Origin of the sequence: Cetobacterium sp. (assembly GCF_051658645.1) — a bacterium.
In the GTDB taxonomy this organism is placed as follows: domain Bacteria; phylum Fusobacteriota; class Fusobacteriia; order Fusobacteriales; family Fusobacteriaceae; genus Cetobacterium_A.
Genome location: NZ_JBOFMZ010000064.1, coordinates 1 through 57,671 on the forward strand (window position 1 = coordinate 1; position 57,671 = coordinate 57,671).

The 57,671-nt window shown below is 28.1% G+C and carries 54 protein-coding genes (1 of these 54 running past the window's edge); 28 read left to right on the plus strand and 26 right to left on the minus strand.

Translation table 11 applies throughout. From position 1 onward, the window contains the following. Positions 1 to 198: 198 nt before the first annotated feature. The 4 genes from ACRCZX_RS07670 to ACRCZX_RS07685 are packed head-to-tail and all read right to left on the minus strand — an operon-like array spanning position 199 to position 5,909. Positions 199 to 1,347: an iron-containing alcohol dehydrogenase gene (locus ACRCZX_RS07670; RefSeq protein ID WP_438582337.1), complete on the minus strand. Its 1,149-nt coding sequence runs from the start codon at positions 1,345 to 1,347 to the stop codon at positions 199 to 201. A gap of 33 nt (positions 1,348 to 1,380) precedes the next feature. Further along, positions 1,381 to 3,891 (minus strand): (2S)-3-sulfopropanediol dehydratase, encoded by a 2,511-nt coding sequence (hpfG, locus tag ACRCZX_RS07675; protein ID WP_438582338.1) that lies wholly within the window; start codon positions 3,889 to 3,891, stop codon positions 1,381 to 1,383. A gap of 22 nt (positions 3,892 to 3,913) precedes the next feature. Continuing rightward, positions 3,914 to 4,867 (minus strand): (2S)-3-sulfopropanediol dehydratase activating enzyme, encoded by a 954-nt coding sequence (gene hpfH / locus ACRCZX_RS07680; RefSeq protein ID WP_438582339.1) that lies wholly within the window; start codon positions 4,865 to 4,867, stop codon positions 3,914 to 3,916. 22 nt (positions 4,868 to 4,889) lie between these two features. After that, positions 4,890 to 5,909: a LacI family DNA-binding transcriptional regulator gene (locus ACRCZX_RS07685; RefSeq protein ID WP_438582340.1), complete on the minus strand. Its 1,020-nt coding sequence runs from the start codon at positions 5,907 to 5,909 to the stop codon at positions 4,890 to 4,892. Positions 5,910 to 6,259: 350 nt separating this feature from the next. Between ACRCZX_RS07685 and ACRCZX_RS07690 the strand changes: the two genes are divergently transcribed. Next, positions 6,260 to 6,772: an FUSC family protein gene (locus ACRCZX_RS07690; RefSeq protein ID WP_438582341.1), complete on the plus strand. Its 513-nt coding sequence runs from the start codon at positions 6,260 to 6,262 to the stop codon at positions 6,770 to 6,772. Between the two features lie 23 nt (positions 6,773 to 6,795). Here the strand turns inward: ACRCZX_RS07690 and ACRCZX_RS07695 are convergent, their stop codons facing one another. After that, positions 6,796 to 7,239 carry a GNAT family N-acetyltransferase gene (locus ACRCZX_RS07695; RefSeq protein ID WP_438582342.1) on the minus strand — a complete coding sequence of 148 codons (444 nt, stop codon included), beginning with the start codon at positions 7,237 to 7,239 and terminating at the stop codon, positions 6,796 to 6,798. Between the two features lie 162 nt (positions 7,240 to 7,401). Here ACRCZX_RS07695 and ACRCZX_RS07700 point away from each other — a divergent pair, with 162 nt between their 5' ends. Continuing rightward, a complete protein-coding gene (locus ACRCZX_RS07700) occupies positions 7,402 to 8,235 on the plus strand; it encodes a mechanosensitive ion channel family protein (RefSeq protein WP_438582343.1) in 834 nt (277 codons plus the stop codon). Between the two features lie 410 nt (positions 8,236 to 8,645). Beyond that, positions 8,646 to 9,146, plus strand: a complete 501-nt coding sequence (locus ACRCZX_RS07705) for a hypothetical protein (RefSeq protein ID WP_438582344.1) — start codon at positions 8,646 to 8,648, stop codon at positions 9,144 to 9,146. Between the two features lie 92 nt (positions 9,147 to 9,238). On the opposite strand, the gene ACRCZX_RS07710 is transcribed toward ACRCZX_RS07705, so the two are convergent. The 5 genes from ACRCZX_RS07710 to ACRCZX_RS07730 form a co-directional block, all read right to left on the minus strand. Further along, positions 9,239 to 9,952 carry a prolyl oligopeptidase family serine peptidase gene (locus ACRCZX_RS07710; RefSeq protein WP_438582345.1) on the minus strand — a complete coding sequence of 238 codons (714 nt, stop codon included), beginning with the start codon at positions 9,950 to 9,952 and terminating at the stop codon, positions 9,239 to 9,241. Between the two features lie 28 nt (positions 9,953 to 9,980). Further along, positions 9,981 to 10,751 carry a TrmB family transcriptional regulator gene (locus ACRCZX_RS07715; protein ID WP_438582346.1) on the minus strand — a complete coding sequence of 257 codons (771 nt, stop codon included), beginning with the start codon at positions 10,749 to 10,751 and terminating at the stop codon, positions 9,981 to 9,983. 11 nt (positions 10,752 to 10,762) lie between these two features. Beyond that, positions 10,763 to 11,620, minus strand: coding sequence for a sugar ABC transporter permease (locus ACRCZX_RS07720; RefSeq protein ID WP_438582347.1), 858 nt, complete (start codon positions 11,618 to 11,620; stop codon positions 10,763 to 10,765). Beyond that, entirely contained in the window at positions 11,617 to 12,507 is an 891-nt protein-coding gene (locus ACRCZX_RS07725; RefSeq protein ID WP_438582348.1) for a carbohydrate ABC transporter permease, read from the minus strand. The genes ACRCZX_RS07720 and ACRCZX_RS07725 overlap by 4 nt, the downstream gene beginning before the upstream one ends. A 62-nt stretch (positions 12,508 to 12,569) precedes the next feature. Then, a complete protein-coding gene (locus tag ACRCZX_RS07730) occupies positions 12,570 to 13,808 on the minus strand; it encodes an extracellular solute-binding protein (RefSeq protein WP_438582349.1) in 1,239 nt (412 codons plus the stop codon). A 198-nt stretch (positions 13,809 to 14,006) separates the two neighbouring features. On the opposite strand from ACRCZX_RS07730, the gene ACRCZX_RS07735 reads away from it, so the two are divergent. From ACRCZX_RS07735 to ACRCZX_RS07785, 11 genes are all read left to right on the plus strand, one after another. Continuing rightward, on the plus strand, positions 14,007 to 15,473 hold the full coding sequence (locus tag ACRCZX_RS07735) for a carbohydrate porin (protein ID WP_438582350.1): 1,467 nt from the start codon (positions 14,007 to 14,009) through the stop codon (positions 15,471 to 15,473). A 56-nt stretch (positions 15,474 to 15,529) separates the two neighbouring features. Further along, positions 15,530 to 17,521 carry an alpha-amylase family glycosyl hydrolase gene (locus ACRCZX_RS07740; RefSeq protein ID WP_438582351.1) on the plus strand — a complete coding sequence of 664 codons (1,992 nt, stop codon included), beginning with the start codon at positions 15,530 to 15,532 and terminating at the stop codon, positions 17,519 to 17,521. Continuing rightward, entirely contained in the window at positions 17,514 to 19,484 is a 1,971-nt protein-coding gene (locus tag ACRCZX_RS07745; protein WP_438582352.1) for an amylo-alpha-1,6-glucosidase, read from the plus strand. The genes ACRCZX_RS07740 and ACRCZX_RS07745 overlap by 8 nt, the downstream gene beginning before the upstream one ends. 25 nt (positions 19,485 to 19,509) lie before the next feature. Then, positions 19,510 to 20,736, plus strand: coding sequence for a sugar ABC transporter substrate-binding protein (locus ACRCZX_RS07750; protein ID WP_438582353.1), 1,227 nt, complete (start codon positions 19,510 to 19,512; stop codon positions 20,734 to 20,736). 21 nt (positions 20,737 to 20,757) lie between these two features. Next, a complete protein-coding gene (locus ACRCZX_RS07755; RefSeq protein WP_438582354.1) occupies positions 20,758 to 22,062 on the plus strand; it encodes a carbohydrate ABC transporter permease in 1,305 nt (434 codons plus the stop codon). After that, positions 22,062 to 22,898: a sugar ABC transporter permease gene (locus ACRCZX_RS07760; RefSeq protein WP_438582355.1), complete on the plus strand. Its 837-nt coding sequence runs from the start codon at positions 22,062 to 22,064 to the stop codon at positions 22,896 to 22,898. Before ACRCZX_RS07755 ends, ACRCZX_RS07760 begins: the two co-directional genes overlap by 1 nt. A 15-nt stretch (positions 22,899 to 22,913) precedes the next feature. Beyond that, on the plus strand, positions 22,914 to 24,407 hold the full coding sequence (malQ, locus tag ACRCZX_RS07765; protein ID WP_438582356.1) for a 4-alpha-glucanotransferase: 1,494 nt from the start codon (positions 22,914 to 22,916) through the stop codon (positions 24,405 to 24,407). Positions 24,408 to 24,421: 14 nt separating this feature from the next. Further along, entirely contained in the window at positions 24,422 to 26,233 is a 1,812-nt protein-coding gene (locus tag ACRCZX_RS07770) for a glycoside hydrolase family 13 protein (RefSeq protein WP_438582357.1), read from the plus strand. 29 nt (positions 26,234 to 26,262) lie between these two features. Further along, complete coding sequence (locus ACRCZX_RS07775) at positions 26,263 to 28,644, plus strand: glycogen/starch/alpha-glucan phosphorylase (RefSeq protein WP_438582358.1); 2,382 nt, start codon at positions 26,263 to 26,265, stop codon at positions 28,642 to 28,644. A 71-nt stretch (positions 28,645 to 28,715) separates the two neighbouring features. Beyond that, on the plus strand, positions 28,716 to 29,312 hold the full coding sequence (locus ACRCZX_RS07780; RefSeq protein WP_438582359.1) for a metallophosphoesterase family protein: 597 nt from the start codon (positions 28,716 to 28,718) through the stop codon (positions 29,310 to 29,312). A gap of 12 nt (positions 29,313 to 29,324) precedes the next feature. Beyond that, entirely contained in the window at positions 29,325 to 31,013 is a 1,689-nt protein-coding gene (locus ACRCZX_RS07785; protein WP_438582360.1) for a hypothetical protein, read from the plus strand. Positions 31,014 to 31,049: 36 nt separating this feature from the next. Here the strand turns inward: ACRCZX_RS07785 and ACRCZX_RS07790 are convergent, their stop codons facing one another. From ACRCZX_RS07790 to tnpA, 4 genes are all read right to left on the minus strand, one after another. Continuing rightward, positions 31,050 to 32,453 (minus strand): diguanylate cyclase domain-containing protein, encoded by a 1,404-nt coding sequence (locus ACRCZX_RS07790; RefSeq protein ID WP_438582361.1) that lies wholly within the window; start codon positions 32,451 to 32,453, stop codon positions 31,050 to 31,052. 98 nt (positions 32,454 to 32,551) lie between these two features. Beyond that, complete coding sequence (gene mobB, locus ACRCZX_RS07795; protein WP_438582362.1) at positions 32,552 to 33,631, minus strand: molybdopterin-guanine dinucleotide biosynthesis protein B; 1,080 nt, start codon at positions 33,629 to 33,631, stop codon at positions 32,552 to 32,554. After that, a complete protein-coding gene (locus ACRCZX_RS07800) occupies positions 33,624 to 34,838 on the minus strand; it encodes a molybdopterin molybdotransferase MoeA (protein WP_438582363.1) in 1,215 nt (404 codons plus the stop codon). The genes mobB and ACRCZX_RS07800 overlap by 8 nt, the downstream gene beginning before the upstream one ends. 91 nt (positions 34,839 to 34,929) lie before the next feature. Beyond that, positions 34,930 to 35,340 (minus strand): IS200/IS605 family transposase, encoded by a 411-nt coding sequence (gene tnpA, locus ACRCZX_RS07805; RefSeq protein ID WP_438582364.1) that lies wholly within the window; start codon positions 35,338 to 35,340, stop codon positions 34,930 to 34,932. A gap of 154 nt (positions 35,341 to 35,494) precedes the next feature. Here tnpA and ACRCZX_RS07810 point away from each other — a divergent pair, with 154 nt between their 5' ends. Beyond that, positions 35,495 to 36,193, plus strand: a complete 699-nt coding sequence (locus ACRCZX_RS07810; protein WP_438582365.1) for a MurR/RpiR family transcriptional regulator — start codon at positions 35,495 to 35,497, stop codon at positions 36,191 to 36,193. Between the two features lie 31 nt (positions 36,194 to 36,224). On the opposite strand, the gene ACRCZX_RS07815 is transcribed toward ACRCZX_RS07810, so the two are convergent. The 3 genes from ACRCZX_RS07815 to ACRCZX_RS07825 all read right to left on the minus strand — a co-directional run bounded on the left by ACRCZX_RS07815 (position 36,225) and on the right by ACRCZX_RS07825 (position 38,263). Beyond that, positions 36,225 to 37,217, minus strand: coding sequence for an alpha/beta hydrolase fold domain-containing protein (locus ACRCZX_RS07815; protein WP_438582366.1), 993 nt, complete (start codon positions 37,215 to 37,217; stop codon positions 36,225 to 36,227). Continuing rightward, positions 37,207 to 37,665, minus strand: a complete 459-nt coding sequence (locus tag ACRCZX_RS07820) for a MarR family winged helix-turn-helix transcriptional regulator (protein WP_438582367.1) — start codon at positions 37,663 to 37,665, stop codon at positions 37,207 to 37,209. The genes ACRCZX_RS07815 and ACRCZX_RS07820 overlap by 11 nt, the downstream gene beginning before the upstream one ends. 94 nt (positions 37,666 to 37,759) lie before the next feature. After that, positions 37,760 to 38,263: an RrF2 family transcriptional regulator gene (locus ACRCZX_RS07825; protein WP_438582446.1), complete on the minus strand. Its 504-nt coding sequence runs from the start codon at positions 38,261 to 38,263 to the stop codon at positions 37,760 to 37,762. 157 nt (positions 38,264 to 38,420) lie between these two features. Here ACRCZX_RS07825 and ACRCZX_RS07830 point away from each other — a divergent pair, with 157 nt between their 5' ends. Next, positions 38,421 to 38,792 (plus strand): pyridoxamine 5'-phosphate oxidase family protein, encoded by a 372-nt coding sequence (locus ACRCZX_RS07830; RefSeq protein WP_438582368.1) that lies wholly within the window; start codon positions 38,421 to 38,423, stop codon positions 38,790 to 38,792. A gap of 5 nt (positions 38,793 to 38,797) precedes the next feature. Beyond that, a complete protein-coding gene (locus ACRCZX_RS07835; RefSeq protein ID WP_438582447.1) occupies positions 38,798 to 38,896 on the plus strand; it encodes a 4Fe-4S binding protein in 99 nt (32 codons plus the stop codon). A gap of 65 nt (positions 38,897 to 38,961) precedes the next feature. Here ACRCZX_RS07835 and ACRCZX_RS07840 read toward each other — a convergent pair whose 3' ends face one another. Next, positions 38,962 to 39,291 (minus strand): winged helix-turn-helix transcriptional regulator, encoded by a 330-nt coding sequence (locus ACRCZX_RS07840; protein ID WP_438582369.1) that lies wholly within the window; start codon positions 39,289 to 39,291, stop codon positions 38,962 to 38,964. Positions 39,292 to 39,416: 125 nt separating this feature from the next. Between ACRCZX_RS07840 and ACRCZX_RS07845 the strand changes: the two genes are divergently transcribed. After that, the gene (locus ACRCZX_RS07845) at positions 39,417 to 39,920 is read left to right on the plus strand and encodes a lactoylglutathione lyase family protein (protein WP_438582370.1); all 504 of its coding nucleotides are present in this window, start codon (positions 39,417 to 39,419) and stop codon (positions 39,918 to 39,920) included. 139 nt (positions 39,921 to 40,059) lie between these two features. On the opposite strand, the gene ACRCZX_RS07850 is transcribed toward ACRCZX_RS07845, so the two are convergent. Beyond that, positions 40,060 to 40,968 (minus strand): LysR family transcriptional regulator, encoded by a 909-nt coding sequence (locus ACRCZX_RS07850; RefSeq protein ID WP_438582371.1) that lies wholly within the window; start codon positions 40,966 to 40,968, stop codon positions 40,060 to 40,062. Between the two features lie 157 nt (positions 40,969 to 41,125). Here ACRCZX_RS07850 and ACRCZX_RS07855 point away from each other — a divergent pair, with 157 nt between their 5' ends. The 5 genes from ACRCZX_RS07855 (at position 41,126) to ACRCZX_RS07875 (ending at position 48,536) form a co-directional block, all read left to right on the plus strand. Beyond that, the gene (locus tag ACRCZX_RS07855; RefSeq protein WP_438582372.1) at positions 41,126 to 41,695 is read left to right on the plus strand and encodes a DapH/DapD/GlmU-related protein; all 570 of its coding nucleotides are present in this window, start codon (positions 41,126 to 41,128) and stop codon (positions 41,693 to 41,695) included. A gap of 274 nt (positions 41,696 to 41,969) precedes the next feature. Beyond that, positions 41,970 to 42,686 (plus strand): MurR/RpiR family transcriptional regulator, encoded by a 717-nt coding sequence (locus ACRCZX_RS07860; protein ID WP_438582373.1) that lies wholly within the window; start codon positions 41,970 to 41,972, stop codon positions 42,684 to 42,686. Between the two features lie 80 nt (positions 42,687 to 42,766). Continuing rightward, entirely contained in the window at positions 42,767 to 45,325 is a 2,559-nt protein-coding gene (locus ACRCZX_RS07865) for a hypothetical protein (protein ID WP_438582374.1), read from the plus strand. A gap of 17 nt (positions 45,326 to 45,342) precedes the next feature. Next, positions 45,343 to 46,968: a PTS transporter subunit EIIC gene (locus tag ACRCZX_RS07870; RefSeq protein WP_438582375.1), complete on the plus strand. Its 1,626-nt coding sequence runs from the start codon at positions 45,343 to 45,345 to the stop codon at positions 46,966 to 46,968. A gap of 191 nt (positions 46,969 to 47,159) precedes the next feature. Next, the gene (locus ACRCZX_RS07875) at positions 47,160 to 48,536 is read left to right on the plus strand and encodes a diguanylate cyclase domain-containing protein (RefSeq protein WP_438582376.1); all 1,377 of its coding nucleotides are present in this window, start codon (positions 47,160 to 47,162) and stop codon (positions 48,534 to 48,536) included. Positions 48,537 to 48,579: 43 nt separating this feature from the next. Here ACRCZX_RS07875 and ACRCZX_RS07880 read toward each other — a convergent pair whose 3' ends face one another. From ACRCZX_RS07880 to ACRCZX_RS07890, 3 genes are read right to left on the minus strand one after another with little or no spacing between them, the layout of a single operon-like run. Further along, positions 48,580 to 48,831: a hypothetical protein gene (locus ACRCZX_RS07880; RefSeq protein ID WP_438582377.1), complete on the minus strand. Its 252-nt coding sequence runs from the start codon at positions 48,829 to 48,831 to the stop codon at positions 48,580 to 48,582. A gap of 27 nt (positions 48,832 to 48,858) precedes the next feature. Next, the gene (locus tag ACRCZX_RS07885; RefSeq protein ID WP_438582378.1) at positions 48,859 to 49,686 is read right to left on the minus strand and encodes an outer membrane protein OmpK; all 828 of its coding nucleotides are present in this window, start codon (positions 49,684 to 49,686) and stop codon (positions 48,859 to 48,861) included. Positions 49,687 to 49,699: 13 nt separating this feature from the next. After that, positions 49,700 to 50,782 carry a pyridoxal phosphate-dependent aminotransferase gene (locus ACRCZX_RS07890; RefSeq protein ID WP_438582379.1) on the minus strand — a complete coding sequence of 361 codons (1,083 nt, stop codon included), beginning with the start codon at positions 50,780 to 50,782 and terminating at the stop codon, positions 49,700 to 49,702. A gap of 117 nt (positions 50,783 to 50,899) precedes the next feature. On the opposite strand from ACRCZX_RS07890, the gene ACRCZX_RS07895 reads away from it, so the two are divergent. The 3 genes from ACRCZX_RS07895 (at position 50,900) to ACRCZX_RS07905 (ending at position 54,304) form a co-directional block, all read left to right on the plus strand. Next, a complete protein-coding gene (locus ACRCZX_RS07895; RefSeq protein WP_438582380.1) occupies positions 50,900 to 51,871 on the plus strand; it encodes a gluconeogenesis factor YvcK family protein in 972 nt (323 codons plus the stop codon). A gap of 11 nt (positions 51,872 to 51,882) precedes the next feature. After that, positions 51,883 to 53,274 (plus strand): aminopeptidase, encoded by a 1,392-nt coding sequence (locus ACRCZX_RS07900; protein ID WP_438582381.1) that lies wholly within the window; start codon positions 51,883 to 51,885, stop codon positions 53,272 to 53,274. A 91-nt stretch (positions 53,275 to 53,365) separates the two neighbouring features. Continuing rightward, entirely contained in the window at positions 53,366 to 54,304 is a 939-nt protein-coding gene (locus tag ACRCZX_RS07905; protein ID WP_438582382.1) for an NAD(P)H-dependent flavin oxidoreductase, read from the plus strand. Between the two features lie 61 nt (positions 54,305 to 54,365). On the opposite strand, the gene mscL is transcribed toward ACRCZX_RS07905, so the two are convergent. The 3 genes from mscL to ACRCZX_RS07920 form a co-directional block, all read right to left on the minus strand. Next, positions 54,366 to 54,761, minus strand: coding sequence for a large-conductance mechanosensitive channel protein MscL (gene mscL / locus ACRCZX_RS07910; RefSeq protein WP_438582383.1), 396 nt, complete (start codon positions 54,759 to 54,761; stop codon positions 54,366 to 54,368). A gap of 15 nt (positions 54,762 to 54,776) precedes the next feature. Further along, entirely contained in the window at positions 54,777 to 55,016 is a 240-nt protein-coding gene (locus ACRCZX_RS07915; protein WP_438582384.1) for a hypothetical protein, read from the minus strand. Between the two features lie 63 nt (positions 55,017 to 55,079). Further along, on the minus strand, positions 55,080 to 55,790 hold the full coding sequence (locus ACRCZX_RS07920) for a TrkA C-terminal domain-containing protein (RefSeq protein ID WP_438582385.1): 711 nt from the start codon (positions 55,788 to 55,790) through the stop codon (positions 55,080 to 55,082). A 105-nt stretch (positions 55,791 to 55,895) separates the two neighbouring features. On the opposite strand from ACRCZX_RS07920, the gene ACRCZX_RS07925 reads away from it, so the two are divergent. Both ACRCZX_RS07925 and ACRCZX_RS07930 read left to right on the plus strand, forming a co-directional pair. Beyond that, on the plus strand, positions 55,896 to 56,108 hold the full coding sequence (locus ACRCZX_RS07925; protein ID WP_438582386.1) for a hypothetical protein: 213 nt from the start codon (positions 55,896 to 55,898) through the stop codon (positions 56,106 to 56,108). Between the two features lie 82 nt (positions 56,109 to 56,190). After that, complete coding sequence (locus ACRCZX_RS07930) at positions 56,191 to 56,913, plus strand: MBL fold metallo-hydrolase (protein ID WP_438582387.1); 723 nt, start codon at positions 56,191 to 56,193, stop codon at positions 56,911 to 56,913. Positions 56,914 to 56,962: 49 nt separating this feature from the next. Here the strand turns inward: ACRCZX_RS07930 and ACRCZX_RS07935 are convergent, their stop codons facing one another. After that, positions 56,963 to 57,671, minus strand: the final stretch of a protein-coding gene (locus ACRCZX_RS07935) for an AbgT family transporter (RefSeq protein WP_438582388.1). Its footprint extends 899 nt past the window's final position; 709 of the gene's 1,608 nt are visible here — the last part of the coding sequence; its start codon lies off the right edge, out of view — the gene reads right to left on this strand; the stop codon is at positions 56,963 to 56,965.

Here is a 57,671-nt window from a genome sequence, read left to right on the forward strand (position 1 = left end):
AAAATTTGGAAACGTTATTCCAGATAGAAGAGTGAAGATTTTTAGGGAATTTATGTTTAATATTATTCCAAGTTTGATGGAAATGATTTTCAAAAATATATTTTAAAGGTTTAGTATTTTTATTCATACTGATATTATAAAACGTTATGAAGGGAAAAGAAAAGCAGCTCAGTTATTTTTGAGCTGCTATTTTTTATATTATAAAGCTTTTTTATAAAGGTCAATAATATCATTTATATTTGTTTGTCTTGGATTTGCTAGAATGTTTCCACTCTTCATAGCATCTTTTGCCATTTCTGGAATCATATCTTCTGTTACTCCTACCTCAGAAAGTGATTTAGGAATTTTTAAATCGTTATTTAATTTTTTTAATTCTTCTATAAGTATTTCAGGTTTGAAATTATTAATTACTCCTTTATCTTCACGAATGTAGTTGTAAATGATTTCATAACGTCCATTGTCAGCAAGGGCATTATACTCCATAACTGTGGGAAGAAGAATGGAGTTGGCTATACCGTGTGAAACGTTAAAGAAAGCACTAACGGGGTGGCTCATAGCGTGAACATTACCAAGTCTAGCCCAAGCAAATGAAATTCCAGCAAAGTTACATCCAGTCATCATAGCTGCAGCGGCTTCTTTGTCAGCTCTATTAGCTACAAATCTACGAATGTTTTTACCTATTAACTCCATTCCTTTTTCAGCCATTGCATCAGAGAAAGGGGATGCGTTTAAAGAAATGTAAGCTTCGATTGCATGTATTAGAGCATCAATACCACAAGCAGCAGCTATTGAAGCTGGAGCTGTTATAATCAATTCAGGATCTAAGATAGCATATTTAGGAAGAGTTTCGTAACTAAATACTGAGAATTTATAGTTTCTATCTTCATCTGTAATTACAGATGAAGCTGTCACTTCACTTCCGGTCCCAGCAGTTGTAGGAATTGCAATCATTGGAACAATTGGTCCAGGGACTTTATGATTACCTTCGTAATCTGTTATTTTACCTCCATAATTAGCTAATACTCCAACAGCTTTAGCAACATCAATAGGACTTCCTCCGCCGAAAGCTACAATGCTAGTAGCGCCACACTTTTTATAAAGAGCAGTAGCTTCTTCTACGATTGATACTGTCGGATTTGGAGTAACTTCTAAGTAAGTTGTAAAATTAATTCCACCAGATTTTATTATATCTTCAATTTTTTTTACAACACCTAATTTTTCTAATCCACGATCTGAAATTAAGAAAACATGATTTGAGTTGTTTTCCTTTAATATTCCAGGAAGTTTTTTTAAACTTCCAAATCCAAACTCGATATTTTGTGGTATTTTAAAAGTAAAGTCTTTCATTTTTTTCCTCCAAGAGTTATTTTAGTATATCAATTAAAAACGTAATTCTGTACGTTGAATCAAATCATCTTGTAACGATTTTCCTAACTCTACAAAATAAGCACTGTATCCTGCAACACGTACTAACATATCTGTGTAGTCTTTAGGATTAGTCTGTGCTGCTCTCATAGTTTCAGCGCTCATTACATTAAATTGAACATGCATTCCTTGTTTAGAAATATATTCATCTATAAAACTGATTAAAATATCTCTACCCTCTAAACCTGCTACGGCTTCTTCTGGGAATCTTAAATTTAAAAGAGTTCCATTGCTAGCAAGGCTATGATTTACTTTAGAAACTGAATTTACAATTGCAGTAGGGCCTGAAATGTCATGAGCTCCTCCTGCAGTATGAACAGGTCCCATGTTATCAGAGATAGGCTCTATATTTTTACGTCCATCTAAAGATGCATTAGTATAAAGTCCCATTCCTACATTTGCATTAACTGTAAAGACTCCAGGGCTGAACTTTCCACCTCTAGGATTATCTCTTCCTGCGATATGTTTACAGTAGCATTCGAACATATATTTGAATAAATCATCAGCATAATCATCATCATTTCCATAGTGAGGAATTTTTGAGCTATTTACAAGAGCATAAAGTTTTTCATGCCCTTCCCAATTATCTTTAACTGCTCTAAGTAATTCAGCTCCTGTATGAGATTTGTTATCAAACATAAGTTTTTTTATTGTAGCTAATGAATCAGCACAAGTTGCAATACCAGCTCCTTGAGGTGCGGTTCCGTTATATTTAGCCCCACCTTCTGTCATATCTTTACCAGATTCAATACATCCTTCAAAGAAAGCAGAGACATACGGAGTTGGCTTAACCATTCTATGTATTTCGTCGGTTATGTTTAAACAACTACACAATTGATCTGTCCAATATTGGAATTGTTTATCAACACTTTCTAAAACCTCTTCAAAACTTTTATAAGTTTCTAAGCTTCCAGTGTTTGGTCCTATTTTTTTACCATCTAAAGTACTACCACCATTCAATACCATTTCCATCATTTTAGCGGTGTTTACATATCCAGAATCCAACCAGCCAAATTCTTTTCCAGGAACAGATGGTTCTACACATCCTACAACACAGTAATCCCTTGCTTCTTCAAGAGTCATACCTTTACTTAGCATACCTTTAATTGCAGGTTTATCATTGAATATTTTTGGATGGCCATAACCTGCTCTAATACATTCTACTGTTTTAATTTTTAATTCATAAGGTGTATTTTCATGCATACGAACACATACCCATGGATTCATCATACGCGTATGAACGGATCCTTCTAGCATAAGCAAAGTTAAATCATTAGTTGCATCGTTGCCATGCTTATCAATGCCACCAATAGTTAAGCTTTCACCACCAAATCCACGTCCATTTCTTACTTTAACAGTTCCTTTGTCTTTTAATTTTGTTGGGTTATTCATTTTTACATATTGAACCTCAATAAGCTCTAAAGCAAATTCTTTAGTTAGGTTTTTATTTTTTATATCTTTATCATAGAATGGGAATAACCATTGGTCCATACGTCCATAAGAAATTGAATGACCATTTCCTTCTATTTGTATCATTGTTGTTGCAAAATTAAATAGTTGTAAGGCTTGCCAGAAAGTTTTTGGAGTTCCACCAGCAATAACGTTACAGTTAGCTGCCATAACTTGGAGTTCTTCTTTTCTTTTTTGGTTTTTTTCAATTGAAGCTTTTTCTTCTGCGAGTTGAGCATATCGAAGAATATATTTTTTAGAAGCTTCTAGCATTATGATTGTAGCGTTGTAATAATCTCTTTTAGAACCATATTCAGGATCTTTTTTAGAAAGTTTTTCTAAATATTTTTTTGCTTGAGCAATAGTTCCATCATATCCTAAAGTCATTAGTTTATTGTAATCCATTGCGAAATGGCCTATACCTGCAAAATGGTAGTTGTTTGTTTGAAATATTTTTTCTCCTATATGAGATCCTATCTTTTGTTCTTTATCAAGTCTAGCAGTTATAAGTTCGTTAGATGTTTTACCTTTCCAATATTTACAAAGTTCTAGAATTTCTTTTTTTTCTTCAGAGTTTCTTATGTAAAATTGGTCGTTTGAACGTTCTTCAAATGGAGAATTTAATATTTCATCAATAATCCAGTCTACTGAAAATTCAGGATATATAGGTGATGCCTTTGCAGGTGCTGCAATCTCTCCTAAAATTAAATCGTCATCATAGATATATATTGTTGTATTCATTAGGATATTTTCAAAAGCATATGCACACTGCATTTTTCTTGGAGATGTTTCAAATTTTTTATATGCTTCTGTTACTAATCTTAATCTTTCTACGTCGATATCATAAGGTCTATCTAAAAATGTTTGTCTTAATTTGTTAACTCTTTTAAATGGAGACCAATCTTCGTGATTAACTTTATAGCCAAGACTATAAGTTTTATCAAAAGCTTCAGTTCCTTGAGCAAGAGTATGTTTTTCTTTGTGATTCTTATTAAATACAATAGAATTAATATTCATTTTTTCTCCTTTTAATGTATTTTTATGAAACTTTTTCTTTTGTTCCGACTAAACAATTGATACCTCGACTATTAAAATAAATTGCTATTTTAGCTATGTTTTTTTGAAATGCTTCTCTATCTATTTTTACATTTTTCATTTTGTAAGGTATTCCTAATGAATGATATTTTTCTTCTCCTAAATGCATAAAACTTAAAAGTTGTAGTGTTCTAACACGATTGTTGAGCTCGGTTATTATATAATCTGCTGTTGCTCTTATGTTTTCCATATCATCGTTAATATTTGGAATGATAGGAATTCTTAAAATAAGCTCTTTTCTTTGTTCTGTTATTTTTTTTAAGTTTTTAAGAATTTTATAATTATCTACACCAGTATATTTTTTATGTATCACACTATTCATATGTTTTAAATCTGAAATGATAAGATCTGTATAGGGTAATATCTTTTCAACATCTTTCCATTCACTATAAAAAGTTGATTCAAAGCAGGTGTGTATCTCTTCATCTTTGCAACGTTTAAAAAGTTCTGTTACAAAGTTACTTTGAAGAATAGGATCTCCACCTGAAACTGTAATTCCTCCATTAGAACGATCATAAAAGCCTTTGTCTTTTAATGCTTCTTTCATACATTCATCTACTGACATTAATTTTCCCCACTGTTTAATTGCATCAGCAGGACATTCTTTAACACATTTTAAACAGTTTGTACACTTGGTATTATCTATTGATAATAGTTTGCCATCTTTAAAGTTTAGCATATTTTTATCAGGACAAACCTCTTTACAACCACCACATTTTTCTTCTGAAATACACTTGTTAGTGAATACACCTGGTTGTATATAGTTTTTTAAACTTTCAGGATTACCACACCAATCACATCTCAATGGGCAACCTTTCAAAAAAAATTCTGTTCGAATTCCAGGACCATCATGAAGTGTAAAACGTTGAATATTAAAAACAATACCTTCGTTTGACAATTAACTCACTCTCCATATAAAATTACTTGTTGTTTAGTCTGTTCATTATGATTGAGTTATATAGTATTTTTTTTCGTTTTTTATTTTTTTGAGCGGGATTATTTATTTTCTGAAATAATATTTGAAATGATTTTTTTGCAATATCTTTATTTGGAACTTTACAAGTTATATGATTTTCTTCATCTAATAACATATCTAAAACATCTGAAGTTCCAAAAACTCCTATTGCCATTTTTTCAAAGTTCCAAGAATATTTTTTGTAAGCTTTTAAAAATCCTAGAGCCATAGCATTGTTAGCGATATATATGGTTAATTCTTTGTCTTTGTGATTTTTTAAAATGGTTTCACCTAACTTATATCCACTTTCAAATTTAAAATCTCCATAACTTATTTCACAATCTATAGAAGTCGCATCAAAATCCAAGAGTGCTTTTTTAAAACCTAGAAATCTTTCTTGTCCAGAACTAATATTTAAATTTCCAGATATGAAATGAATTTTTTTAGATTCTTTTTTTAAAAGTTCTTTTGTCAAATGATAACTAGTTGTATAGTTATCTAAGAAAACACCATCAAAGTTAAGGTTTTTAATTTCTCTATCTAGAAAAACAAGTGGGATATTACGTGCTTCTAATTCTTCTAAAAATTTATAGCAGTTGCTATTTTCATATTTTCCAGGAATGTATATAACTCCTTTTACCCTATAATCAATTAAAAGTTCGGTAAATTTTTTTTCTTTTTCGTACTCTCCATTTGTATTACAAAGTAAAATAGTTATTTTTTCTTTCTCAGCACAATTAGAAATAACCTCTACCATTTCAGAAAAAAGAATATTTCCAATATCAGGAACAATAAGACCAACTATTTGATCAGAAACTCCTTTGCTTAATCTGATAGCATGTGAATTTGGAGAGTAATTAAATTGTTTCATAATAGCTACGACTTTTTCTTTTGTAGTAATTGCAACCTTTGAATCGTTATTTATAACTCTTGAAACAGTTGCAACAGATACATTTGCCAACTTCGCAATCTCTTTTATATTCATATTAGTCTCCTACAAATATTATGTAACCCATTATATTTTTACGAAAAAAATGTCTTTAGTTGAACAAAATTAAGGATGTAACTGGTTACATTTAAATATATACTCTATAAAAATAAAAAAGTCAATTTTATTTTTAAATTAATGTTCTTTAAATAAATTTTATCATCTAAAAAAGTTTTAAATGATTTTTTTAAGTATGTAAAAATAATATTTAATCTAAGAAAATTAGAATTTATCTTCAATGAATTGCTTATTTTATATATTTTAAGCTTTTGATTTTTGTTTTCTATTAAAAATATGTTAAAATATTAAATAAAATAAATTGAAAATATAAAATTAAAGGAGTTATGGTGAGTAAAGAATATGACGAAACTTTAAATAAAAGCTTGAGAATATCAATCTCTGTTTTTTGGTGTGTTTTTTTACTAAAAATTTTGCTAAATATAAATCCATTTTATGCAGCAACAGCAGCGGTATCTTGTTTGCAGGGAACAATAAAAGATTCTTTAAAAGTAGGAATTGAAAGAGTTATAGGAACTATTTTTGGTGGAATAGTAGGGTTGTTTGCAATTTACTTTACTCTAATAGAGCCTAGTAATTTTAAGGGAAACTTAATTATGGCATTGTCTATGATTATAATTATTTTTGGATGCACATATATACTTAAAAAACCAGCATCAAATACAATAGCATGTATAGTTTTTTTAGGAATTGTAACAAATATGGATGGAAAAAATCCATATTTTTGGGCAGGAAAAAGAATAACAACAACTATTATAGGAGTGATAATAGCACTGGCTTGTAATTGGTTATTGAATGGAGAGTTTAAGACATTTAGAAAAAATAAAAAGAACAGAAAATAAAACCTCTGCTGAAAATAGAGGTTTTATTTTTTTAAAAGCATATCAATATGAGGAATATTATCTTCTAAATAAATATCAGAAATAGTTTTGAAACCAAAAGAGTGATAAAAACTTTCTAAATAATGTTGTCCACCAATTGTAATGCTATCAAGATTTTTAACATTAAAAAGATAATCAATAGCAGCTTTAACAATCTTTCGACCTAAATTACTTTTTCTAAATTCTTTTCGAACAAGAACTCTACCAAAAGAACTGCTATTATAAGATATACCTGCTGGAATAGTTCTTATATAAGCAGCAATAACATCATTTTCTTTTATCATGATGTGTGTACAGTTATAATCTTTTCCATCAACATCATTGTATGGGCAATTTTGTTCTACAATAAAAACTTCAGAACGAATTTTTAAAATTTCATAAAGTTCAGCTGTTGAAAGTTCGTCAAACTTTTTAATTATTATTTCCAAGAATTCCACCACCTTTTATTTGTTGTTACTTTATATAATAATCTATTTTTAAAGAAAAGAAAAGAAAAAAAGATATTAGTTATTCTATTTTTTTTGTATATAGAAAATTTTATATAAATATAGTATAATACTATAAGAAACAATACCTGGAGGAAAAAGTTGATGGAAAATATTTTAGGGAATATGCTGAATGAGTTTATAATATCACTTGCTAAATATTCACCAATAGTTTTAAAGAAAATAATATATTTAGCTATATTATATATATCTTATAAACCTATTAAAAGTTTTAGTATAAAGTCTTTAAAGAAAATTTTGAGGAAAAAGAATTTTGATGAATTACTAGTAAGTTTTTTATCAACAACATTAAACACTTTGGTTATAGTATTTTATTTTTTAAATTTAGTTCAGATATTAGGATTAAAGATAGCTTCTCTTTTAACAATCTTTGGATCTATAGGTATAGGAGTAGGGCTAGCTTTAAAGGGAAGTTTGTCAGATGTAGCTGGTGGAATTCAAATTTTGGTATCAAAGCCCTTTAAAAAAGGTGATTTTATAATATCTTGTGGAGCAGAAGGTTCAGTTCAAAAAATAAATTTTTTATATACAGCTTTAAATACAGTTGATAATAGAAAAATTATAGTTCCAAATGGAAAACTTTCTTCAGCTATTGTAACAACGGTAACAGGAAATTCAGAAAGACGAGCAGATTTTGTATTCTTTACAGAGAAAGAATGCTCTATAGATAAAGTTAAAGCTGTTTTGTTCGATGTTTTAAATAGTCATCCGTCAGTATTAAAAAATAAAGATATATTTATAAAATTTTCAAAAGAAACAGCTTGTGCAGCAGAATTTATAGTTAGAGTTTGGACTTTGAAAGAGAATTTTAAAGATTTAAACTCAGATATTCAAGAAACAGTAAAGAAAAGGTTTGATGCAGAAGGAATTAGATTCCCTTATCAATCATATGAAGTAAATATTATATCTCCAAGATAAGTCTTGGGGATATTTTTTTATGCTAATGTTTTTAAAATGGATTATTTGTTCTTAAAAAACGAAAATTTAAAAAATGAAATACAAACATTTTATTGTATATAATAGTATGTAATATGTTTGAGGTGTGTGAAAATATATTTGATAGATAAATTTTCAAAATTATTAGGACTCTCAGTGTAGACTCTTAGAAATTGTGATAAAGAAGAGAAAAAAAGTACATAAAAACTTTTTCACTAAAAAAGCAAGTTTCACGAAAATATAAAAAATCTAGGGAGGTGACAAACCGTTACTGTAAGAGCTTAAATATCGTGAAGCTATAGAAAAAATAAAGCTCATTTATAGAAAGAATTTTATAAATAAAAAATTCGATTTGTAGATTTTTATAGATTGATAGTAACGGTTAATCTTATATGGAGGCGACTATACAATTACAAAAATTAAATAAGTTTGAAAGTAAATTAATGAAACATGGAAAAGTTTTAACACTAAAGCCAAAAGGAGATTTAGTAGATAGCTTTTTTTTAGAAAAAGGACACAATATAGAGCATTTAAAAATAGAGAATAAACGACAAAATGAAATATATGAAGAAATTGTAAAAGAAAAAGTTGTAAAAATAATGAATAATTTAAAGCAAAAAGAGCGTTTTATAGGTATTTGGGCCCTAGACACTTTGTTTCATTTAGATCGTTTAGATATATACTATGTTTTAAATAAGTTTCATCAGATTTTAGTTGAGAAAGGTTTGATTTATCTTTCACTTAGATCTGGAGAAGATGACTTTTTAGAAAATGGGAAATGGCATACATGCTTTACAAAAGAAGGAGTTGTAGACTTAATAGGATTTACAGATTTTAGTATAGTAGAAATAGAAGATAAAGATGATCACATAGATTTAATCTTAAAAAAATGAAAATTCAAAGTTTTGAAAATACGTTCAACCCAAGAAATTTTGTCTTTAAAAAGCTTAATTTTCTTGGGTTTTTTCTTTTTATTGTTAAAATATTAATTCTTTTTTTGTAAAAGCATCCATCTCCATAATTTTGAATTTTTATGAGCTTCTATCCAAGCTGATTCATGATTTCCAAATTTGATTATTGTAAAATTGATATTTTTATTTTTTTCTTTTAAAAGATTAAACATATTTTTAGAAAAGTCAATTGAGGTAATTTCATCGTTATCTCCATGGAATATCCAGGTAGGAATATGTTTGATTAAATGTATAGATTTTGGACTTCCAGAACCAGCAATAGGAACAAGAGCAGCAAATAAATTAGGCCTATTCATAGCAGCATTCCAAACTCCTTGTCCACCTCTAGAAAGTCCAGCAATATATATTCTAGATAAATCAATATTTAAAGTTTTAATTAAATTATCTACAAGATCTAATAAAGCACTCATAGATAGTGTTATAGGTGTAGTTTCAAAATCATATTCATCAATAGTTGAACTAGCCCACCTTATACCTAATTCAGTTTGTGGGGATAAAACATAAGAATTTTGAATACTTTGAATTTTGACACTAGAAAAATATTGTGGACCAATGTTAGTTCCTAAATACATTTGTTTTTCGTTATCATTTCCTGCTTCACCAGATCCGTGTAAAAAAATAACTAAAGGTATTTTTTCGGCTGTTTTATTTGGTTTAAAGATTTGATAAGGCAAACATTTTTTTTTATATAAGTGGATTCCTTTTTTCCATTCACCATAAACTTTCATAAATAAAAATCTCCTATTTTAAAATTTTTTAAAATTCTAAAGTTATTATTTTGTTTACATCTTTACCAAATGTTTCTTCTAACTTCATTAAGTGGATATCATTTTTTATATGCTCTGTTACTATATTTGCAAGTAATTTATTTTCAGAATAAGTTCCACAGAACTCACCTTCATAATTACTTCCTATAATTGCTGCAGAACAATCCGCAGCAACCATTATTCTTTTTTCTGATTCTGTTATATTAAAGTTAAAGCTATCTCTTATATATGTTTCAACTCCAAGGCTTTTGTATTCGATATGATTAAAGCTAAATAATATGACTCTTATTCCTTTTTCTTTTAATTTATTAAGCTCTTTTTCAAATTCAAATAAATCCAAGTTTGTATTTATATAAACAATTTTTTCAGCTTTTTTTAATACAGCTCTAAATTTATCTTTTATATCTTCAATAGAATTTAAGTTATAAAATTGTTTTTGTTTTCCACTTACCTCTACTTTTTTAAGTTCCTCTTTTAAAAAGTTTGTAGCATTATTTACTTCTTTTTTGTAATCTTCAAAAATTTGGTTTATATCCATAGTTTCATAAAGTGTAATCTCTTTATCTAAATATGAGTTTATATATCCTTTTTTTTGCAAGATATCTAAGTTTTGATAAACAGTTGTTCTTGGATAACCTAAAGCTTTAGCTATCTGTGAACCATTTCCACCAGGATTTTTTATAAGCTCTAAAAAAACCTCTGCTTCCTTTCTACCAAATCCTATTTTTTCTAAATTTTCTAAAATCTTTTCACTTTCCAATAATTCTCCTCCTATTCTTTAACACCACCAACTGTAAGTCCACCTACAAGGTATTTTGATAAGCTTACAAATAGTATAACTACTGGTATGCTCGTAATTAATGCTGCTGCTGAATATGTTCCCCATTCTGCACTAAAAGAACCTTGAAGATTAACTAATCCAACTGGTAAAGTTAATTTATCTGCTGATGTTAATATAATTCTTGCTATTACAAACTCTGACCACGCCGTCATAAAAGAAAATAAACTAGTTATTGCAAGTGCTGGAGTTGAAATAGGCAATACTATTTTATACATAACTTGCCATACTTTGCAACCATCAATATATGCACTCTCTTCTAAAGACTTTGGAATTGTATCGAAATATCCCTTTAACATCCATACAGAGAAGGGAACTGAAACTGCTACATAAGGAATTAATAATCCTAAAAAACTATTCATTAATTTTAATTTTACTAAAATTATAAACATTGGAAGTAATAACATTGGCGCAGGGAACATCTGAGTTACTAAGAATGTCATCATTCCAACTTTTCTTCCCCAAAACGAGAATCTAGAGAAAGCATACCCCGCTGTTATTGATATAAAAACACCAATTATTGCTGTTAAAATTGAGATAATTAATGAATTTTTTAACCAGATTAATAAATCTGTTTCAAAGATAGCTTTTCTAAAGTTATCTAAAGTAGCATCCTCTGGAATGATTCTTAAGCTTGTTGAAAAAAGTTGATCACCAGGTCTTAAAGCTACCGATAAAACATTTAGTAATGGATAAATAGTTATTAAACAAAATATTATTAGTATTGTATATATTCCTATTATTTTTTTCCAACTATCATTTTTTTCAAAATATGTACTTTTATCAATCATCTAATTTCCTCCTTAAAGATATTACTTTTCTTTACATAAATAATAGAGAAAACTAATAAAAATGCAAATATCAGTACTGAGTATGCTGCTGCAAATCCATATCTATAGAAGTTAAATGCCAATCTATAAACGTCTGTTACTAGTATCTGAGTTTGTTTGTTTCCATAGCCACCAGCTAAAATAATTATAATATTTAGCATATTGAATGTCCAAATTGTTCCTAGAATAATTGCAGGTGTCAATGTTGGCTTCAATAAAGGTAATGTTATATCTTTAAACTTGCTCCAAGGACTAGCACCATCAATATCAGCAGCTTCGTATAATTCAGCTGGTATAGATTGTAATCCTCCTAAAGTTATCATCATCATAAATGGAAATCCTAACCATATATTTGTTATTATAGCAGCATAGAAAGTTAGAGTTGGATCACTTAACCAAGGTAAGTTTTGAATTCCAAACCATCCTAAAATTAAATTTATTGCTCCAAAATTTTGATTAAACATACCTTTCCAAGTAAGAGCTGCAATATATTGTGGCATAGCCCACGGGATTATAAGAAATACTCTTAGTATAGATTTCCCTGGAAGTTTTCTATTTAATAAAACAGCTAAAAACAATCCTATTGTCACATGGAAAAATACATTTACAAAAGTCCAAATTATAGTTTTAACAAATGTCATTAAAACATCAGGGTCTTGGAATACTCTTACATAGTTTTGTAATCCTACAAATCCAGGATTTTTAAATGTTCTTAAACTCATATTAGTTAAAGATAGCCAAAACCCATATCCTAGTGGATAGAATACCATAACTGCCATAACTATAAAAGCTGGTGCTATAAACAAATATGGTGTATTTTTACCTACTAGTCTTCCTTTTTCACTCATAATTTTTATCTCCTTTTAATTTTAGAGGTTGGATTTCTCCAACCTCTTATTTTTTATTATGATTATTCACCTTTAATTATCTTAATTCCATCTATTGCATCTTTTTGCATTTTCTTAGCTGCTTCTTCTGGAGTCATTTTTCCATTTATTACAGCTTCTAAATTTGGTCTCATTGCATCCCATATAGCTCTCATTTCTGGAACCACTGGCATTGGAACAGTATAATTAATTGTTTCAATTGAATTTTGCATCAATTTATCATTTTTCACTGAAGCTAAGTTTCTAGCTGCTTCAATTCCTGGAGCTTGAGATTGATTTAATGCTATCTCTGCATTAACTTCAGGTGTAAATATATAATTGAAGAATTGATTTAATGCTTCGTTTTTTTTATCTGAAGTATTCTCTGATAAAGAATACCCTTTAGATGCATTTGTAAATAATGCATAACCATGTTTTGAAGGAATTGGCATTGGAACTACTCCTAAGTCTATTCCTGCATCTTCATATTCTTTCCAAGACCAAGCACCATTTAATATCATTGCTGCTTTTCCTTGCTTAAACAGTTGAGAAGCTATGTCATAATCCATTCCAGCTTCTCCTAAATTGTATTTAGCTCTTACATCTTTTGCAAATGTTAAAGCACTTACCATAGCTTCATTATCCAAAGCTGGGTTATTATTACTATCAAATATTTCTCCACCAAATCCATTATAGAATCCTACAAACCAGAATGGTTCTTTTTCGTTATATAAGAATCCATATTTTGAATTTGCTTTATCTTTCGGATCAACAGCCGTGTTTGCAGTTGCAGTTTTTAAGAAATCATCCCAATTTTTCGGTGCATTTGATACTATTTTTTTATTATATAGTAAGGCAATTTGATTTCCTAAAAATTCTGGTAATAAGTAAACTTCATTGTTATACATACCACTTTTTAAAGCTCCTTCGTTAAACTGCTTCATCAAATCTTTTGATACAACTTTATCAATCGGTTTTATTAAATCAGAAACAGTAAATATTCCGATATTATCATTTGCTCCATAAACTATATCTGGTCCCTGTCCTGCTAAAGATGCATTTTGAAACTGTGTTCTTAAATCTTCATTAGAGTAATGTACTATATTTACTTTTATATCTGGATTTTTTTTCATGAACTCATCTACTATTTTTAAATAAGTTGGTCTTACTGCTGGTTCCATCTGTTCCCAAAGTGTAATCTCTGTTGCTTTTGCTGAAGCCATTGTTGATAGTAGCATTCCTGCTGCAAATACTAACATTGGTTTTTTTAATATGTTTTTCATTTTACCCCTCCTAGATATTGTTGTATTTTAATTACAACATAATTATTACACCGTTTTTATATAATAGTCAATAGTTTTTTTGAACTATTTAAATAAAAAAAGCTTGTAAAACAAACAAAAAATTTGACAATGGGAATAAAAAGTTATATAATCGATTTGTTGTAAAAAATAAACAACAAATTATGGAGGGGTGTATTCATGAAAAGAGAAAAATTAGTATTTTTGGGATGTCTATTAGTAGCAGCTTCATCTTTAGCAGCAAAACCAATGACGCTTGAACAAAGAGTAATTCAGTTAGAAAAGCTTTTAGAAAAACAAGCTAAAGAAACAGAACAAATTCAAGACCAGGTAATAGAAAAGAAAAAGAACACGAAAGAAGATGTTGCTTTAGTGACTAGAGTTTCAAAACTTGAAAAAGAAGCTGAACTTTGGGAAGTTCATGGATACGCTTCATTGCAATATAGATCAACAGAAGATGGAAGTTCAAGTTCTACAAATTTTGGAAAAGGTGATTATTTCCTAGGTTTACCAGGAACAGGAGAAAGTTCAAATCAAGTTGAACTAGTAGTAAAAAGAAAGTTTTTTGCTGAAAATGGTGTTTTTGGTGATTTAAATTTAAGAGCCGAATATGGAAATGGAGATTCTTATTATTATTCTTCGTCTGGATCAGAGCATGATAACGGAAAAGGACAATTTGAAGTAAAAGAAGCTTTTATAAATATGGGTGGATTTAGTTATTTACCAGAAGGAGCAACAATTTGGGGAGGTAGAAGATTCTTAAATAGAAATTCAACACTTTTAAGTGGAGAGTTCTATAAGCAATCTTCAGGAGTAGGATTTGGATATGAAAGAAATGGATTATCTTTAGCTGTAGTAGGAGTAGATCCAGGTGCAGAGGATGGTAAAGACTCTTCTAACTTAGGTGATGGATTAGGAAGAAGAACAATGACATCATTTGATTTTAATTATGCAGGAATTAAAGTTCCAGGTGGAAATCTTGATTTAGGAGCTAAATACTACATCCAACCAAATGCAAGAGATGCTGATGAAGGAGAAGGAGAAGGAAATCCAGATGCTGCAAAAAATGGATTTGGAGTAGGATTTGTTTATAATACTAACTATTATGGATTTGATGGATTTGCATCTCATGCCTTTAATTATGGATATGGTGTAGGAGCACATGCTACAGGTGGAATGAACTTTGGGCAATGGACAGACGGTGGTCTTAGAGATGCCTATACAATGTTAGCAACAACAAGTGGATTAGTTAATCTTAATGAAAAATGGCAAGTAGCAACAGAACTATCAGCACTTCATGGAGATAAATTATATGGATTATCAGGTGAATTGACTAGAGTAGGATTCTCGTTCCAACCATCATATAAAGTAAATGATAACTTTAGAATGGTTTTAGGAGCAGCAGTAGGAGCTCAAAATATAGAGGATCATAAAACTAACTGGGGTGGACAAGAAAAAGAAACTCAAGTTAGATATGGATTCTCAGTAGCACCAACATTTACATTAAGTAGTGACTATTTTGGTAGACCACAAATTCAACCATATGTAACATGGGTAAAAACAAACTTTGAAAGTGGACTTGGTGGAGATTTACAAAAAGAAAAATCACAAATTATATTTGGAGTTAAGTCAGAAGTTTGGTTCTAAAAAAAAGCACGGATAAATTATATTTATCCGTGCATCAAAAAATTGGAGGGAAAAAATTGTTACAAAAACTTATAAACAACCAGAGAAAAATAGATAAAAAGTATTCAATATCAGATGAATTAGGTGCTAATTATAAATTTGGAGTAACAAAATTTAGTTTGTGGGCTCCAACTTCTAAAAATATTTTTTTGTTAATTTTTGATAAAAAAGATAAACAAAACCTTATTAAAAAAGTAAAGATGCAAAAAAATGCAAAAGGTGTTTGGCATTACAAAGAAAGTGATGCAGATTTAGATGGATATTTCTATCAATATGAAGTTGATGGAAAAAAAGTTTTCGATATCTATTCAAAATCAATGGCTTCATTTAGAATGAGTCCATTAGGTGAAACTCTTGATGGTGACACTGTTGCAAAAGCTGCAGTTGTTGATTTATCAAAAACAATCGATGTAATTCCATTATCAAAAAAAGATATTTTTAGTAGAGAAGATAGTATAATTTATGAAGTAAGTATTAGAGATTTTAGTAGTGAAAAAACATTAAAAACTGAAAATCCAAAAGGAAGCTATAAAGCATTTATAGAGAGATTGGATTATATAAAAGAACTAGGTGTAACGCATGTACAGTTATTACCAATTATGAAGTTCTTCTACAATGATGAAGAGAATAAAGACATGGAGTATGCTTGGAGTTCAAAAAATAACAATTACAATTGGGGGTATGACCCATATTCATATTTCTCACCAGAAGGAGTATACTCGAGTGATAGTAAAAATCCTTATGCTAGAATAAATGAATTAAAAGAAGTTATTAATGAACTTCATAAAAGGGATTTAGGGGTAATATTGGATGTTGTATATACTCATATGGCAGATAAGAATTTATTAGAAGATATAGTTCCTAACTATTATTTTTTCTATGGTGAAAATGGAGAGTATGTAGGGGGATTTGGAAATAATTTAGCAACAACTCAAAAAATGGCAAAAAGAATAGTTTTAGACTCTGTAAAATATTGGTTTGAAGAGTATAAAATAGATGGATTAAGATTTGATATGATGGGAGATGCAGATAAAGAAACAATAGAAGAAGCTTATAAAATAGCAAAAAAAATAAATAGTAATACTATTTTTATAGGAGAAGGATGGAGAACGTTTAAGGGGCATCCTTATGGAGCTGAAGCTGCAGATCAGGATTGGTCAAAAGAAAGTAATGCTGTTGGAATGTTTAGTGATGATTTTAGAAATATATTAAAATCAGGTTATATGAAAGAAGGAAAGCCAAAATTCTTGTCAAATGGAAAAGTAAGTATAAGAAAATTATTTAAAAATATAAAAGCCAGCCCTACAAATTTCGAACCAAATACTCCTGGAAGTGTTGTTCAGTATATAGAGGCACATGATAATGCAACTCTACACGACACAATAGCGATGGCTATGAAATACAGTACAAGTGAAAATCAAGAAGATATACATAAAAGAATTCGAATAGGAAATTTTCTTTTATTAACAAGCCAAGGAACAGCATTTTTACATTCAGGACAAGAGATGGGGCGAAGTAAAGAATGGTTTGGAGAAAACTTACCAGAACAAAAATATATTAAAAATAAATTTGGAACATTTATAGACGATTCCTATGATTCAAGTGATTCTATAAATAATTTCAAGTGGAGTAATTTGCAGAAAAAAGAAAATTTAAAAACATTGGAGTTTACAAAAGAATTGATAAAGTTAAGAAAATCAGAACCAAAATTTAGATACAAATATTTTGAAGATATTGAAAAAAATATGAAACTTTTAGGAAGTAAAAAAGTTAAAAATGATTTGTTTATAGCTTATAAAAATGATGATTATTTGGTAATAATAAATGCAGATAAAAAGAAAAGAGAACTTCAAATTGATTTAAATGAATATATTATTTTGGTTGATGGAGATAGAGTGAACATAAAAGGAATTGAAAATCCAAATAAAATTTCAATAGTTAGAGAAAATACAGCAGAAATAGAATCTCTAAGTTCAATTTTATTGAAAAAAAGGAGAGATTATGAATAGCAAAATATTTATATCTGGTGAAAGTTTAAGAGATTTTGAATCAAATATATTTAAAGAGTATTTGGTGACAAATGGTATGGGAAGTTTTTCAAGTGCTTGTCCAAATGAAAATTACTCAAGACAATATCATGGTTTGTTTATGAGGTCGTATAATTCACCAATAAATAAATATATGGCACTATATAAAGTAGAAGAAAAATTTAATGGACAAATGTTAGGTACATATAAAAAAATAGAGGGTGGAAAAGAAGTTCTAAAAAGAGGAGATAAATATCTTTATAGGTTTTCACAGAATCCATTTCCAAAATTTCAATATAAAGTAGAGAATATGAATTTAGAGAAAGAAATAATAATGTGTCATATGAAAGATTTAGTAGGAGTTAAATACACAACAGACACTTTAGAAGAGATAACAGTAGATGTTCTAATGAACTTTAGGGATATTCATGAACTAAATTCTATACCATTATTAGATTATAAAATAGAAGAATTGAATGGAGTTTATTCAATTATATTAAATAATGAAAAAATGTATTTTTATACGGATGGGATAATAGAGTTGGTTGATTTAGAAGAAGAAATAGAAGACTTTTATGGTGAACTCCAAAACGAGGTAGTAAGAAGTAATATTGTATATGATTTAGCTATAAGAGATCGAGGCGAAAAAAATCTAGATAGTTGTAAAAAAGTGTTAAGAGTTAAATTCTCAGGAAAAAATAACTATACTCTTATAGCATCTTTTGAGAAATTAAATAGCTATAAAGATTTAGAGCTATTAGAAAAAAAAGAGCTAAAAAGATTAGAAAGTTTAAAAGATAAAGAATTAAACAATATATTTTATAATGATTTAAGAGTTGTTGCAGATAAATTCATTGCTCATAAAGAAAGTACAGGTGGAAAAACAATTATAGCAGGTTATCCATGGTTTAATGATTGGGGAAGAGATACTATGATTGCTTTTACAGGTTTAGTTTTATCAACGGGTCGTTTTAGTGATGCAAAATCAATATTAAAAACTTTTAAAAGTTTTTCTGATAAAGGAATGTTGCCAAATAATTTTCCAGATTCAAAAGATATGAAAGCAGATTATAATACAATAGATGGTACTTTATGGTATTTTTATGGCGTACATAAATATTTAGAATATACAAAAGATTATGAGTTTATAGAGAACGAACTATTTAATACACTAAAAGAAATTATAGAATGGCATATAAAAGGAACTAGATATAATATAAAAGTTGATTTAGAAGATGGTTTGTTATTTGGAGGAGATGAAACGACTCAATTAACATGGATGGATGTTAAATATAAAGGGTATACAGTAACTCCTAGATGGGGAAAAGCAGTAGAGGTGAATGCTCTTTGGTATAATGCGTTAAAAGTATTTGAAAATATTTGTTTCAAATTAAATAAGTCGTTTGATTATAAAAATTTAATAAACTTATTTGAAAATAATTTTGAACAGAAGTTTTTAAATGAAAATGGATACTTAAATGATTTTATAGCTTTGGAAGAAAAGAATGACCAAATTAGACCAAATCAGATTTTAGCAGTAAGTTTACCTTATACAATATTATCTAAAAAAGTACAAAAAAATATAGTGGATACAGTAAAAAAACACTTATTGACACCTTATGGATTAAGAAGTTTATCTAACAAAGATAAAAAATTTATTGGTGAATATACAGGTAGTTTGTATAAAAGAGATATGGCTTATCATGAAGGCACAGTTTGGACATGGTTGATAGGACCATTTATAGATGCTTATATAAAAGTATACGATAATAAAAATACAGAATCAATTCTAGAAGCTTTGAAAGATCATTACTATAATGATGCTGGATTGGGAAATATCTCTGAAATATTTGATGGAGAAGAGCCATTTAGAGGAAAAGGATGTTATGCTCAAGCTTGGTCTATAGGAGAAATTTTAAGAGTTTATAGAGAACATATATTATAAATAATAAAATTAATGGAGGGGTAAAATGATTAAAATGTTAAGTAAAGTAGCTTTAGGATTAGCAGTTGCATCAAGTTTTATTTACGCAGAAGAAGTTAAGCCTGAAGCAGGAGCAAAATTGAAAGTTTGGGAATCAGAAGGACCAGAATTAAAATGGATTGAATATGTTGGAGCAGAATTTAATAAAAAATATGGAATAAAAATAGAAACAGAAACTGTAGCAATGACTGAAACAGTTCAAAGACTAGAACAAGATGGACCAGTTGGAACAGGAGCAGATGTAATAGTAATGCCGCATGATAGAATAGGAAGTGGAATAACATCTGGAGTAATAATGCCTAACTATATATCAGGTGAAAGAATAAATACAGAATTTTTAGTATCAGCTAAAAATGCAGTTAGTTGGATGGATGGACAGTTATATGGATTCCCATTATCAATAGAGACTTATGTAATGTTTTACAACAAAGATTTATTACCAAATGGAATTACAACTTTTGAAAACTTAAAAGCTTGGGATAAAGAGAATAAATTTACAGATAAAAAACAAAATAAATTTGGATTTGTATGGGAAGTTATAAACTTATATTATGGTCAAGCTTTCTTAGCTAATCAAGGTGGATATTTAATTGGTAAAAATGGAACTGATAAAAATGATATTGGAGCAAATAATGAAGGAGCTGTAAAAGGATTAGTAGATATGATGTCTTTAAAAGAGATTTCAATAAATAATCCAGGAGATATAAATTATGATTCTATGATGGGGTTATTCAGAGATGGAAAGATAGCAACAATGTTAAATGGACCTTGGGCAATAGAAGGATTAAGAAAAGCAGGAGTAAACTTTGGAATTCAAAAGATACCAACTTTAAATGGAAAAGCTTTGAATCCGTTTTCAGGAATTAGAATCCTTGCTGTAAGTTCATATACAAAGTACCCAAAAGCTTCTCAATTATTTGCAGATTTTGCAACAAGTGATGAAATGTTAAAAAAGAGATATGAAATGACAAAACAAATACCACCTACAAAAAGTATAACTCAGTTAAAAGAGATATCATCAAATGAATTTGTAAATCCAATATTAGAACAAGCAATGACATCAACTCCTATGCCGTCTATTTCAGAGATGGGATTATTCTGGGATCCATTATCTTCAGCATTAAATGATGTTTATTTAGAAAAAGCTGAACCAAAAGAAGCTTTAGATAAAGCTGTAAAAGTAATAAAAGACCAAATATCATTACAAAATTAATCGAGAAAGAGGCGAATAGAATTGAAAGTTGAAAATACAAAGTTAGATTCTAAAGCCAAATCATCAATGCTGATGTCAGCATTGATGATGGGGCTTGGTCAAAGTTACAACAAATTTTTTCTAAAAGGGTTATTATTATTCTCTGTAGAGATAATATTTTTCTTGAATTTAGGAACAATTATTCCTAGAATAAAAGGTTTGATTACACTTGGAGAAAATCCACAAAAGATGGTTAATTTTAAAGTGGTACAAGGCGATCATTCAATATTTATGATGGTAGATGGAGCAATTACTTTAATATTATTATTAGCATTTATAGGATTATATATATTTAATATTTTAGATGCGAAGAAATGTAGTATGATTCCAAATGAAAAACAAAAAAAATTCAAAGATTACATTTATGATATTTACGATAAAAACTTTATAAAGTTGATGCTTATTCCTGGAGCACTAGCAGTTGTATTTTTCGTAGTTTTACCAATTTTTATAACTGTATTAGTTGCGTTTACAAATTATTCAAGTCCTAATAATATCCCGCCGAGAAATTTAGTGGGATGGGTAGGTTTTACTAATTTTATAAATATATTTAAACTAAGTATTTGGAGTAAAACATTTATAAAATTAGGAATTTGGACTATGATTTGGGCTGTTTCAAGCACAATTTTAAATTATGGGTGTGGCTTAATTTTAGCGTTATTAACATCTCGAAATGATGTAAAGTTTAAAAAGTTATGGAGAACAATCTATATACTGCCATATGCAATTCCAGCTTTTGTTTCTTTATTAGTATTTAGATTGATGTTTAGTGGTGTTGGACCAATCAATAATATGATTACAAGTATGGGATTGGAAAAATTACCATTCTTTACAGATTCGACATTTGCTAAAGTAATGTTGCTTTTGATTAACACATGGCTTGGAGCACCATATTTTATGATATTAATATCTGGTGCATTGACAAATATTGATTTAGCTATGTATGAAGCAGCAGAAATAGATGGAGCTACTAAATGGCAACAGTTTACAGAAATAACAATGCCAGTGCTTTTACTACAAACAGCTCCTGTATTAATTTTAAGTTTTGCATTTAATTTTAATAACTTCTCAGCAGTTTATTTATTAACAGGAGGAGGGCCTATAAATTCAGAATATAGGTATGCAGGTTCAACAGATATATTAATAACATGGGTTTATAAATTGACAAAAGAACAAAGTCAATACAATATAGCTGCAGTAATCTCTATAATCTTATTTATATTTATAGCTTCAATTTCAACTTGGAACTTTATGAGATCAAAATCGTTCAAGGAGGAAACAAACTAATGAATATAAAATTTTTCAAAAGAATAGAATTAGGATTTGTATATTTGTTATTAATAATAGTATCAATATTTGTATTGTTACCAGTTCTATGGATAGTATTGGCTTCATTACAAGAAGGAAATAGTTTATTTAGTTCAACACTAATACCTAAAACACTAACAATTAAACATTATGTAGCGTTGTTTAAAGAAACGGATTTTTTATTGTGGTATTGGAATACATTTAAAATAGCAATTGCAAACATGATAATTTCAGTTGTAATTACAACACTAACAGCATATGTCTTTTCAAGATATAATTTTAGAGGAAAAAAAGCTACATTGATAAGTGTACTTGTTTTACAAATGTTTCCATCATTCTTAGCAATGACAGCAATATTTATACTTTTATCAAAGTTAAATTTATTAGATACTTCATTAGGATTAATACTAGTTTATTCAGCAGGTCAGATACCTTATAATTCATGGTTAGTTAAAGGATACTTTGATGGAATACCTAAAACGTTAGATGAAGCAGCAAGAGTTGATGGTGCAGGTCATTTGACAATATTTTTAAAAATAATAATGCCTTTAGCTAGACCAATAATTGTATTAGTAGCTATTACAAACTTTATGGGACCATGGTTTGATTTTATATTCCCTACTTTAATATTAAGAAGTCAAAGCAAAAAAACTTTAGCTATGGGAATATTTGATTGGGTTCAAAAAGGTGCAAATGATAACTTTACAATGTTTGCTGCAGGAGCGATTTTAGTAGCGATACCAATAACAATATTATTTATGATTTTACAAAAACATATTGTAAAAGGATTGGCAGCAGGAGCTGTTAAAGGATAATAAAAGGAGAGAAAGATGTTAAAAAGATCAAGTGGAATATTAATGCACATTTCTTCATTAAGTGGAGATTATGGAATAGGTGATTTTGGAAAATCAGCATATGAATTTGTAGATTTTCTAAAATCAAGTGAACAGAAGTTATGGCAAATATTGCCATTAGGAACAACAGGTTATGGAGATTCTCCTTATCAATCTTTTTCAGCGTTTGCAGGTAATCCATATTTTATAGATTTAAATGAATTTATAGATATGAAATTAATTGAAAAAAAAGATTTGGAAAAATTAAAAGAGATTAATAAAGAAGAGAAAGTAAACTATGAAGCCTTATACAAATATAAGTATGAAGTTTTGAGAAAAGCTTATTTAAATTTTAAAGATTTTGAAAATCTAGAAAAATTTAAAACAAAACATTCTTCATGGTTACCAGAGTATGCTTTATTTATGTCTTTAAAGAATAAATTTAAAGGTGTTTCTTGGCAAGAATGGCCGAGAGAGTTTAAAACTAGAGATAAAAAAATAATGAAAAATTCAAAAATAGAATTAAAAGATGATATAAATTTCTATGTTTTTCTAGAATATTTCTTTAGAAAGCAATGGACGAGTTTAAAAGAGTACGCAAATAAAAATGAAATTAAAATTATAGGAGATATACCAATTTTTGTGTCAACAGATAGTGTTGATACTTGGGAAAAGCCTTGGATGTTTAAATTTGATAAAAAACTTAAACCTAAAAAAGTTGCAGGATGTCCACCAGATGCATTTAGTGAAGATGGACAACTTTGGGGAAATGTTTTATATAATTGGAAAGCAATAAAAAAAGATAATTATAAATGGTGGATTGAAAGAGTAAGAGATTGTTTTAAAATTTATGATGTGGTAAGAATCGATCATTTTAGAGGCTTTGATTCATATTGGTCTATTCCAGCAGCAGCAAAAAATGCTAAAAATGGAAGGTGGGAAAAAGGTCCAGGAATTGATTTGTTTAAAGCTATAAAAAAATCTTTGGGAGAAGTTGATATAATAGCAGAAGATTTAGGTTTCTTAACACCTAGGGTTGAAAGATTACTTAAAGATTCAGGTTATCCAGGAATGAAAATACTACAATTTGGGTTTGGAACAGATGAAAAGAATGCTTACCTACCTACAAATGTAAATAAAAATAGCATTATTTATACAGGGACACATGATAATCAGACTTTTTTAGATTGGTATGAAAATAGTAGAACTGAAGAAAAAGAATTTTGTCATCAATATTTATCAGAATTTTTAGAAAAAACAGAAAAAGAAATAGAAAAGAATGTATTTGATAGCGTAATGGAAGCTATGTGGAAAAGTAAATCAATATATTCAATTGTCCCAATACAAGATTTATTAGGTCTAGGAAAAGAGGGAAGAATGAATATACCATCAACATTAGGTGGTAATTGGGATTGGAGAATAAAAAAAGATGTTCTAAGTCAAGATATGAAAAATAAATTGATTCAGTTAGGTCAGAAATATAAAAGATAAGGAGAACATCTAGAATGATTACAAGAGAAGCAATATATCATTTGCCTAAGAGTAACTATGCCTATGCTTACAGTAATTCAGAACTTCATTTTAGAATTAGAAGTAAGAAAAATGAAGTGGATGAAGTTTTCCTACGAATAGGAGATCCATACGAATGGGAAACTGGTGGGCTTGATGGTGGAAATTTAAATGGAACAGATGCAAAAGGTTGGAGTGGTGCAACTGAAGTAATGATGAAAAAAGAACTCACAACAGAGTATTTTGATTATTGGTTCTGTCATTATACACCACCTAAAAAAAGATCGAGATATGCATTTATATTAAAAGATAAAGATGAAAAGATATTATTTGGTGAAAAACAGATAGATTTATTAAGGAGTGATAAAGATGAATTTAAATTGTCAAATTTAAGTAATTTCTTCTCATTTCCATATTTAAATAAAAAAGATGTTTTAGATGCTCCAGATTGGGCTAAAAATATCATTTGGTATCAAATTTTTCCAGAAAGATTTTGTAATGGAAATAAAGATATTTCACCTCAAAATGTAAAACCTTGGGGTGAGGTACCAACTCATGATAACTTTATGGGTGGTGACTTATATGGATTATATAGTAAGTTAGATTACTTAGAAGAGTTAGGTATAACAGGGATTTATTTGTGTCCAATTTTTACAGGAAATACAAATCATAAGTATGATACTGTAGATTATTATAAAATTGATCCACATTTTGGAGATGAGAAGATTTTTAAAAAAATAGTAAAAAAAGCTCATCAAAAAGGAATTAAAATAATGTTAGATGCAGTCTTTAATCATGTTGGAACAAGTTTTGAATATTGGAAAGATGTTGTAAAAAATGGTGAAAAATCAGAATATGCTGATTGGTTTGTAATCAATAAATTTCCAGTTTATGAAGAAAATTTTAAAATAAATTATGAAACTTTTGCTAATGTAAAGGAGATGCCAAAACTTAACTTGGAAAATAAAGATTGTAGAAAATATATATTAAATATTGCTACCTATTGGATAAAAGAGTATGATATTGACGGGTGGAGACTAGATGTATGTAATGAAATTGATCATAAATTTTGGCGAGAATTTAGAGAAGAAACAAAAAAAGTAAAAAAAGATATTTATATACTAGGAGAAGTATGGCACGATGGATTACCTTGGCTTATGGGAGATCAGTTTGATGCAGTTATGAATTATCCAATTTCAGATGCAATTATCAAATTTTTAAAAAAAGATAAATTAGATGGATTGGAATTGAGCTATGAAATAAATAAAGCAATTGTTTCTTATCCTCAAAATATAACTGAAGTAAGTTTTAATCTTTTAGATAGTCATGATACTGCTAGAATTTTAACTGTATTAAAAAAAGATAAGAAAAAATTAAAATTGAGTATAGCATTATTATTTTTCCAAAGTGGATCTCCTTGCATATACTATGGTACTGAAATAGGTATGGATGGAGACAAACGTAGTAATTGTGAAGATAATAGAAAATGTATGGTTTGGGATGAGAATTTCCAGGATAAAGAATTATATTCTTTTGTAAAAAAAATAATTCAAATTAGAAAAGAGAATAATCAATTTCAAAATACTTTTATTGAATGGATCTTGAATGATGGAGATATATTGGTATTAAAGAAAGAGAACATTTTACTTTTAATAAATTTAAATGAAGAATTTGATATAAATATAAACTTAAATGATTTTAATTCAAAAAAAAGTTTTAAAAATTTATTTACTAATGAGATTATTTTTATAGATGAAAAAAAAATAAAAATAGAAAACAAAGGATTCTTGCTGTTAAAAAATATTTAATAAATAATTAATTAAAAGGGGATATATTAATGTTAATTGAAAAAAATCTTTTAAAAAGCAAAATAGAAAATAAAGTTGAAGTTTTATTTAATAAAAGCATAGATGAGGCTAACTCTTTCGAGATATATGAAGGATTAAGTAAAGTTATGTTAGATAGTATTTCTAAAAATTGGATAGAAACTAGAAAAAAATATGAAAGTGGAAAACAAGCTTTTTATTTTTCAGCAGAATTTTTAATGGGAAGAGCACTTGGAAATAATTTAATAAACTTAGGGGTATATAAAGAAGTAAAAGAGGTTTTAGAAGAAATTGGGTTAGATATAAACGCTATTGAATGTGCTGAAGAAGATGCGGGTCTTGGAAATGGTGGACTTGGAAGATTAGCAGCATGTTTCATGGATTCGTTAGTAACTTTAGACTTACCTGGTAGAGGTTATGGAATTAAATATAAAAATGGAATGTTCAAACAAAGAATAGTGGATGGATTCCAAGTTGAAACTCCAGAAACTTGGCTTAAATATGGAGATGTTTGGACAGTAGCTAGGCCATTTGATGAAGTTATAGTGGAGTTTGGAGACAGCAAAGTAAGAGCAGTTCCTTATGATATGCCTATAATAGGTTATGGAACAAATAATATTAATACCCTTAGACTGTGGGAAGCAAAAGCAATTGAAGAGCTAGATTTAAAAGCATTTAATGATCAAGATTATACTAAAGCTTTATCAACTCAAATAGCAGCTGAAGATATTACAAGAATACTTTATCCAAATGATTCAACAAATGAAGGGAAAAAACTAAGACTAAAACAACAATATTTCTTTACGTCAGCATCGTTACAAGATATAGTTAAAAATTTCAAAAAAGTTCATGGAAACGATTTTAAAAAGTTCCCAGAATTTGTAGCAATTCAATTAAATGATACTCATCCAGTTATAGCTATTCCAGAATTGATGAGAATTTTATGTGATTTAGAAGGAATGGTTTGGAAAGATGCTTGGAATGTTGTAGAAAAAACGTTTGCTTATACAAACCATACTATCTTATCCGAAGCATTAGAAAAATGGTGGATTGGATTATATGAAGAGGTTGTACCTAGAATTTTTGAGATAACTCAAAGAATTCATTTTCAATTCTTAAGTTTATTAGAAGAGAAATATCCTGAAGACAAAACAAAAAGAGATAGAATGTCAATTATTCAAGGGAATTTAATACATATGGCATGGTTAGCTATTTATGGGTCTTCTAAAACTAATGGAGTAGCAGCTTTACACACAGATATATTAAAACATATTGAATTAAAAGAGTGGTATGATCTATTCCCTGATAGATTCTTAAATAAAACAAATGGAATAACTCAAAGAAGATGGTTATTACAATGTAACCCAGAGTTATCAGGATTAATAACAGAACTTATTGGTGAAAAATGGATTACAAACTTCTCTGAAATGAAAAATTTAGAAAAATATGTAGCTGATAAAACTGTAATAAATAGATTCTTAACTATAAAAGATACAAAGAAAAAACAGTTAGCAGATTATATAGAGAATAAAACAGGTGTTAAAATAAATCCGCACTCTATATTTGATATTCAAATAAAGAGATTACATGAATATAAAAGACAACTATTAAATGCTCTTCATATACTTGATTTATATTATAGACTGAAAGAAAATCCAAGTATGGAGATTCATCCAATTACATATATATTTGGTGCTAAATCAGCACCAGGTTATATGAGAGCAAAAGGAACAATTAAGCTTATAAACGAAATTGGAAATTTAGTAAATAACGATCCTTCTATTAGAGACATGATAAAAGTTGTATTTATTGAAAATTATAATGTTTCAGCAGCACAACATCTATTCCCAGCAGCAGATATTTCAGAGCAGATATCTACAGCAGGAAAAGAAGCTTCAGGAACAGGAAATATGAAATTTATGATAAATGGAGCACTTACATTTGGAACTTTAGATGGTGCAAATGTAGAGATTGTTGAAGAAGCAGGAATCCAAAACAACTATATATTTGGATTGAAAGTTGAAGATATTGAAAGATTGAAAGTTGAAGGATATGACCCACACTTACCATACTTAAAAACACCAGGATTAAAAAGAGTAGTAGATGCTCTAATAGATGGAACTTTAAATGATGGTGGAACTGGATGGTATAAAGATTTATATGATTCATTATTAAAAGGAGCTTCTTGGCATAAGGCAGACCAATACTTTGTTCTAGAAGACTTTGAAGAATTTAGAAAAGCTCAAGAAAAAATAAACAAAGAGTTCTCAGAAAGAGAGATTTGGGGATATAAAGCTTGGATGAATATATCTAACGGAGGAAAGTTCTCATCAGATAGGACTATAGCAGAGTATGCAAAAGAGATTTGGAAGATAAATCCTCAAAAAATTTAACAAAATAAAAAGCTGCCGTATAAACTACGGTGGCTTTTATCATATTAAAAAATAGATTAGGAGAGCTAAAAATGAAAATACTTGCAGTAAGTGATGAGTCAACACTAGAGAGATATTCACCTGAAATTTTGAAAGATATGTTTCATGAAATTGAGTTGATAATTTCATGTGGAGATGTTAGCAATAAATATTTAGATTATCTTTTTACAATTTTAAACAAGGAGTTAGTATATGTAAATGGTAATCATATCTATGCACCTGATCATGATATAAGTTTTTGTAGAAACATAGATGCTGGAGAAAATTGCAATGTAAAAGGAAAACAGATTGTAGGTTTTGATGGAAGTCAGAAATATTCTATGGGAAATCACCAATATAGCGAAAAAGATGTATTTTTTATGGTGATGAAAAGTTATATGAAAACTGTTTTTAAAACTGTAGATTTGGTGATAAGCCATTCACCTATAGGTGGAATAAATGAGGGTAATGATCCTATACATAAAGGGTTTAAAAGTTATAGAAAAGCTGTAGATTTATTAAAACCGAAATATTGGTTACATGGACATGTACATTTAAAAAGTCATCATGAAATTCAAGAAGCTGAATTAGAAAATACAAAAATAATAAATGTTTTTGGTTATAAAGTTCTAGATTTAGATTTTTCTTAAGGAGGAAATTTAGTGAAGGATATTATAGAAAAAGAATCAGCTGAATCAGTTTTTAGAAAAGCTTTAAAAAAAACAAAATTTAATTTTTTTAATAGAGATGAAAAAAAAATAAAAGAGTTTTCAAAAATAGAAAAAGATGACCAACTTTCAAATAGAGTATATTCTGGAATTAGAGAGGTTATTTTAGAAAAAATTATTGGAACAGTTGAAAAAGCTCAAGATTTTGATAAAGATTTCAATCCAATAAGAGACGAATCAAAAGCTAGATGGGTAACTATTTACCTAAAGACATTAGAAGATGAGGGATTGCCACCAGTTGTTCTTTATAAAGTAAGAGAAGAGTATTATGTATATGATGGGAATCATAGAGTTTCAGTTGCTAAAAATCTTAATTTCCATTCAATAGAAGCAGAGGTTTATGAGTTTTTTTCTGAAAAAAATGAAGGGTTAGATATACTTTCAAGAGAAAGGTTTGGTTTTGAAAAAGAATGGGGTTTAAATAATATTGAATGCTCAAAAGTAGACTCTTATAAAGATTTAAGAGAAGAGGTTAGACATTTTTTAGAATTATACTCTTTAGGAGAACAAAATTTTGAAAAATCAACAGTTTGGCATCAAAGAATATTTATTCCTGTTATAAATATATTAATAGCAAATATTAAAACCTCAGATTCTAAAAACAATGGAGATGTTTTTATAGATTATTTGAGATATAAGAAAAAATATAATTTAGGAAATAAATATGAAAGAGGTTATTTGAATACACTTGTGGACTATTTAAATAGAAATAAAATCTTGTTAGTTGAAAATTTAAAAACAGATGTTAAGGTAGATAGTTTTTTAATAGATGATTTTAGAAAACTTTATTATATTGATAGGATTATGTTCTATAATGATGATACAAAAGGAAAGATTAAGGCTATAAGAGAATACTCTAAAAAACAGTTTAGAAGAGAAAGTTTAATAATTGGAGAAATAGCACTTTATAGTTTAAATAACAACGAAGCTGGATTTATTGTAGGAATGCAGAGATGGTTTGATCAAGTTTATAATTTTTATAAAGAAGAGATTATTCTGAAATCAAAACAGCTTAATATAAAATTTGAAGGATTAAATTTAGATGAAATAGTCGAGGATTGTATTAGATACTCTAGATATTATAGGAAAAAAGCAAGAGGATTACTAACGAGAAAAGAAATTGTCTATAGCTATATTTTAGATGTATATCTGCCTATTTTTGTTCTTTTTCGAGAAAATGGAATTGAAAAAGATATAAATAAGCAATATTTTAAACTAAGTCAAAGTTATCAATATTATGCTAGATATGGTGGATCAGATAATCTTAGAGATTTTTTAGAAAAAAATATTTTAAACAAAGCCGAGTATAAAATAGGAGATATGACTCTTACAAAAAATATAAAATTTAATTATAACTTAGATAAAGAGATGGAAAGTTGTGATATTTTAAATAAATATGGTGGAACTCAGAATTATGAAACACTTTTTAAGCTAAAAGAATATGCAAGTTTTTTAAATCTTCATTCTGCAGAAAGTAAAAATATAAAATTTAAAGAAGATATAGAAAAATTAATAAAAAATCGAGAAATATTAGTTCAGTATAATAACAATAGAATTTTAAATCTGATAAAAGGAAAATGGGAACACTATACTTTTGTAGATTATTATAGCAGTTTAGTTTAAATATAGCTTAGAGAGCTTTAAAAAAAGTTCTCTAAGCTATACTCTTATATGTTGATTAGTAATAAAATTTGATATATAGCCACAATTTTTTCCGAGTTTTTTAGACTTGTAAAGTGCACAATCTGCTTCGTTATATAAATTTATAAAATCATATTTATTTTTTTGAATAAAGGTAATTCCAAGACTAATTGAGATTTTAATATGTGTTGTATCTCTACTATAAGTAGAATCAGTTAAGAGAAGCAAACTTTTGATATCGTCAATAACATCTATTTCTTTTTTGAAATCTTCAATAAATATTGCAAATTCATCTCCACCCATTCTAGAGACAGTACAATTTTCACAAAAAACATCACTTATTTTCTGAGCAGTTTCAAGAATGACATAATCACCAAAAGAATGCCCTAAATTGTCATTGATGGCTTTAAAATTATCAATGTCTAAAATTATAAAAGCAGAATTTTTATAAAGATATTTATTTGAATTTAAAAAATTAGTAACAGTTTTTTCTAAGTAATTTCGATTATATATTCCAGTGAATGAATCTTTTTGTAGTGATTCAATTAAAGGCTTGATTTCAGTTTCTTTATTTTCATCAAATTTTTTTAAAATCATAATAAATAAGAAAATAAAAACAACAAGTATAACTAAAAGGCTAAGAAAAGTTGTGAAGAAATATTTAGATATATTTAAATCTGTAACAATGTACCAACCAGTTGAAATATTTTTGGTGAAAGCAGCAAAATGAAGACTGCCATTTTCTTTTTCAAAAAATAAATTGAATTGATTTTTATCAAATAGATTTACTTTAAATTGTGAAAAATTTTCACTTGAATCTCCTTCAAGAATTTTTAAATTTTCATCAAAAATATTTGTAGAAAAACCTTTTTCAAAAATACTATGATTATTTTTAAGTGCAAGTAAATCAGTTAATTTTATTGAAGCGAAAATAGCACCATCAAACTCTTTGTTTGAGTTAAGCGATGGATGGACAATAACAATATTTTCCTTACCTGTGCTTTTACTTATTATAACGTCACTAACAACATTTTTTTTAGTTTTTTTAACGAGTGAAAAGTATTCACGATCAGCTAAACTATAATGACCACCATTTAGAGAATTAGATGCATTTCCATTTTTATCAATTAAACCAATAAGTAGAAGATTGTATTTTTCTTGGAAAGATTTTAAAGCAAAAGCTTTTTCTTGGAGGGTAGTCGAACTATTCTTCATACAGTTTAATTCCCCAATAGATTCAATAAGAAGTATTTTTTCATTTATTTGATTGTTTATATCGATAGAAGCATTGCTGTTGATTAAAGTTGTAATTTCTTTTCCACGAGTTATTATTTGATCTAAAGATATCCAGAATGTTATAATTACGATTATACTCATCAAAAAAATTATGAATTTATATTTTTTAACACGATCGAATTTCATTTTGACTCCTATAATTAATTTAATACAAAAATAGTATAAATTATATTATACATGTTTTCAAAAAAAAATCAATTTGAAGTTAATATAATACTGATTTATTACACAAAAATTTGAATAATATTTTCAAAAATGTTATCAATATTATTAATATCAAGAATTTTTAAATGAGAACTGTTTTCTATCTCTTTTAAATCACTAACTAAAAATTGTAAATTTTGTTTGTTGGAAACACTTTCATTTGATATTCCACTTTTAATAACTTCAATTTTAGGATAGTTAGAATTTTTAAAACCTTCTAAAATAATAAAATCATAATCTTTAAAAAATTCTAAATAAAATTCCAAAGATTTCTGAGTGCTATTTTCAAGAAACATAAATTTACTTTTAGAAAAAATTAAAGTTCCATGAGCTCCAGCTTTAATATGTTTATGAGTATCAGAATCAATGTTATCCATTTCAAAATCATGACCATCATGTTTTATAGTTCCAACTTTATAGCCATTATCAGTAAACTTTTTCAATAAATTTGAAATTAATGTTGTTTTTCCTGAATTTTTAATGCCTGAAACAGCAAAAAAAATAGTTTTTTTATTTTGAATGAGAGAGTTATAATCTTCTGGAGTATTAATATTTTTTAAAATATGTGTGTCATCAAAAACAGTGTATTTTAAGTCTATATATTTAACATTTAAATCTTTTAAAAAATTTAAAATTTTATAATCTTTTGCATCAATAGCTTTTCGAATATTTTCTAAACAACTTTTATTATATATTCCAAGAAGAGGGTGAATAAAACCATTTTTATCTCTTACTATTGCAGCATCATAATGAGATTCAGCAAAATTAGAGATATATTCAATAAACTCTTTTGTCAGATTAGGAACATCACAAGGTAGGGTAAAAATAAAGTTAGTGTCACTTTCAAGTAAACCTTTATAAAGTCCAGAAATAGGACCGATTTCAGAAAAGTCATCATCAATTCTAATGAATTCATCACTCTTAATATCTTGTGCTGTATTTAAAGAAAGATATATTTTATTAAAATCTGAAAATAAATTTTTTAAATTTTCTAAAAACGTTTTGTTTTTATATTTTAAAAGAACTTTGTTACAAAAGTTCATACGGCTACCTTTTCCACCAGCTAAAATTAAAACATTCATATCTTTAATCTTAATCAATTAAAATCACCTTAACTCTATCACCTTCATATAATCCTCTATTACCTGGAAGAATTTCGACAATACAATTTTTATTTATAAGAGAAGAGATGGTTCCAGAAGAATGTTTTTTATCACTTAAAAAAACTTCACCATTTTCGAAAAAGCCTCTAATATAACGTCTTTTTGAAGAGCTTTTATTAAAGTTTCCAGTGACACTAGCATCTATAGCAATAGTATTTTTAATAGAATTAGAACTTAATTTTGAAAGTATAGGTCTTACTAAAAGTTCAAAATTCACTAAAGCAGCAAATGGATTTCCAGAAAGAGATAAAATTAATTTACCATTTTTTTTAGATGCCAAAACAGGTGTTCCAGGCTGAATATTTATTTTCCAAAATAATCTTTCAGCATTTAGTTCTTTTATAACATCATGCATAATATCTTTTTTTCCAACAGATACTCCACCAGTTGTAACGAGAATATCAACATTTTCCAATTCTTTTTCTATAAAATTAGCTACAGATTTAATATCATCAACCATAGGTGGATACATAACTCCATTTATTCCAAGATGTTTTAATTTGCTGATAAGAGTGAATAAATTACTGTTGTAAATTTTTCCTTTTTTTAATAAATCGCCTGGCATAAGTAGCTCACTACCTAAACTTAAAATTCCAATTTTTGGTTTTTTAAAAACTTGAACTGAATTAATACCTAAAGATGCAAAAACTCCAATATGATTATAAGTTATGATTTCTCCAGACTTTACTACAAGTTCACCAGCTTTCAAATCCTCACCAGAAAAACAAAAGTTTTCAAAAGCTTTTAGCTCTCTGTATATAGTTAAAACTTTAGTTTCTTCATCAAAATCAACCTCTTCTTGCTTTATAACACAGTTAGCACCATCTGGAATAGGAGCACCAGTCATAATTCTAAAAGCTTCGTTTCTATGAAGCTTTTCATCAGAATAATCTCCAGCAAAGATTTCTGCTTTAACACTAAATTTTATTGGACTTTCTTTACTTGCTTTAATAGTATCTATACTATTAAATGTAAAACCATCTAAAGGTGATCTATTAAATGGTGGACTATTCAACTGTGAATAAATATCCTCTGCTAAACAAAATCCTAAACTATTTAAAATTGATTTTGTTTCAACTATTTTTAAAGGCTTTATATTTTGTAACAAAATTTCGATAGCATGCTCCAAATTAATTTTTTCCAATTAAACACCTCACATAAATTTATTTGTTTATCAAAACGCACTGAGAAAAACTCTTTATTTATTAGAAAGAGGATGAATCAGAGTAATATTTTTAATTTTCAGTCTTTTGTGATTCAATATATCGCTTAACAGTTTCGATTGTTGCACCACCAGCACTTAATATACAATATGAATTACTCCAAAATACAGGTTTCCAATAATAATCTTTTAAGTAATCAGAATGTTTCTTTCTAATTAGCCTAGATGAAACTGTTTTGAAAGTATTTACCAATTTTGCGAGTTCGACTTGTGGTGGACATTCAAATAATATATGCAAATAATCGTCCTCTCCGTTTATCTCTAAAACGCTTCCACCTTTAACACTTAATAATCTTTTTGATATTTCTTTTAAATCTTCTAAAATTTCATCATTAATACATTTTTTACGGTGTTTAGTAATTACAACCAAATGATATATTAAACTGTATATAGAGTGTCTATTCTTTTTAAATTCTGTATTCATTAAAGAGTATTCTCCTTTACAACTAATTTTAAATATGATATATTATATCACATAAATTTAATTTTGAGGAGTTGAAAATTTACCAGAGTTAGTAGAAAATATTCACTTCTTTACTATAACATAGAGTATAAAAAATAACGGGGAGTGCTAAAAAATGGGGATTGATATATTTAAATTTGGAGAAAAATATAATCTGACAGAATCCGAAGAGTTGGCTTTAAACTATATTGTAAACAATATAGAAAAAGCTTTAGAAATTGGAGTTAGAGGAGTTGCTAAAGAATGTTTTGCATCAACATCAGTTGTTATGAATCTATCTAAAAAATTGGGATATAAAGGATTTATAGATATGGTTTATAGATTAGAGTTGCTGTTAAATACAGAATTTGGAGAAAATCGATTGACAGAAAGTTACTGCTCTAATTTTACATTACAAAAAGAAATGAAATTTAAGAATTTTTTAAATAAAAGCAAAAGGCCTATTTTTATTCACGGAGTTGGTTTCTCCAATTATGTAGGAAGATATATCAAAGATAAATTGATGGTTCTTGGGTATTTTTCTATGATGTCTGAATATATGGAAACAGTAGAGAGAAAGTACGATGAAAAACCACTTTTGGTTGTAGTTTCTAAATCTGGAGAAACAGCTGGAGTTTTAAATCTTTGTAAAATAGCAAAATCTAAAAATATCCCTATAGTTGCTTTGACTGGTGTTCAAAAAAATAGCATTGAAGAGCTAGCTGATATATCTTTTGTTATTAAAAATAGTAATCAATTAGATGATAGAAATATTGGAAGAAATGATTTTTTTGGCAATTCTATTTTGTTTTTCGAAGAGCTATTGAAAAAGTAAAAAGGTAAACAAAAATCAGTTTACCTTTTTGTTACTTTAAATGTTTATCTAAGAATTTAAACACAATTTCAAGATTTTCAGGACTATCAAATGCTTCAGGGCTTCCATGTCCAGCATTTTTTAAAAGATGTAACTCAACGTTTTCTTTTCCAATAGCCTTTTCTAAATTTTGAGCAAATTCAATTGATTGAGTATTAGGAACAAATATATCTGAAGTTCCGTGTTGTATAAGGAAAGGTGGGTTACTCTTTGAAATATAAGTTTCAGGATTAGTCATTTTTACTATTTCAGGAATAGTTCTAATATCTGCTCCTAAATATTGTGATTCAAACGAATGAAGAGAACTGTGTACTTGACCTTTAATTCCCTCATTTTTAAACTGTTCATCCATAGTCAAGAAATTAATTGGACCAAACCAATCAACAACAGCTTTAACTTCTGTTGATACATTTGGATTTCCAAGAGCAGGATTGTTAAATATATCGCTACCATTTGTAGTACCCGCTAAAGAAACTAGGTTTCCACCAGAAGATGCACCCCACAAAGCTACTTTTTTAGGGTTTATATTATAATTATCTGCATTGTTTTTAACAAATCTAATAGCTGACTTTACATCTTCAATAGCACCTGGGAATTTTTTCTCTCCACTTAAAGAATAATTGATTAAAACAAGAGCATAACCGTGTTTAACACTTTCAATTAAAGCAGCATTCATACCGTCATCTTTGCTACCAAATTTAAATCCACCGCCATGAACTCCTATAATAACAGGAAATGGACCTTTTCCTTTATTTGGAAGATAGATATCAAGTTTTTTACTATCTTTAATATTTTGATATGAAATATTTAAATATTTTGTTTTTATAAAGTCAGTTTTTAAAATAGTTTTACTTGCTATTTTAGGAATTTCTGTACTTATAAAAGATCCATTTTTAGCGTAGTAACCCTTTTGTTCGTTAGTGTTAGAACAACCACCTAAAATAATAGCAATTAAAATTCCAATTGAAAACATTTTATTTTTCATAATCTACACTCCTACTATTAAAAAAGTTGCTATCGGATATTTTTTTTAAAAGATTTAAAAGTATTTTTTCCTCTTCTTCAGAAAGAGAGTTTGCTAGAGTAGTATCCCATTTTTTTAGAATTATTGTAATTTCAGTTTCTAATTGAAGAGCTTTTTTAGTTAAATATATAATATTTGTACGTTTATCTGAGACAAGAATTTCTTTTTTTATAAATCCCTCTTTTTCAAGTTTTTTTAAAGATCTAGCTGTAGTTCCTTTATCAATATATAAAGTGTTAGCAAGCTCATCTTGACTTATACCATCTTTTTTATAGAGTTGAAATAAAAAAATTGATTGCCCAGCTCCTAAATTGAATTTCTTTAACTCTTGAGCATAATAAACTCTTCCTTTACGGTACATTTGAGAAAAGTATCTTCCGATATTTTCAAATTCTATTTTTGTTTCCACAAGTTCCTCCAAAATTAAATATTATATAATTGCATTTTCAATGATTAGTTAAAGGGGATTTGAACAGTTCAAAGCAAAATATACAATGTTATCACTAATTATTTGATTTTTTATTTTGAAACCACTCTATTGTTTCTACTTCTACTTCTTTGCTCAAAATTCTACCGTAAACCTCATTATAAAGCCATTCTAAGTTTTTTTCAGAAAGATAATTTTTCATTTTATCCTCTCCTTCTTGCATCACAACTTTTATAAAACATGGACATTTTGTATGAGTATCAGGAAGATTATTTTGGTCTAAAAGAATAGTCTTTTGACGAATTTCAGCACATTGAAATAATGGTTCTTTTCCTTCTACAGCTTCAACTACATCCCAGAAAGAGATATCTTTTGCAGAACGTGCGAGTTCATATCCACCTTTTACTCCCGAAACAGATTTGGTTATTCCAACTTTTCCTAATTTTGTAAAAATTTTAGCTAAGTATGATTCTGAAACTCCTTGAAATTCTGCTAAATCTTTAATTCCGACATAATTTTTATCTTTCATTTTAACAATATATAACAAACAGTGAAGAGCATATTCAACACCTACTGACATTTTCAAATTTTGTTCCTCCTAAAAATATAATCAAAATTTATTTTACCATCATTAACTTTAAAAATCAATGAAATATTAGATTGACAAGCTTTAAAATAAATGATATTATAATCAAAGACAAAAGTTGTCGCTAATTATAATTTTTAGGAGGAAATTAATGTTTAATGAAAAATTCTTAGAGGCTATTTCTAAAGAAGGAGTTGTTTCAATTGTTACTTCTGGTTTAAATGAAGCTCATGTTTCAAATACTTGGAATAGTTATTTAACTATTGTTGAAAACAATAAAATTCTTATTCCTGCTGCTGCTATGATAAAAACTGAAACTAATATAAATAATAATAACAAAATTAAAATGACTCTAGGAAGTCATGAGGTTATGGGATATAGATATATGGGAACTGGATTTTTAATTGAAGGAACTGCTAAGTTTTTAAAAGAAGGTAAAAATTTTGATATGATGAAAAGTAAATATTCTTTTTTAACTAGAGTTTTAGAAATTACTGTTTCTTCATATAAACAAACACTTTAATAGAAATTGAAAACAAAAAAAGAGAGATAAACTATGCTGCTTGTGTTGATTGTGGTGCTTGTAGTTTAGTTTGCCCAGTGAATGCAATAAGTATAGAAATATGATTTTTAACACCATTTGAACATTTTTAATTTTCAAATGGTGTTTTTTATTTTATAATTCAGCTTTTTTAATTTTCATTTCCCCATTTATGCATAAATTTTAATATTTCCATAAATTCCATTCCTTTTTTTGTCATTGAATACTCAACTTTAGGTGGTATTTGAGAATATTCAACTCTATTTATTAATCCGTCTTCTGCTAGTTCTTTTAGTTGTTGGCTCAACATTTTATGATTAATTCCATTTAATTTTTTCTTAAGTTCTCCATATCTATGAGTTCCCTCTACTCCTAAGTGCCATAATATAATAGTTTTCCATTTTCCACCAATAAAAGATAAAGTATATTCTACAGAACATTTATACTTATCTTTTCTTTCGTTTTTAGCATTATTATCCATTTTATCTCCTTTACTTTCTTTTTAGTTAGTATATTACAAAAAAGTGCATACTATACTTATTAACTATTTAAGTATATACTAAGCGAGTAAAGAATACAAATCAAAATTTATTTTAGGAGGAAATTATGTACCCAAGAAATTTTTCACACATAGGAATATCAGTACCTAATATTGAAGAGGCAGTAAAATTTTACAGTGAGGTTATGAACTGGTATGTTATTATGGAACCAACATTAGTTAAAGAGGAAAAAGAAACAGCAATAGGAATGATGTGTATTGACGTTTTTGGAGAAGGATGGAATGAATTTAAAATTGCTCACCTTTCAACAGGAGATGGAATAGGAATAGAATTATTTGAGTTTTCACAAAATAATAAACCAAGAAACGAGTTTAATCCGTATCCAACAGGAGTATTCCATTTTTCAGTAAAGGATCCTAACATTGAGGAATTAACAGCTAAAATAGTAGCTGCAGGTGGAAAGCAAAGAATGCCAATAAGAGAGTATTTTCCAGGAGAGAAGCCTTATAGAATGGTTTACTGTGAAGATCCATTTGGAAATATTATAGAAATATATACTCATTCATATGAGATGCATTATGGTGCAGGGGCTTATCAACATCAATTATAATCAATAAAATCAAGGGATAAGGTCATCAATGATGTTATCTCTTGATTTTTTTAAAACTTGGATTGAGATTATTATATATTGAATATTCAAATAGATCTAATACTTATATAGTATAAAGGTCTATGCTCAAAAAGCATACTTAAAGATCATTTTTTTTATTAGAGTGGACAAACTCTATTTGAAGCCTCTCTAAAAATTTTTCTGCTGCTTTAGAAAAAATTTGATTTTTTTTCCAAATAACATCTAAAGTTACTTCTAAAGAAGGTGCCAAAGGTCTAAAACATAAGTTACTAGAATTGTCTGTAGAAACAAGCTTATTTAAACATAATGCATATCCAAACCCTTCATCGACCATAAGTGAAGCATTAAAAATAAGGTTGTAAGTTGCCACAATATTTAATTTTTTAATATCTTCTCCACCCCAGCCTGAAATTTGATTCTCAACTAATGATTGTCTAGAGATTATAAGTGGAAGCTCTTTTAAATCACCTATTTCAATATTTTTTTTACTTGCTAAAGGACTGTCTTTTCTCATAAGTACTCCCCATGTATCTACAGCAGGCAATCTTATATAGTTATATTTTTCAATGTTAGCTGGCCCAATTAAAATTCCAAAATCTAATAATCCTTTGTCCAGTCTTTCGGAAATTTCATCAAAATTTCCACTATAGATATGATAATGGATATTGGGATAAACTTTTTGTAAGTTGATAGCAGTTTTTGCAATAAATCTCATCGAGTCTGTTTCTCCACCACCAATATAGATATCACCAATTATTTCGTCGTTATGAGTTTTAAATTCTAATTTTGTTCTATCTGTTAATTCAATTATTTGTTCTGCCCGTTTTTTTAGAAGCATCCCTTCGTTTGTCAAAGTTATTTTACGGTTTCTATTTCCTCGATTCAATAGCTTTGTTCCTAGTTGCTCTTCTAGTTCAATTATTTGACGTGAAAGAGTAGGTTGTGTTATATGTAAAACTTCTGCAGCTTTAATAATGCTTCTTTCTCTAGCAATAGCCAAAAAATATCTTAAAATTCGAATTTCCATAAGTAAATCCTCCTAAATATCATGTTGAGGAATTATACTATAAAACTAACATGCTTTACAAGCATGTTAATTTATAAATAATAGGTATTTGATATTCCATAAATATTTTGTTAAACTATAAACAAAATAAAATTATATGCACACAGAGGAGACAGAGATGAATTTAGATATGTTTTTAAAGAGCTTGAATGCTAGAAAAGAAGTTATTGGAGGATCTAAAGTACATAAATTTATGATAAAACTTAGCTTAGAAGCTCTTCAAATAACTGCAGAACTAAATAATAATTATCATGGACCTGAAAAAGTTCGTAAAATATTTTCCAAGCTAATAGGAAAAGAAATAGATGAATCTTTTATGCTATTTCCACCTTTTTATACAGACTGTGGTAAGAATATCAGTATAGGAAAGAATATTTTTATTAATTCAGGTTGTCATTTTCAGGACCAAGGAGGTATCAGCATAGGGGATGGGACACTTATTGGACCTAAAGTTGTACTCGCAACTCTTAATCATGGTATTTCTCCTGAAAAAAGAAATAATCTTTGCCCTAAACCTATTATCATTGGTAAATGTGTTTGGATTGGTGGAAATGTTACTATTGTTCCAGGAGTTACTATTGGAGATAACGCAATTATCGCAGCAGGATCAGTAGTTACAAAAGATGTTCCGAAAAATATGATGGTAGGAGGAGTTCCAGCTAAAATTATAAAAAAAATAGAGTTTTAAAAGTCTATTTTTCTACGACTCAAGCTCTTCAAATACTTTACCAGTTATTCTACTAATTTGAGAAGAAGAAAGAGTTAAACGGTATATATCTTCTAAATGAGCCTTAATTAAATGAAAATTTTCTTTGTTGGAGCTAAAGTGGTGTTTTAATAGATAAAGAAAGGTAGTTCAATTTAATTTGAATTACCTTTTTGTTATTTTGAAAAAATGGTTTAGAGAATAAGAGTTAATATGCTAATATTGTATTAATTATAGAAGAGAAAAGGTGGATTATATGGAGTATAGAATTATTAATATATTACAAACAAGAGAGTTAAAGGTTAATTTTACTAAAAGTGAAGAGAGTATTTTAGATTTTATTGAAAAAAAATTTAATGAAATTCCAAAATATTCTGTAATTAAGCTTTGTGAAGAAGCTTATGCATCACAGGCTAGCGTGAATAGGGTTTGTAAAAAATTAGGTTTTAAAGGTTTTAGCGAGTTAAAATATTGGATAGAGCATGATATAAAAAAAATGGAAAGTTCAAAAAGTTCAAATATAAACAATACATTTTTTTATATCGAAAATATAAATTTTGGAGGAATTCCAAATATTGTAGAAATTTTAAAAAATAATAGAAAAATTTTAATATATGGTTTAGGTGCTTCAGAGATAACAGCATTGTATTTTCAAAGACAACTTCTTTATTTAGGGTTTCAAGCAATAGTTGTAAATGAAGAGAAGATGATAGAACAGTTTGAAGATTTTATCTTATTTATACTCTCTAGCTCAGGAGAGACCTTAAGAGTAAAGCATGTTGCTAATAGTTTTAAAGATAAAGGAAAAGTTGTAATTTCAATAACAAAATTCCAGAGTTCAGTACATGAAATTTCAACTTCAGCTTTTACTCATAATATTTCAATAGACAAACTAGATGCAATATCTCGTGAGCAACAGCTACATATGATAATTATGATTAATGAGTTGATAAACAAACTTCAGAATGGATAATTATCCGTAAAAAAGGATTAAGACTTTTTGTTCTATTCGATTATAATAGTGTTAAAATAAAGAACAAAGAGGCGAGGTAAATGGATAGAGATATAAAGATATTAATGCATACACACTGGGATAGAGAGTGGTACTTCACAAAAGCAGAGACACAAGTTTTATTAAGAAATCATATGTTTGAAGTTATAGAATTCTTAGAAAAACATGAAGATATAATATATGTTTTAGACGGTCAAAGTGTTATGCTTGATGACTTTATAGAATTTGCACCAAAGTGGAAGAATAGAACTGAGAATCTAGTGAAAAAAGGAGCTCTTAGAGTTGGTCCTTGGTATACACAAACAGATTTACTATTAGTTCATGGAGAATCTATTATTAGAAATCTTTATTATGGTGTAAAAAAAGCAAAAGAATATGGAGATGTAATGAATGTAGGCTATGTTCCTGATACCTTTGGACATTCAGCTCAAATGCCTCAAATATACTCTAAATTTGGAATAGATAGTACTTTCTTTTGGAGAGGGTACAGTGAATTAAAAGGAGAGAAATCTGATTTCCTTTGGAAAGGTATTGATGGCAGTGTAATATTTGGAGTTAACTTAGCTACTGGTTACCAAGGTGCTAAATATTTAGAGAGTAATAAAGATGAATTAAAAGTAAGAATGGACAAAATAATAAAAGTTTTGGATAAATATTCAGCTGGAAATGCCAGACTTGTAATGAACGGTCATGACCAAATGCCTATTCAAAAAGATATTCACTCAATTATGGACAATATGAGAGACTTCTATAAAGAGGATAAAGTAGCAGTATCTGATTTTGAAAGTTATGTAGACAGTTTAAAAGATTTAATATTAGAAACTGTAGAGGGTGAATTAAATCATAGTAAACACGCTAGGATACATAAAACTATAACTTCTACAAGAATGGATATAAAGCTTTTAAATACAGAGCTTGAGTATAAAATATACAATGTTTTAGAGCCACTTGCACTTTTAGGAAAAGAGTTAAACATTGATTATCCACACGAAATCTTTGAAAAATGTTTAAAAGAGCTATTTGGAGCTCATGCTCATGATAGTATTGGAGGATGTAACTCTGATTTAGTAAATAAAGATATAAAACAAAGATTAACCCAGATTAAAGAAATTTTAGATACTCAAATAGAACTTTATATGAGACTGATATCTTTAGCTTCTAAAAATGGCGAAGAAGATGTGGTAACTCTCTACAACTATTTACCATACAAAAGAAAAAATGAAAAAGTAGAGCTTGAGTTTATAACAAGAAGTAGTGATTTTAAAATATTAAATGGTGATAAAGAAGTAGAATATTTAGTTTTAGATCAAGAGATTGTAGATGCTGGTCTTATAGATAGACAAGTTGCAGCTAGACTTTTAGATATAAAGGTGTTCAAAACTAAAGTAAGCTTTATAGTTGATGAAATAGAAGGATTATCTGTAAAATATTTATCATATAAAGATGGAGAAAACTATTCACTACTATCTCTAGAATCAGTAGAAAGTTATATTGAAAATGAATTATACAAAATCTACATAGAAAATAAGAAAGTTAACTTATTAATTAAAGCTCAAAATAGAGTTGTGGAAAATGTATTTTACATTGAAACTAGTGGAGATGCTGGAGATAGTTATGACTATTCACCACCTCATAAAGATTTAATTATAGATTCTGCTCAAATAGAGAACTGTAAAGTTTTAGAATCAAGCTCAGAATCAATATTAAACTATAAATTAACATATAGTTTACCCAAAAATCAAAACTCTAGAGATTCTAAAATTTTAGATAAAAAAGCTGAGTTTGATATAACTTTATGTTTAGGAGAGAAAGATGTTGTAAAAGTAGATATAGCTCATATTAACTATTTAGAAGATACAAGATTTAGAGCAGTTTTAAATACAGAGATTGAAACAGATGTTGTTGAATCTGATTCTCATCTATGTGTTGTTCAAAAGCCTGTATACTTTGAAAAAGAGTTAAGCGTTTGGGAAGAGGATAAATGGGCAGAAAAGCCAGTTTCTATTGAAACATTTAACTCGTATGTGACTTTAAAATCAGAATCAGCAGAGGCAACTATCTATTCTTACGGATTGAAAGAGTATGAAGTAGTGGACAAAAAAGTTTATATAACTCTATTTAGAACATTCTCTCACCTTGGGAAAAGAGAGCTTATAAATAGACCTGGAAGACCATCTGGAATTGAAATTGAAACTCCAGATAACCAATTATATAAAGAGAAGTTTAACTTTAGCTTAGCATTTACATTCTTAAAAACAGATAAAAGTAACAGCCAAAAAGCTCGTGAATTCTTAACTCCAATCGAGGGTTACCAATTAAAAGAGTTCAATAGATTCAATATAAATATACCAAACGTTAGAAAAAAGATAGAATCTTCTCTAAATCTTGATTTAAATGGAACAGTTTTAAGTGCTTTAAAAGAGAGTGAAAACACAGGGGATATATTTATAAGAGTATTTAATCCAAGTAATAAATCAATAGAAATAAAGTTTGATAACGGAGTTTTCCTAAGTAATATGTTTGAAGAAAAATTAGATTTAGTAACTGAATACAAAGTGAAAAGTCAAGAGATTTTAAATGTATTGATAGAAAGAAAATAGTAAAAAGGGGTATTAATATGCAGAAACTAAAAAAGGAACTTCAAAGTTTTGGAAAAACGTTATTATTTCCAATATCAATACTGTCATTTATGGCAATATTTTTGGGATTGTCAGCAGCATTACAAAATCCAAATATAGTAAAATTTTTACCTTTTCTTCAAGGAGCTACAGCACAAACAGTATTAGGATTTATTAGAAAAATATCAGGAATACCTTTTGGACAATTACCATTGCTTTTCGCTATGGCAATTCCATTAGGTGTTGTGAAAAGAGATAAAGAAGTTGCAGTTTATTCAGCTGTTATTGGGTATGTAGCTATGTTAGTTGGAATGAATTATATTTTGGCTATTCAAGGATATACTGCTGAAACAACAAGCATAAGTTACTTAATGGAAATAAAAGAAATGACTCAAATTGACGCTACATTAAATAGTTCATTATTTACAAATGTTTTGGGGATATTTGTTTATAATATGAATGTTATTGGTGGAATGATAGCAGGGCTTTTAGCAGTAGTTATTCATAATAAATTTAAGCAAGTTGAGTTGCATCCATCACTTAGTTTCTATAGTGGAAAAAGATTTGTGCCAATAATAACGGTTTTATTGCTACCTTTTCTTGGAATGGCACTTGTTTATATTTGGCCTATAATTAATAACGGTATTATGAACTTGGGGACGTTTATATCAAAGTTAGGAATATTTGGAGTATTTTTATATGGATTTATAGAAAAAGCTATAAATCCAACAGGACTTCATCACATTTTAAACCAAGCTTTTAGATTTACAGCTCTTGGTGGAATTGAAAATGTAGCTGGGACAACTCAAGTTGGAGGATTAAATATATATTTTGCACAACTAGAGAATCATCTTGCTTTTTCTCCACAAGCCACATTATTCTTAGCTCAGGGGAAGATTTTACATATGGTATTTGGAATGCCAGCAGCAATATTTGCAATGTATAAGTGTTCTTTACCTGAAAAAAGAGAGAAGTTCTTAAAGTATTTTATACCTGGATTAACAGCGGTTATTTTAACAGGAATAACAGAACCAATAGATTTTACGTTTATCTTTATATCGCCTTTACTTTGGTTTGTTAACTCGATATTAGCAGGACTTGCATTTATGATTCCTGCAATATTAGGAATAACAATTGGAAATATTCAAGGTGGATTAATAGATTGGCTTGTTTTTGGAACTTTACAAGGAACAGCCACAAAGTGGCATCTACTACTAATAGTGGGACCAATTTTCTTTTTACTTTACTATTTTACTTATAGTATCATAATAAAAAAATTCAATGTGTTAACAATCGGAAGAAATAAAAATGATTTTGAAGATACAGAGAGTGAAGATATAGAGATTAAATCTCAGAATATAGGAAAAACTCCAACTGATGGTATTGTTGAAGAATTAGTAGCGGGTCTAGGAGGAATGGAAAATATAGTTGAGGTGGATAACTGCATTTCTAGACTTAGAATTGAAGTGAAAGATAGCTTATTAATTAATCAAGATTTAATAAAAAAATCAAAACCAAATGGAATAATAGTTCCAGATAAGAATAATGTTCATATAGTTTATGGTGGGAAAGTTACAAAAATGAGGAATCTGTTGGATAATTATATTTTTGCAATGAAATCTTAATAAAGTATTATAATGAAAAAACTCTATAAATTAGATATTGATATATCTAATTTTATAGAGTTTTTTTTATTTTTGAAATTCTGTAAGAATTATGAACGCTACTAAAATTCGATTGACTTATTTTCTAAAAGAATATATAACATAGAGTGATACTATATACTGTATTAAAAATAAAATATTTGGAGTTGAAAATGTATCGAAGTTTTTTAAAAAAATACAAACTGATATCAGTAGTAGTGATTATTTTGGTGGCATTCATATCATTTTTATCAGTAAAACAAATTTTGTTTAGAAGTAAAGAACTTGTTATTTTCATGAATAACCAAACCGTATTAGAGATTAATAATATAATAGAAAATCAAATTTCACTAATAGAGTCTTTATCAGAGTTGGAATATATTAAAAATGAAGATATTCCAATTCAAAAAAAAGCGTTATCATTAAAACCATTTCAAGATAAATATAGTCTTCTTATGCTTGCTTTGATGGATAAAGATGGAAATACTTCAAGCTCTTTAGAAGGTGGAATAACAAATCTTTCTCATAGAAATTATTTTAAACGAGCAAAAGACGAGAGGAGAAATATAGTTAGTGAGATTGTTGAGAGTTGTACAACTGGTGAAAAAACAATTATAATTGCACATCCGATATTAAACCCTCAAAAAGAATTCACTGGAGCTATATTTTCATCAATATACTTAAGTGAATTGATTTTGATAAAAAATAGATATGGAGCGGCAAATGAAGCTTATGTAACTAGTATTTTGGACAATAATCTAAATGTTATTTTAGAGGATGACCATATTGAATTAGAAAAAGAGTTATTCGATAATTCTTTTGGATTTTTCTTTGAAAGAAAAGGCTATAGTTTACATGCAATAACCTTTATGAAAGATCCAGTTTCAAACTGGTATATAGTTACTGATTTAAATGCGTCTAAATATTTCTTTAATACTTGGGCAAATACTCTTATTATTGTATTGATTTTAGTTGCAACTTTTTTAATAATTTTTCAAATTTTTAATGTCCATACAAAAAAAGAGTTGTTGCCAATACTTAATTCTTTAAATCAAGATTATTTAACAGGTATTTATAATCGGAAATATTTAGAAGAATTTATAAAAAAGGTTGGATTTAAAAAAAATGAATCAGCATTAATTATTTTAGATATAGATAACTTCAAGTCGATAAATGATGAGCTAGGGCATACAACTGGTGATTATGTTATTTGTGAAACTGCAAATAAAATAGTACAAATTTTTTCAGAGGATTCAATTGCAGCTCGAGTTGGTGGTGATGAATTTATAATTTTTGTTAAAAATTGTAAAGATAGATCTTTTGTATTAAAGAGAATAAAATCATTATTATTTATTATGGATACGACTTATAACAAAGAAAATAAAAGTGTAAAAATTTCTACTAGTATTGGAATAACATTTATTGAAAATGGTGATTCTGAATTTATTGATTTATATAATAAGACTGATGCAGCTCTTTATAAAGCTAAAAAAAATGGTAAAAATTGTGCATGCATAGCAGATTCAAATGATGAGATAATTAGAAATTAAGTTATAAAAAAACGCCACTTTTTTTAAGTGGCGTTCAGATTAATTACATTTCGAAAACGTTTTCTATTTTTAAAAATCCATTTTCTAAAAGTTCAAATTCAAAGTATGTGTATATTTCAATATCACTTTCTCCAATTTTACTTTCAAAAGCTACAACCCTTTCATTAAGGCAATCGTTTATTTCAGATTCGCTTAAATCGTTGTGTATATTATAATAGTTGTTTTCCATCATAAAAATATTTAGTTCTTCTAAAGTTACAGTTCTTCCAATTAAAGATAATTCATTTTTTAACATATTATTTTCTCCTTTAAATTTTATACATTAAAACATTATAGCATAGTGGAAACCAAAAGATTCATTATTTCTATTTGAGCTATTCATATTAACTTGTGAAAAATGATTGTTTATTTGATAAGTATAACTTAGAGATAGATTTTTATTTAAAAATAATCGAATTTGATTTTGCCATTGTAAAGAGTCTGGAGTTTGTCCTTCGAAATTATACTTCGCTCCAAAATCATAATCAAGCCATCCACTAAAACCAAACTTCATACCATTTTCGAATTGGTGAATAGTACCACCATAAGCGATATTAAACATATAACCATTCCACTGATCTTCATCTCTACCATAATTTCTGTCAACGTATCTAGAGTATAAATTTGTTTTAAAATAATCAAATTTCATATATTTCATCTCTGGTATAGATACATAGTTACCAATACCAATATAGTGTTTTCTAAGTCCGTTATTCTCGTGTCCATTAACATTGTCAAAATCGAATTGATAGGCTATAAACCATTCTGAAATAGGACCAATAGATAAATCTTTTCCTGTTAATCCATCAAGAGATAATCTAGGTGTAAATTCAGCATATGTATAGTTATTATCGGTGTCATTTTTATTACTTAAATTAGAATCTTTAAATATGTTTGTTCTATCAATAAACCAATATAAGTCCAAAAGGTTATATCTAGTTGTTCCTTGTATTTCAAATAACATCTCTTCTTTTGAATCACCCCATCCATCAGGAACCTTATTAGCTTTAACAAGGCTTCCTTCTAGAAGAGTAAAATTCCAAGGCTCGTATTGTGAAAAAGTTATCCTAGAGAGAGCAAGTGAACCTAAAAGTAAAATTTTTTTTAACATAAATCCTCCACATTTAAAATTTCTTTGTAAAATTTTTTATTTCTTTTAATAATGTATTGATATTTTCTTTTGTTAATACGCAAACTCTGAAAAATTGTGAGTTTAAGCAATCAAAAGATTCGGCTTTTCTAATTATAATATTTTTTTGAGCTAAAAAATCATAAAGATCATTTGCATTATATTTTATATTTAAAATTTCACAAAGAATAAAATTACTGTTTGAAGGGTAGACTTTCAAATTTTCAATATCTTTTAATCCATTTGAAAGTAAATTAAAATTTTCTTTAAACTGTTTATGGCAACTATCTATAAAATCAGTGTCTTGAAACATAGCTTCTCCCATAATTGAAGCAAAGATATTTATATTCCAAAGATTAGGTATAGTTTTCATAGAGTTTAAAATTTCTCCATCAGAAACAACAGAGTATCCTAATCTAATTCCAGGAGTAGAAAAGAATTTTGAAGTTCCTCTTATAACAATTATATTTTGAAGAGTTTGAACTAAATTGATAGCTGATGTTTTTGAAGAATCAGTAAATTCTATATAAGTTTCATCTATCATAATCGGCTTTTTAAAATACGAATAAATTTTTTGGATATCTTCTAATGAAATAAGAGTTCCTGTAGGGTTATTTGGATTACATATGATAATCATATCAAAGTTTTTCTCTTTGATGAGTGTTAATATATCATCAATTTTAATTTTAAAACTATTTTCTTTTTTATAGAAAAATTTTGTAATTTTACATCCTATTTTATTTAATTCATTTTCATATTCAGAATAAGCTGGTGAAAGTAATAAAGTGTGTTTTGGATTTATAACTTTGATGCTAGAACTGATTAATTCAGTTGCTCCACTACCTAAAATAATATTATCAGTATTACATTTACAATAAGTGGATATGCTTTTTTTTAGATCTTTATAATCTGAATCAGGATAAATGCTAGCTAACATAAAATTTTCTTTTAGTTTTTCTATAGCTTTAGGACTTAAACCAAAAGGATTTATATTTGAACTAAAATCAATGATTTCTTTTTGATTAATGCCCAAATTTTGAGAGAGTTGTTGAAGATTTGCTCCGTGATTATTTTTCATAAAACCCCTCCATAATTAAAAAATATTAAAATATATAATATATTTTAACAAATATAGTTTTTTTTTGCAAAAGAATGTTATACAATATAGAGATATTTAAAATAAAGGGGAGATTTTATGAGAAATCCAAGAGTAGTGGTAATAGGTGGGGGAAGTGGGTTATCTGTTGTATTGAAAGGATTAAAGCATTTTCCAATGGATTTAACAGCGATAGTATCAGTAGCTGATAGTGGAGGAAGTAGTGGAATTTTGAAGAAAGAATTTAATATTCCAGCACCAGGGGATTTGAGAAATGTAATGATAGCTCTTAGTAATGTAGAGCCTCTAATAGAAGAGGTATTTCAATATAGATTTAGTGAAGATTCATCTATAGGAGCTCATCCGTTAGGAAATTTATTGATAACAGCTATGACTGAAATAACAGGAGATGTTCAAATCGCTTTAAGAAGGCTCAGAAAACTTTTTAATATAAACGGCAAGATATTACCAGCGACTTTAGAAAAAATAGAATTAATTGCAGAAAAAACAACTGGTGGATTTGTTTTTGGAGAATCCGATATCCCAGTTTTAGGGGAAAAAATAAAAAGAGTTTTTTATGATGGTGAAGTAAATAGTCCGAAAGAAAATATAAAAGCTGTTGAAGAAGCTGATTTGATCATATTTTCAATAGGAAGCCTTTACACTAGCATAATACCAAATTTGTTGTTGGACAATATGAGAGAGGCTCTGAGAGCTTCAAAAGCACAAAGAATATATGTGTGTAATGCTGTAGGACAGATGGGAGAAACTGAAAACTATAGTGTAGCTGATCATGTAGAATCAATAAATAATCATGTTGGATTTGACATGATAGATAAAGTTATAGTAAACTCTGTAGAGATACCAAAAGAGATTATAGAGAGATACAGCGAAGAGGGAAGTACTTTAGTTCAATTGGACAATCATAGATTGAAAAAAATGAGAGTAAAGGTGATAAAATCGCCTTTGATTAGAATAGATTCACAGAAAAGAATTAGACATTTGTCACATAAATTGGCTGCAATTATATATTCGCAAATAGAAAATATATCAAGTTTTTACGATGAATAGAGGAGGATTTTATGTTATTGAAAAAAGAAAATGGATGGAAACAAGAAAGTGTTGATAAAGTTAGGGTTTTTGATTTTTGTAAAGAGTATAAAATATCATTGGACAAAGGTAAAACAGAAAGAGAATATGTAAGATATGCAATTGAAATAGCTGAAAAAAATGGTTTTGTAAAAGCTGAAACAAAAGAACAATTGGTACCTGGAGATAAAGTTTTTTATGTAAATAGAGAAAAAAATGTAGTTTTAGCTGTAATAGGAGAAAATCCAATAACAGAAGGATTAAATTATGTTGTTTCACATATAGATTCACCAAGAATAGATTTAAAGCAAAACCCTCTTTATGAAGAGTTAGAATTAGCATATATGAAAACTCACTACTATGGTGGAATAAAGAAATATCAATGGGCTTCTATTCCATTATCATTACATGGAGTTGTAATTTTAGCTAATGGAGAAAAAAAGGATATTATAATAGGAGAGGGAGAGGATGATCCTGTATTTACAATTCCAGATTTACTTCCACATTTAGCAGCAAAGTTCCAAGGTGAAAGAAAAACAGGTGAAGTTATAAAAGGAGAAGAGTTGCAAATAATAGTTGGAACAATTCCAACAAAAATAAAAAACTCTGATGTAAAAGAACTTATTAAATATGCTGTTTTAGAAGAATTGAATAAAGCATATGGAATGATAGAAGAGGACTTTATATCTGCTGAATTCCAACTTGTACCAGCTTTTAAAGCAAAGGATGTAGGTTTAGATAGATCTTTAATTGGAGCTTATGGGCAAGATGATAGAATATGTGCATATACATCTTTAAAAGCTATATTAGACTTAGATGGAATTCCTAAAAAAACAGCAGTTACTTTTTTAGCTGATAAAGAAGAAACTGGTTCTAATGGTTCTACTGGATTACAATCAAACTATTTAGAATATTTCACAAGTGACCTTATTAATAGGGTTAAAGGAAATTATAGTGATTTAGATTTAAGAAAAGCTCTTTGGAATTCAAATGCTCTTTCTTCTGACGTAAATGCAGCAATGGATCCTATATTTAAAGGTGTTCATGAAGCTCAGAATGCAGCCAAATTGAATTATGGTATAGTTGTAACTAAATTTACAGGTTCTAGAGGGAAAAGTAGTACAAATGATGCAGATGCAGAATATGTATGGAGCATAAGAAACCTTTTAAATAAAAATGGAATTATTTGGCAAACTGGAGAATTAGGTAGAGTTGATGAAGGTGGTGGAGGAACTGTTGCAATGTTTTTAGCACAAGTCGGAATAAAAACTATAGATGTAGGACCAGCACTTTTAGCTATGCATTCTCCATTTGAAGTTTCATCAAAGCTTGATATATATGAAACTTATAGAACATATAAAGTTTTCTTTGAAGATATGGTTTAAAATTTAAAGTAAAAAAAAATAAAAAAAAGTTTCCAATTTTGAAAACGATATGATATGATAACAGGTGTTATTATATATGGAGGTGAATTGAATGAGAATTGGAGATTTAAATATAGAGGTACCAATAATTCAAGGTGGAATGGGAATAAGAGCATCAATGTCTAGATTAGCAGCAGCAGTTGCAAATCAAGGTGGAATTGGTGTTATATCTGTTACGGCTATCCCAGGAGACGAAATTAGAGATGAAATAAAAAAAGCAAAATCGATGATTATAAAAAAAGGTGGAGCATTAGGTGTAAATATAATGGTTGCTGCATCAAACTTCGCAGAAGCAGTTAAAATTTCAATTGAAGAAAAAGTTGATGTTATAATATGTGGAGCGGGATTTTCAAGAGATATATTTGAAACTGTAAAAGGAACTGGAGTTAAATTATTTCCAATTGTTTCGAGCTTAAAACTAGCTAAAATAGCTGAAAAATTAGGAGCGGACGCTATAGTTGTTGAAGGTGGTAACGCTGGTGGACACTTAGGAACAGATAAAGATTCTTGGGATATAGTTGAAGAGATTGTAAAAGGAGTTAAAATTCCAGTATTTGGTGCAGGTGGAGTTATAACACCAGAAGATGCTGAAAGAATGATGTCTTTAGGAGCAGCTGGAGTACAAATGGGAAGTAGATTTATAGCAACAGAAGAGTGTGAAGTAAGCCAAAAGTTTAAAGAGATATATGTAAACTCAAAAGAGGGCGATGTAGTTCAGATCATGAGTTCGGCTGGTTTACCTGCAAATGCTATAGTTTCTTCGTTTGTAAATAGAGTTATAGCTGAAGAAAAATTAACTCCTAAAAATTGTACAAGTTGTTTAAAAAAATGTAGTAGAAAGTTTTGTGTAAAAGACAGTTTAATAAAAGGACATGAAGGAAATTCTGAAGAGGGTATTTTCTTTGCAGGAAAAGATGCTTGGAAAATTGATAGTATATTATCTGTAGAAGAAGTGTTTAATCTGTTTAAAAGTAAAGTAATAAAAAATTAAATATAAACTAAGTTTAAAAATGAAAGGATTGTTATTAATAGTAACAATCCTTTTGTTTTATCTATTTTTTAGCTAGAAGATCTCTAATCTCTGTCAAAAGAGTTTCCTCTTTAGTAGGTCCGATTGGTGGAGCTGGAATCTCATTTTTTTTACGCAATTGATTGATAAATTTAACTAAAAGGAATATACAGAACGCAATTATTGTAAAGTCAACAATTGATTGTATGAAGTTTCCATATTTTATTGCTGCTTCAGGAGTATTGCCTTCAGCAGCTTTTATTACATATTTTAAATCTGCAAAATTAACTCCACCTAAAATAATTCCAACTATAGGCATCAAAAGATCATTTACAATAGATGTAACTATTTTACCAAATGCTCCTCCAATTATAACTCCGACAGCTAAATCAACAGCATTTCCTTTTATAGCAAATTCTTTGAAATCTTTTACAAACATTTTTCTCCTCCTTAACTAAGAAATATCAAGAGCTTTAAGAACATCACAATCTAAAGCATTACGGTAAATACCCAATACAGTAGGAATTCCATCAGACTCATTTGCTTTTGAAACCATAAATTCTTTTGTTCTGATTTTATGACATTTTTTACATTTATATATATAGTAAAGTTGACACATATCATTACCATAGTCATCAGTAAAATTTTTTTTAGCTAAACCTAAAAATTCAAAATCATGTACAAAGTGAAACATAAAGCTACCTCCTTCATAATAAAGTATTATAGTAATAATATACAAAAAAAAATTAAGTTTCTTTTATTGAAATTGTTTTTCTTTTATAAAAAGTTTTTTAATATTTTTTAAAGTCCCAAAAATAATTATTTTATCACCTTTTTCAAGAATAGTATCACCTGTAACTGGTTCACTGCGGTCATCATCTTTTATAACTGTAAGAATTTGTAAGTTATAATAAGACCTAACATGTGAATTTTTAAGCTCTTTATTCAGCAATTCTTCTGGAGTATTTGTAATAGAAACTTCAGCAACAACTTCAGTTTTAAATACCCCCAAGACCATAATTGGATTATGTTGATTTTTGAACATAGCTTTAATACCAATTTGAGCTATAAAATTGTCAAAGTTATTTTTTACAAAATTTACTTTGAGCAAGGAGTACCATATAATAATTAAAGAAATAATCGCAACTATAACTTTTACAATTAATTGAAAACTATCTTCACCTGTTAATCTCATAAAGAAATTAAGAATCATAGATACAATAGTAACAGAAAATATATAACCAAAAAGAATAGTTATAAACGCTAATTTTTTTCGCTTTCTAGATGATGTTATTAATTCACTTTCACTTGTTGTAAAACCACAAGTTGTAAGCATAGAGATAACCTGAAAGCGGGCTGTTTCTTCTGTTAAACCAGTTAATCTAAATAAAACCGTAAAGATTTCACATATTAGAAGATAGGTTAACATTAAAGTGAAAAAAGCTAATATTGCAAAATTGGTACTCATAAAATCACCTACAAAAATTATTTGATATAGATATTTACTATAAAATTAAAAGAATCCTTTTAAAATATGCTATAATAAAATCAAAAATATAATTAGGAGAATATTATGAAAAAATTATTGGTATTGATAGCTGTATTATCTTTTGTTGGTTGTATGAAACAAGAGGTTAAATTTGGTGATGAAAATCTTAAATTAGATGGAACAAAATTGTATTATAAAGGAAAATTATTTACTGGAGATGTTACTCAAGAAATTCCTTTTACAGATAAAGTTATAAAAGTAGAGTATAAAAATGGAGTTATAAAAACAGAAAAATAATTCAAATTTTGTTAATAGAGGAAACCTTCTTTTTTTTTTGAATAAAATGAAATAAGATATATAGAAAGAAATGGAGGGATTTATGGAACTAAAATTTAAATTTTTGGGAAAAAATTGTTGGACTTTAGATGTAGATGGTAAATTTAAAGTTGGATGCAATCCATCTTTTTCAATTAAAAAAGGAGATGATATAAAGTTTATTGGACCTGAAGATGAAAGTTTTAAAAATATAAAATTGTGGTTAATAACAGAATTTGAACAAAATCATTTAGATGAAGAGGGAGTAAAAGTAATAGATGCTGATGCTAAAATTATTGCTCGAAAAGAGTGTGGAAAGTTATTACGAGAAAAGAAAAATGCAAATATAGATTTTTTAGATTGGTTTAAAAAAAGAGAGATAGAGATAAAAGGATATAGATTAATAATAGAAGTAATACCTACCTATAAGGGTGGTGGTCTTTTTTCAGGAACAATTTTAGGCAAATCAAATGGATATCTATTAACAGTCGTAAATAAAGAAGGAAAAGCAAAACGAATATATATAACGGGAGATACTATATTTTCTGAAAATATAATAAAAGTATTGATATATTATCCGATAGATATAATTATTGCATCAATTGGAAAAATAAAAAATAGTTATTTTAGTGATGATAAAACAATGGATTTAGTAATGCTAAATAGTTTTATCAGAACATTGAATCCAGAACAAGTTGTTACAATATTTTCTAAAAGTGAAGCTGCAAGAAAAGAGATGAAAAAGTATATTGATTTAATTGAAATAGGAGAAGAAAAAAACTTATAAAAAAGATGAAAAAAAAGGATGAAGATTTTTTCTTCATCCTTTTAAATTATTACATAAACATACTAACTCCAGGTCCAATAGGTAATCCTAAATATGTCCAACCAATAAACATGATTGTCCAACCGATTAAGAATACGATTGAGTATGGAAGCATCATTGCAATAATAGTTCCAATTCCCATCGATCCCTCTTTCTCTTCATATTTAGCAGCAAAACCAACTATGATAGGGAAATAAGACATTAATGGAGAGATTATGTTTGTAGTAGAATCTCCAATTCTATAAGCTAACTGAGTATACTCAGGAGTTAGTCCTAATTCAACAAACATTGGAATGAATACAGGTGATAACATTAACCATTTTGATGAAGCTCCACCAATAAATAAGTTAACGAAAGCAGTTAAGAATATTAATCCAACCGCTGCCCAGATTCCAGAAATTCCTAAATCTTTTAAAACTCCAGCAAGTTTAACAGCAATAACAATTCCTATGTTTGATTTTGAGAAAACATAAACGAATTGAGCTGAAACGAATATAATAACTAGAACTTGTCCACAAGAAGCCATAGCAGCAGTCATAGCTTTTATAACATCTTTGTGTGATTTAACAGTTTTAGCAGCGATACCATAAGCTAATCCAGGTATAAAGAAAGCTAGCATAAGTATGTAAACAATAGAATCACTAAAGAATGGTTTTAAAATTTCCATAGTTCCAGGTTGTCTACTGTTAGTAGCAACAAATTTAGCAATCTCTTCAGAT

Bases quoted from the DNA above. Each gene is read 5' to 3' on its own strand.
- ACRCZX_RS07670 (WP_438582337.1), bottom strand. From the start codon at position 1,347: ATGAAAGACTTTACTTTTAAAATACCACAAAATATCGAGTTTGGATTT.
- hpfG (WP_438582338.1), bottom strand. From the start codon at position 3,891: ATGAATATTAATTCTATTGTATTTAATAAGAATCACAAAGAAAAACAT.
- ACRCZX_RS07685 (WP_438582340.1), bottom strand. From the start codon at position 5,909: ATGAATATAAAAGAGATTGCGAAGTTGGCAAATGTATCTGTTGCAACT.
- ACRCZX_RS07700 (WP_438582343.1), top strand. From the start codon at position 7,402: ATGGAAAATATTTTAGGGAATATGCTGAATGAGTTTATAATATCACTT.
- ACRCZX_RS07705 (WP_438582344.1), top strand. From the start codon at position 8,646: ATGGAGGCGACTATACAATTACAAAAATTAAATAAGTTTGAAAGTAAA.
- ACRCZX_RS07710 (WP_438582345.1), bottom strand. From the start codon at position 9,952: ATGAAAGTTTATGGTGAATGGAAAAAAGGAATCCACTTATATAAAAAA.
- ACRCZX_RS07720 (WP_438582347.1), bottom strand. From the start codon at position 11,620: ATGATTGATAAAAGTACATATTTTGAAAAAAATGATAGTTGGAAAAAA.
- ACRCZX_RS07725 (WP_438582348.1), bottom strand. From the start codon at position 12,507: ATGAGTGAAAAAGGAAGACTAGTAGGTAAAAATACACCATATTTGTTT.
- ACRCZX_RS07730 (WP_438582349.1), bottom strand. From the start codon at position 13,808: ATGAAAAACATATTAAAAAAACCAATGTTAGTATTTGCAGCAGGAATG.
- ACRCZX_RS07735 (WP_438582350.1), top strand. From the start codon at position 14,007: ATGAAAAGAGAAAAATTAGTATTTTTGGGATGTCTATTAGTAGCAGCT.
- ACRCZX_RS07745 (WP_438582352.1), top strand. From the start codon at position 17,514: ATGAATAGCAAAATATTTATATCTGGTGAAAGTTTAAGAGATTTTGAA.
- ACRCZX_RS07750 (WP_438582353.1), top strand. From the start codon at position 19,510: ATGATTAAAATGTTAAGTAAAGTAGCTTTAGGATTAGCAGTTGCATCA.
- ACRCZX_RS07760 (WP_438582355.1), top strand. From the start codon at position 22,062: ATGAATATAAAATTTTTCAAAAGAATAGAATTAGGATTTGTATATTTG.
- malQ (WP_438582356.1), top strand. From the start codon at position 22,914: ATGTTAAAAAGATCAAGTGGAATATTAATGCACATTTCTTCATTAAGT.
- ACRCZX_RS07770 (WP_438582357.1), top strand. From the start codon at position 24,422: ATGATTACAAGAGAAGCAATATATCATTTGCCTAAGAGTAACTATGCC.
- ACRCZX_RS07775 (WP_438582358.1), top strand. From the start codon at position 26,263: ATGTTAATTGAAAAAAATCTTTTAAAAAGCAAAATAGAAAATAAAGTT.
- ACRCZX_RS07780 (WP_438582359.1), top strand. From the start codon at position 28,716: ATGAAAATACTTGCAGTAAGTGATGAGTCAACACTAGAGAGATATTCA.
- ACRCZX_RS07790 (WP_438582361.1), bottom strand. From the start codon at position 32,453: ATGAAATTCGATCGTGTTAAAAAATATAAATTCATAATTTTTTTGATG.
- tnpA (WP_438582364.1), bottom strand. From the start codon at position 35,340: ATGAATACAGAATTTAAAAAGAATAGACACTCTATATACAGTTTAATA.
- ACRCZX_RS07810 (WP_438582365.1), top strand. From the start codon at position 35,495: ATGGGGATTGATATATTTAAATTTGGAGAAAAATATAATCTGACAGAA.
- ACRCZX_RS07815 (WP_438582366.1), bottom strand. From the start codon at position 37,217: ATGAAAAATAAAATGTTTTCAATTGGAATTTTAATTGCTATTATTTTA.
- ACRCZX_RS07825 (WP_438582446.1), bottom strand. From the start codon at position 38,263: ATGTCAGTAGGTGTTGAATATGCTCTTCACTGTTTGTTATATATTGTT.
- ACRCZX_RS07830 (WP_438582368.1), top strand. From the start codon at position 38,421: ATGTTTAATGAAAAATTCTTAGAGGCTATTTCTAAAGAAGGAGTTGTT.
- ACRCZX_RS07840 (WP_438582369.1), bottom strand. From the start codon at position 39,291: ATGGATAATAATGCTAAAAACGAAAGAAAAGATAAGTATAAATGTTCT.
- ACRCZX_RS07845 (WP_438582370.1), top strand. From the start codon at position 39,417: ATGTACCCAAGAAATTTTTCACACATAGGAATATCAGTACCTAATATT.
- ACRCZX_RS07850 (WP_438582371.1), bottom strand. From the start codon at position 40,968: ATGGAAATTCGAATTTTAAGATATTTTTTGGCTATTGCTAGAGAAAGA.
- ACRCZX_RS07855 (WP_438582372.1), top strand. From the start codon at position 41,126: ATGAATTTAGATATGTTTTTAAAGAGCTTGAATGCTAGAAAAGAAGTT.
- ACRCZX_RS07860 (WP_438582373.1), top strand. From the start codon at position 41,970: ATGGAGTATAGAATTATTAATATATTACAAACAAGAGAGTTAAAGGTT.
- ACRCZX_RS07865 (WP_438582374.1), top strand. From the start codon at position 42,767: ATGGATAGAGATATAAAGATATTAATGCATACACACTGGGATAGAGAG.
- ACRCZX_RS07870 (WP_438582375.1), top strand. From the start codon at position 45,343: ATGCAGAAACTAAAAAAGGAACTTCAAAGTTTTGGAAAAACGTTATTA.
- ACRCZX_RS07875 (WP_438582376.1), top strand. From the start codon at position 47,160: ATGTATCGAAGTTTTTTAAAAAAATACAAACTGATATCAGTAGTAGTG.
- ACRCZX_RS07880 (WP_438582377.1), bottom strand. From the start codon at position 48,831: ATGTTAAAAAATGAATTATCTTTAATTGGAAGAACTGTAACTTTAGAA.
- ACRCZX_RS07885 (WP_438582378.1), bottom strand. From the start codon at position 49,686: ATGTTAAAAAAAATTTTACTTTTAGGTTCACTTGCTCTCTCTAGGATA.
- ACRCZX_RS07890 (WP_438582379.1), bottom strand. From the start codon at position 50,782: ATGAAAAATAATCACGGAGCAAATCTTCAACAACTCTCTCAAAATTTG.
- ACRCZX_RS07895 (WP_438582380.1), top strand. From the start codon at position 50,900: ATGAGAAATCCAAGAGTAGTGGTAATAGGTGGGGGAAGTGGGTTATCT.
- ACRCZX_RS07900 (WP_438582381.1), top strand. From the start codon at position 51,883: ATGTTATTGAAAAAAGAAAATGGATGGAAACAAGAAAGTGTTGATAAA.
- ACRCZX_RS07905 (WP_438582382.1), top strand. From the start codon at position 53,366: ATGAGAATTGGAGATTTAAATATAGAGGTACCAATAATTCAAGGTGGA.
- mscL (WP_438582383.1), bottom strand. From the start codon at position 54,761: ATGTTTGTAAAAGATTTCAAAGAATTTGCTATAAAAGGAAATGCTGTT.
- ACRCZX_RS07915 (WP_438582384.1), bottom strand. From the start codon at position 55,016: ATGTTTCACTTTGTACATGATTTTGAATTTTTAGGTTTAGCTAAAAAA.
- ACRCZX_RS07920 (WP_438582385.1), bottom strand. From the start codon at position 55,790: ATGAGTACCAATTTTGCAATATTAGCTTTTTTCACTTTAATGTTAACC.
- ACRCZX_RS07925 (WP_438582386.1), top strand. From the start codon at position 55,896: ATGAAAAAATTATTGGTATTGATAGCTGTATTATCTTTTGTTGGTTGT.
- ACRCZX_RS07930 (WP_438582387.1), top strand. From the start codon at position 56,191: ATGGAACTAAAATTTAAATTTTTGGGAAAAAATTGTTGGACTTTAGAT.